The sequence below is a fragment of the Sphaerospermopsis reniformis genome, assembly GCF_005402885.1.
In the GTDB taxonomy this organism is placed as follows: Bacteria; Cyanobacteriota; Cyanobacteriia; order Cyanobacteriales; family Nostocaceae; genus Sphaerospermopsis; species Sphaerospermopsis kisseleviana.
This window is the reverse complement of the sequence record NZ_BJCE01000011.1, coordinates 1-48,946: the sequence shown is the minus strand read 5'-3', so window position 1 is coordinate 48,946 and position 48,946 is coordinate 1. Positions and strand designations below refer to the sequence as shown.

39 protein-coding genes and 1 tRNA gene are annotated in these 48,946 nt (G+C 38.2%); 19 read left to right on the top strand and 21 right to left on the bottom strand.

Going from position 1 to position 48,946, the window contains the following annotated elements:
* Positions 1 to 525 precede the first annotated feature (525 nt).
* Entirely contained in the window at positions 526 to 1,191 is a 666-nt protein-coding gene (locus tag FFR48_RS03075; RefSeq protein WP_137666333.1) for a nitroreductase family protein, read from the top strand.
* A gap of 93 nt (positions 1,192 to 1,284) precedes the next feature.
* Here the strand turns inward: FFR48_RS03075 and FFR48_RS03070 are convergent, their stop codons facing one another.
* The 3 genes from FFR48_RS03070 to FFR48_RS03060 form a co-directional block, all read right to left on the bottom strand.
* Positions 1,285 to 1,566 (bottom strand): hypothetical protein, encoded by a 282-nt coding sequence (locus FFR48_RS03070; protein WP_096567490.1) that lies wholly within the window; start codon positions 1,564 to 1,566, stop codon positions 1,285 to 1,287.
* Positions 1,567 to 1,617: 51 nt separating this feature from the next.
* Positions 1,618 to 2,664, bottom strand: coding sequence for an ABC transporter permease (locus FFR48_RS03065; protein WP_137666332.1), 1,047 nt, complete (start codon positions 2,662 to 2,664; stop codon positions 1,618 to 1,620).
* A 91-nt stretch (positions 2,665 to 2,755) separates the two neighbouring features.
* A complete protein-coding gene (locus FFR48_RS03060; protein WP_096567487.1) occupies positions 2,756 to 3,274 on the bottom strand; it encodes an adenine phosphoribosyltransferase in 519 nt (172 codons plus the stop codon).
* Positions 3,275 to 3,687: 413 nt separating this feature from the next.
* Between FFR48_RS03060 and FFR48_RS03055 the strand changes: the two genes are divergently transcribed.
* Together FFR48_RS03055 and FFR48_RS03050 are read left to right on the top strand one after the other, a co-directional pair.
* Entirely contained in the window at positions 3,688 to 4,314 is a 627-nt protein-coding gene (locus tag FFR48_RS03055; RefSeq protein ID WP_096567485.1) for a DUF3038 domain-containing protein, read from the top strand.
* Between the two features lie 6 nt (positions 4,315 to 4,320).
* Positions 4,321 to 5,745 (top strand): DUF4335 domain-containing protein, encoded by a 1,425-nt coding sequence (locus FFR48_RS03050; protein WP_137666331.1) that lies wholly within the window; start codon positions 4,321 to 4,323, stop codon positions 5,743 to 5,745.
* A gap of 141 nt (positions 5,746 to 5,886) precedes the next feature.
* Here FFR48_RS03050 and FFR48_RS03045 read toward each other — a convergent pair whose 3' ends face one another.
* Positions 5,887 to 8,157, bottom strand: coding sequence for a transglycosylase domain-containing protein (locus tag FFR48_RS03045; RefSeq protein ID WP_137666330.1), 2,271 nt, complete (start codon positions 8,155 to 8,157; stop codon positions 5,887 to 5,889).
* A 441-nt stretch (positions 8,158 to 8,598) separates the two neighbouring features.
* Between FFR48_RS03045 and FFR48_RS03040 the strand changes: the two genes are divergently transcribed.
* Entirely contained in the window at positions 8,599 to 9,081 is a 483-nt protein-coding gene (locus tag FFR48_RS03040; RefSeq protein WP_137666329.1) for a hypothetical protein, read from the top strand.
* 257 nt (positions 9,082 to 9,338) lie between these two features.
* Here FFR48_RS03040 and lspA read toward each other — a convergent pair whose 3' ends face one another.
* Positions 9,339 to 9,815, bottom strand: a complete 477-nt coding sequence (gene lspA, locus FFR48_RS03035; RefSeq protein ID WP_137666328.1) for a signal peptidase II — start codon at positions 9,813 to 9,815, stop codon at positions 9,339 to 9,341.
* An 89-nt stretch (positions 9,816 to 9,904) separates the two neighbouring features.
* Positions 9,905 to 10,492 carry a biotin transporter BioY gene (locus tag FFR48_RS03030; protein ID WP_137666327.1) on the bottom strand — a complete coding sequence of 196 codons (588 nt, stop codon included), beginning with the start codon at positions 10,490 to 10,492 and terminating at the stop codon, positions 9,905 to 9,907.
* Between the two features lie 628 nt (positions 10,493 to 11,120).
* Between FFR48_RS03030 and pstS the strand changes: the two genes are divergently transcribed.
* From pstS to pstB, 4 genes are all read left to right on the top strand, one after another.
* On the top strand, positions 11,121 to 12,302 hold the full coding sequence (pstS, locus tag FFR48_RS03025; protein ID WP_137666326.1) for a phosphate ABC transporter substrate-binding protein PstS: 1,182 nt from the start codon (positions 11,121 to 11,123) through the stop codon (positions 12,300 to 12,302).
* 218 nt (positions 12,303 to 12,520) lie between these two features.
* Complete coding sequence (gene pstC, locus FFR48_RS03020) at positions 12,521 to 13,471, top strand: phosphate ABC transporter permease subunit PstC (RefSeq protein WP_137666325.1); 951 nt, start codon at positions 12,521 to 12,523, stop codon at positions 13,469 to 13,471.
* Positions 13,472 to 13,634: 163 nt separating this feature from the next.
* Complete coding sequence (pstA, locus tag FFR48_RS03015; protein ID WP_137666324.1) at positions 13,635 to 14,516, top strand: phosphate ABC transporter permease PstA; 882 nt, start codon at positions 13,635 to 13,637, stop codon at positions 14,514 to 14,516.
* 51 nt (positions 14,517 to 14,567) lie between these two features.
* Complete coding sequence (gene pstB / locus FFR48_RS03010) at positions 14,568 to 15,374, top strand: phosphate ABC transporter ATP-binding protein PstB (protein WP_096572654.1); 807 nt, start codon at positions 14,568 to 14,570, stop codon at positions 15,372 to 15,374.
* Positions 15,375 to 15,569: 195 nt separating this feature from the next.
* Here the strand turns inward: pstB and FFR48_RS03005 are convergent.
* The 3 genes from FFR48_RS03005 to FFR48_RS02995 form a co-directional block, all read right to left on the bottom strand.
* Positions 15,570 to 15,640: transfer RNA gene (locus FFR48_RS03005), tRNA-Gly, on the bottom strand.
* A 50-nt stretch (positions 15,641 to 15,690) separates the two neighbouring features.
* Positions 15,691 to 16,779: a hypothetical protein gene (locus tag FFR48_RS03000; RefSeq protein ID WP_137666323.1), complete on the bottom strand. Its 1,089-nt coding sequence runs from the start codon at positions 16,777 to 16,779 to the stop codon at positions 15,691 to 15,693.
* Between the two features lie 26 nt (positions 16,780 to 16,805).
* Positions 16,806 to 20,378: a response regulator gene (locus tag FFR48_RS02995; protein ID WP_137666322.1), complete on the bottom strand. Its 3,573-nt coding sequence runs from the start codon at positions 20,376 to 20,378 to the stop codon at positions 16,806 to 16,808.
* Between the two features lie 721 nt (positions 20,379 to 21,099).
* Here FFR48_RS02995 and FFR48_RS02990 point away from each other — a divergent pair.
* On the top strand, positions 21,100 to 21,720 hold the full coding sequence (locus tag FFR48_RS02990) for a GNAT family N-acetyltransferase (RefSeq protein ID WP_096567463.1): 621 nt from the start codon (positions 21,100 to 21,102) through the stop codon (positions 21,718 to 21,720).
* Positions 21,721 to 22,540: 820 nt separating this feature from the next.
* A complete protein-coding gene (locus FFR48_RS02985; RefSeq protein WP_137666321.1) occupies positions 22,541 to 23,098 on the top strand; it encodes a hypothetical protein in 558 nt (185 codons plus the stop codon).
* Between the two features lie 12 nt (positions 23,099 to 23,110).
* Here the strand turns inward: FFR48_RS02985 and FFR48_RS02980 are convergent, their stop codons facing one another.
* The 3 genes from FFR48_RS02980 to FFR48_RS02970 form a co-directional block, all read right to left on the bottom strand.
* Complete coding sequence (locus FFR48_RS02980) at positions 23,111 to 24,259, bottom strand: histidinol-phosphate transaminase (RefSeq protein ID WP_137666336.1); 1,149 nt, start codon at positions 24,257 to 24,259, stop codon at positions 23,111 to 23,113.
* A 350-nt stretch (positions 24,260 to 24,609) separates the two neighbouring features.
* Positions 24,610 to 25,308 carry a YqiA/YcfP family alpha/beta fold hydrolase gene (locus FFR48_RS02975; RefSeq protein WP_096567459.1) on the bottom strand — a complete coding sequence of 233 codons (699 nt, stop codon included), beginning with the start codon at positions 25,306 to 25,308 and terminating at the stop codon, positions 24,610 to 24,612.
* 369 nt (positions 25,309 to 25,677) lie between these two features.
* A complete protein-coding gene (locus FFR48_RS02970) occupies positions 25,678 to 26,496 on the bottom strand; it encodes a sulfurtransferase (RefSeq protein WP_096567457.1) in 819 nt (272 codons plus the stop codon).
* Positions 26,497 to 26,599: 103 nt separating this feature from the next.
* Here FFR48_RS02970 and FFR48_RS02965 point away from each other — a divergent pair, with 103 nt between their 5' ends.
* A complete protein-coding gene (locus tag FFR48_RS02965; RefSeq protein WP_137666320.1) occupies positions 26,600 to 27,511 on the top strand; it encodes a tRNA (5-methylaminomethyl-2-thiouridine)(34)-methyltransferase MnmD in 912 nt (303 codons plus the stop codon).
* Between the two features lie 260 nt (positions 27,512 to 27,771).
* On the opposite strand, the gene FFR48_RS02960 is transcribed toward FFR48_RS02965, so the two are convergent.
* Positions 27,772 to 28,845, bottom strand: coding sequence for a serine/threonine protein kinase (locus FFR48_RS02960; RefSeq protein ID WP_201277569.1), 1,074 nt, complete (start codon positions 28,843 to 28,845; stop codon positions 27,772 to 27,774).
* A gap of 151 nt (positions 28,846 to 28,996) precedes the next feature.
* Positions 28,997 to 29,899 (bottom strand): alpha/beta fold hydrolase, encoded by a 903-nt coding sequence (locus FFR48_RS02955; RefSeq protein WP_137666319.1) that lies wholly within the window; start codon positions 29,897 to 29,899, stop codon positions 28,997 to 28,999.
* Positions 29,900 to 30,070: 171 nt separating this feature from the next.
* Between FFR48_RS02955 and FFR48_RS02950 the strand changes: the two genes are divergently transcribed.
* Positions 30,071 to 31,570, top strand: coding sequence for an S-layer homology domain-containing protein (locus FFR48_RS02950; RefSeq protein WP_137666318.1), 1,500 nt, complete (start codon positions 30,071 to 30,073; stop codon positions 31,568 to 31,570).
* 13 nt (positions 31,571 to 31,583) lie between these two features.
* Complete coding sequence (locus FFR48_RS02945; RefSeq protein ID WP_096572651.1) at positions 31,584 to 31,943, top strand: S-adenosylmethionine decarboxylase family protein; 360 nt, start codon at positions 31,584 to 31,586, stop codon at positions 31,941 to 31,943.
* Positions 31,944 to 31,969: 26 nt separating this feature from the next.
* Here FFR48_RS02945 and FFR48_RS02940 read toward each other — a convergent pair whose 3' ends face one another.
* The 6 genes from FFR48_RS02940 to FFR48_RS02915 all read right to left on the bottom strand — a co-directional run bounded on the left by FFR48_RS02940 (position 31,970) and on the right by FFR48_RS02915 (position 36,793).
* Complete coding sequence (locus FFR48_RS02940; RefSeq protein ID WP_201277568.1) at positions 31,970 to 32,134, bottom strand: DUF350 domain-containing protein; 165 nt, start codon at positions 32,132 to 32,134, stop codon at positions 31,970 to 31,972.
* 119 nt (positions 32,135 to 32,253) lie between these two features.
* Positions 32,254 to 32,391: a DUF350 domain-containing protein gene (locus FFR48_RS02935; protein WP_137666317.1), complete on the bottom strand. Its 138-nt coding sequence runs from the start codon at positions 32,389 to 32,391 to the stop codon at positions 32,254 to 32,256.
* A 1-nt stretch (position 32,392) separates the two neighbouring features.
* Positions 32,393 to 33,457 carry a lipid II:glycine glycyltransferase FemX gene (locus FFR48_RS02930; RefSeq protein WP_096572650.1) on the bottom strand — a complete coding sequence of 355 codons (1,065 nt, stop codon included), beginning with the start codon at positions 33,455 to 33,457 and terminating at the stop codon, positions 32,393 to 32,395.
* An 11-nt stretch (positions 33,458 to 33,468) separates the two neighbouring features.
* The gene (locus FFR48_RS02925) at positions 33,469 to 34,911 is read right to left on the bottom strand and encodes a spermine/spermidine synthase domain-containing protein (RefSeq protein WP_137666316.1); all 1,443 of its coding nucleotides are present in this window, start codon (positions 34,909 to 34,911) and stop codon (positions 33,469 to 33,471) included.
* Between the two features lie 7 nt (positions 34,912 to 34,918).
* Positions 34,919 to 35,569: a DUF4178 domain-containing protein gene (locus FFR48_RS02920; RefSeq protein ID WP_137666315.1), complete on the bottom strand. Its 651-nt coding sequence runs from the start codon at positions 35,567 to 35,569 to the stop codon at positions 34,919 to 34,921.
* Positions 35,570 to 35,785: 216 nt separating this feature from the next.
* A complete protein-coding gene (locus FFR48_RS02915; protein ID WP_137666314.1) occupies positions 35,786 to 36,793 on the bottom strand; it encodes a mechanosensitive ion channel family protein in 1,008 nt (335 codons plus the stop codon).
* A 404-nt stretch (positions 36,794 to 37,197) separates the two neighbouring features.
* On the opposite strand from FFR48_RS02915, the gene FFR48_RS02910 reads away from it, so the two are divergent.
* From FFR48_RS02910 to FFR48_RS02885, 6 genes are all read left to right on the top strand, one after another.
* Complete coding sequence (locus FFR48_RS02910; RefSeq protein ID WP_096567444.1) at positions 37,198 to 38,115, top strand: histone deacetylase family protein; 918 nt, start codon at positions 37,198 to 37,200, stop codon at positions 38,113 to 38,115.
* 55 nt (positions 38,116 to 38,170) lie between these two features.
* Positions 38,171 to 42,499 carry an AAA domain-containing protein gene (locus FFR48_RS02905; protein ID WP_137666313.1) on the top strand — a complete coding sequence of 1,443 codons (4,329 nt, stop codon included), beginning with the start codon at positions 38,171 to 38,173 and terminating at the stop codon, positions 42,497 to 42,499.
* Positions 42,480 to 43,328: a hypothetical protein gene (locus FFR48_RS02900; RefSeq protein WP_199291066.1), complete on the top strand. Its 849-nt coding sequence runs from the start codon at positions 42,480 to 42,482 to the stop codon at positions 43,326 to 43,328. Before FFR48_RS02905 ends, FFR48_RS02900 begins: the two co-directional genes overlap by 20 nt.
* 153 nt (positions 43,329 to 43,481) lie before the next feature.
* Positions 43,482 to 44,624, top strand: coding sequence for a glutamate--cysteine ligase (gene gshA, locus FFR48_RS02895; RefSeq protein ID WP_137666312.1), 1,143 nt, complete (start codon positions 43,482 to 43,484; stop codon positions 44,622 to 44,624).
* 275 nt (positions 44,625 to 44,899) lie between these two features.
* Positions 44,900 to 45,361 (top strand): tRNA (cytidine(34)-2'-O)-methyltransferase, encoded by a 462-nt coding sequence (locus tag FFR48_RS02890; RefSeq protein ID WP_096567441.1) that lies wholly within the window; start codon positions 44,900 to 44,902, stop codon positions 45,359 to 45,361.
* A gap of 809 nt (positions 45,362 to 46,170) precedes the next feature.
* Complete coding sequence (locus FFR48_RS02885; RefSeq protein WP_307722501.1) at positions 46,171 to 48,480, top strand: peptidoglycan DD-metalloendopeptidase family protein; 2,310 nt, start codon at positions 46,171 to 46,173, stop codon at positions 48,478 to 48,480.
* Positions 48,481 to 48,686: 206 nt separating this feature from the next.
* Here the strand turns inward: FFR48_RS02885 and FFR48_RS02880 are convergent.
* Positions 48,687 to 48,946: transposase (locus FFR48_RS02880; protein ID WP_162501834.1), on the bottom strand; the 260-nt coding region annotated here is incomplete at its 5' end.

The following is a 48,946-nucleotide window of genomic DNA, read 5'->3' as shown; positions in this document are numbered from 1 at the left end:
TGGCTAATTCCCAATAGCAGGCATCTTCAGCACTGATTATAGCGTATAATCTGAGTATCTTTGCACTTAACCTTCATTTCCTCAAAAGCAGTTGTGGTGAAGGTTAGATAGTTTTCGGAGATGTCTAATATCCTGTAAATCCTTAAATCCTGTAAATCCTGATTCTGACAATTTAATATTTTACCTCTTTCCCATATCCCCAAAAATCAACATCTAAAAATCCTCATCCCCGCAAAATTTTTTCACCCAAAACACTTGACAAAATCCTCAGACTTGACACATACTAATATGATGGAAATCTGTGTCGCACATATATAACGTCTTTTTAACAACTCAATCCTAAAAATCTTTAAATCCTGGTTATCCTGATTCTGACAAATAAGATTTTATCTCACGCAAAGTCTTTCTTCTTACTGTCACCTGTACCCTGTAACCTACTATTGGAACTCCGTACAAAAAAACGTTACCCTAAACACAGGAAATAATTCCAAAATCTAAAATCCAAAATCTAAAATCTAAAATCAAATGACTTCTACCACTCAAATCCAAGCATTAGATGTACCTACAGCTATATTACAACGTCGTTCTATCAAAACCTTTAAACCAGATCCCATTTCCCCAGAAATGCTTAAACAACTGGTAGAATTAACCGTAGCAGCACCCAGTAGTTTTAACACCCAATCTTGGAGAATAGTTTTAGTTCAAGATGAAAATCAAAAAGTTGCATTATGTGAAGCATCTTGGAATCAAAAACAAATTATTCAAGCACCTGTAACCTTTGTATTTGCTGCTGATGCAACTGCTGGAGAACAAGATTTAACACCCATTTTAGAACAAGGATTAAACACCGGCGCTTGGAATGAGGGAACAGTTAATTATTTTAGAAATGCTATTCCCCAATTTCAAGAAGCTTTAGGAGATAAGCGTCGGGAATATGCTATTAAAGATGCCATGATAGCTGCTACAAATTTAGTATTAGCAGCAGAAAGTTTGGGTTTATCTACCTGTTTTATGAATGGTTGGATTGAAGATAAAGTAAAAGCAGTGATTGGTGCAGAAAATAACCCAGATATTTGTATTGCAGTGGTTGTACCTGTAGGATATGCAGCCGAACCCCGTTTAAATCCTGGTCGTTTACCGTTATCTGCTAATGTATTTGTGGATAAAATAGACAACCCATATCAAGATTAATGAACAATATCTAAGTAACAATATCCCCGACTTCTTGATTTCATTTTGTAAATCAATTCAATTATTTTTTCAACAGAAGTCGGGGATCTGAATTTATCCATGTTGTAAAAAATCAATCTTAGGCAATAAAGGATCATTAACTATTCCCAAACCTGCAAATCCCCAACGTTTTAATAAACTTCCCACCTGTGTACCTGGAATAGATTCTACAGCTAAACGACTCGCTAAATCAGCAGCATGAGCATTTAAATAACTGAGTGCTTCAAAATCTTCTTTAAACAATAATAAATATCCTGATTTATCCTCATCAATTTTTGCAGTGAGATATTTACCATCTGTCTTTGACCGAATAATATAATAAACTTCAGAAAGCATAATTTTTAATTCGTAATTCGTAATTATTCCCTATTCCCCATTCCCTATTTTCTAATTCAAATCTTCTAATTTAATTCTTGGATCAGCAGCTTTTAACATTAAATCAGCAATTAAATTTCCTAGAATTAATAAAACCGCACTCATCACTAAACTAGCCATGACTAAATATTCATCTTTTGCCAAAACAGCTTGTAAAGTTAATTTACCCAAACCAGGCCAGTTAAAGAAGTTTTCTGTAATAAATGCACCACTTAATAAACTTGCTAATTCAAATCCTAACAAAGTAATTAAAGGGTTAATAGCATTCCGCAAAGCATGAACATAAATAACACGGTTTTCTGGTAATCCTTTAGCACGAGCAGTTTGAATATAATCTTGCCGCAAAACATCCAATAATTGACCACGCATGATTCTTTGTAAACCAGCAAAACTGGTAATACTTAACGCAATCAAAGGTAAAATCATGTGCCAACCGATATCTAAGATTTTTCCGAACCATGTCAGTTCACCATGATCAATGCTAGTCATGTTACCCACAGGAAATAAGGGGGTAGTGACTTGGGCTAAGAATAAGAGAAATAAGGCAGTGATAAAACTAGGAAAACCTTGTCCAGCGTAACTTAAAACCTGTAAAATCTTGTCCGTCGGGCGATTTTGTTTAACCGCAGCGAGAATACCCAGAGGAATAGCGATCGCCCAAGTTGTAAATAAAGAAGCGATCGCTAACAACAAAGTCGCTGGTACTCTTTCCCACAACAAAGACGACACAGAACGCTGATAAACAAAACTTGTCCCAAAATCACCCCTAGTCATAATTTGCTTCAACCACAACCAAAATTGCTCAGGCCAAGACTTATCCAAACCAAACTGTTGTGTAATTTCTTTAATCCGTTCTGGTGAAATCTTAGAATTGTGTATCAATGTAAGTAAAAAAGTACCTGGTGACAATTTCATCACAAAAAACGACAACGCAGAAGCTAGAAAAATAGTTAACAAAGCCTGTAGCAGCCGTTTTATCACATAAATAAAAGTTTCATCTGTGACTAGCTTAATCAGCCAATCTCGACCAGTCTCTAAAGCAATTTTTGTATTAGTCATTAGTTGTTAGTTGTTAGTCATTAGTCATTAGTCATTAGTCATTAGTCATAAGTCATAAGTTAATTCTACCCAATCACCAGTCACCAATCACCTAATATTCAACCAAAGAAATAATTGGTACATCTGGTAAATACTTGCGTCCTTGCAAATCCCGTAGCTCGATGATAAACCCAAAACCCACAAGTTCACAGCCAATCTTCTGTACCAAAGTAGCTGTTGCACTTGCAGTTCCACCCGTAGCAATTAAATCATCTACAATCAAAACCCTGCTACCTGGATGTAAAGCATCCTGATGTACCTCCAAGCAATCTGTACCATACTCTAGTTGATAATCAATTCTGTGAACTGCTGCGGGTAACTTGCCTTTTTTGCGAACCGGAATAAAACCAGATCCCAATTTATAAGCCAGAGGCGCGCCAAAAATGAAACCCCGTGATTCCATACCCACAATGCAATCAACTGAGATTTCCAGTTCAATACATTTTTGTGCTAAAAAGTCAATAGTGTATCGCAAACCCTCTGGATTACGCAGTAGAGTTGTAATATCTCGAAATACAATTCCAGGCTTAGGAAAATCTGGTATGTCACGAATCAGAGATTTTAAATCCATCGTATTCAGTAGTAACAGGGAATAGAAAATAGGGAATAGGGAAGCAGGGGGAAATTATTTGTATTTTCCCAGTCACCAGTCACCAATCCCCTGAAAAATCGTACACTATAATTTCATCTTTTGGAGATTATTGCTGTAAGTTTCGTCAATCATTGACAATAACTAAGAATTTAACCCAAGCTAGAGATGTATTTGTACCGTTAAACTAGATAGGTTAGTAAACTGATGCTTTAAAAGTTTCATTAGAATATACGGGAATCTTGGTATAACAAAAGTAAGTATTGTATATATTGAGATGCTTATCCATAACCACAAAACCTGATTTCTGGTTTAGCTATCTATCTTAAATAGTGTTTAATGTTGTTTTATTCATCTCACTCAGTCTGTTGGCATAACACAAGGTATTTTAGAGCATGAATGTCTCCGCAAGCGTAAAGTCATTGAATGATCCAACTCCTGAGTCCATGCCGATGATACTGGACACATTACCAGATCCAGCCATAGGACCCAAGGGCTGTCCCCGCAGAACCACATTACAAATAGACTTGATGTTACTGGCAATTGAAGCTTTAGAATTGGGTGGTTCTGAAGCCATCCTCGCTTTTGCCCAAGAACTAGACCTAACAGGAATTGTCAAAAACCGAGTAAATCTATGGAGAATGCGTGCTTCTAACCCTTTAAGAAGAGCGCATAACCGCCGTCCCCTCACCATCATGGAAGCAAAAGCTTTAGTAGTAATTGCTTGCTACATAGCGCGGCGGTTAACAGTAGTTATCCGACAGATGCTAATGATATATCAGCAATTATCAGAAAAGCAGATTCCACTAGAGCAAAATTTACGACTAGCTAATTACCTAGAACGGTTTAGAGCGCATTTTAAAAGTCGGATGAATGCCAGACGTTCTGTTTTACTAACATTAAACTCAGACGAGAAATTAGATGAACTGGCTATAGACTTATTAGAAAAATTACTATTCTGCACAGGTACAGCTGGAATGCAGCGTTTCTGGATTTCTCTTTTTGACGGTGAAGTAGAGTAAAGTAGAATGAATATTCAACGTAAGTACAGTTTACCTAATTGCACGCTACTCTTAGAAGGGTTAAGTGATGTCGCCCCTACCACCCAATTTCAAGAACTGCGTCCAGAATTATCTATATTGGTGAATGCAGAATGCTATTTATCTAGTTATAGTCAGCCTATAACCGGAGGGCGAGAATTTTTTGAAAGCTTAGTCAGAGCGGTAAGCGCCTATGCTCAAGAATTTTTAAGTAATGTCCCCAACCCTCAAGCACACAACGGTGACTCAGAGTTAGTCGAGTTACAAAAAATTGATAGCAACAGACACAAGTTAATTGTACATTCAGAAATTACAGGTGATGGTTTGCAATCTCAATCAAACGCAGTTCAACAATCACCTATTCAAATTGATTTGAATACTGTACAGTTGTTTGATTTAGTCGAAGCTGTAGATCAGTTTTTTGCTGATACTCAAACCTTACCAGAGTTAACTTTGGAACTACAACCAGTCACCAGACGTTATAATGGTGCTAGTCAAACTATAATCAAACAAGCAGTACCAGCTACTGTAGGAGTATCCAGTTTAGCAGTAGCAGCGGTAGCCTTTAGCTTAATTCCTCCTCCCCAGGTACGTCCACCAGAACCGAAGCAAGAAGAACAAACCAGCACAGCAATACCCACAGCATCACCTACGCCTACCAGTGAAGCATCACCTACACCTACCAGTGAAGCATCACCTACAGCCTCAGCCACACCTATTATCAAAGATTTAGAAGCACTTCTAAATACAGTTCCAGAAATTACTGACCCCTCCCAGCTACGGGCATTGAATCGCCAAGTGTATAACCAAATTCATCCTGTCTGGGAGAATCGTTCGGAAATTACAGAAGATTTAGTCTATCGCTTGGGTGTAGCTGGTGATGGAAGTATTGTTGGTTATAAAGCTGTTAACAAAAATGCCAATGATGCAATAGAAAAAACTCCACTGCCAAAATTACTCTACAATCCTGCTAACCGCACTGTCACCAACGAACCCATTGCTCAATTTCGAGTAGTTTTTACCAGACAAGGTGTGTTAGAAATTAGTCCTTGGTTGGGATATACCAGAACACCAGATGTCATCGGTGAAAAAATCACTGATTCTAGTACACTCAAAGACTTAAATCAAAAGCTTTATAATACAATTCGCCAAAACTGGAGTGTTACACCTACCTTTAACAGAGAACTTAGATATCGGGTAGCCGTTAACAAAATTGGTGTCATCGCTGACTATGAACCACTTAATCAAGTCGCCTTTGACTATTTTCGAGAAACACCCTTACCACAAATGTTTCAATCTGTCTACGGTTCAAATCAAGCTGCTCCCAACAATAAAGAACCTCTTGCCCATTTCCAGGTAGTCTTCAAATCTAACGGCACTCTTGAAGTCACTCCCTGGCAGGGATACAGGTAACTGGGGACTGGGGACTGGGGACTGGGGAAGAAAGCAGGAGGAGAATATTAACTTTTGTCTATTGCCTATTGCCTTCTTTCTGTTCCCTGTTCCCTGTTCCCTTTTTTACCAATTACCAATTACCAATTACCAATTACCCATTTATTTGGCGATTTTCCGCATATAATTCCCCCATAACTGGGCAGCTTGACCACTGCTACCAGATGTAGGGGAATTGTTGTCATTTCCTAGCCAAATGCCAGTTACAAGTTGCCGACTGGGAATAAAACCAATAAACCATAAGTCAACGTTTTTATCTGTTGTTCCGGTTTTACCCGCTTCTTCTCCCAGTCCAATAGATGCACCACGACCAGTACCACTGGAAACTACCCTCTGCATCATATCGGTCATTGTATTGGCGATACTTGTTTTTAGCACTCGCTTATTACTCTCTCGATCCTGGTCGTAGGAATAGATAACACGGCAGGTCTTTAAATCATTGCGATCTTCACAATCGCTGCTGTCTAAAATTCTGCTAATAGCATGGGGGCGATTCCATACACCACGATTGCTAATAGCACCAAAAGCGCCGGTCATCTCCAAAACGTTAACTACACTTTGACCCAAGACTAAACCAGGAACAGCTTCCAGTGAGGATTTGACCCCCAAACGCTGCGCCATTTCTACAACTTTATTTAATCCTACTTCTCTGGCAATTCTTAAAGCAATGGGATTTTCTGAGAGTGCCAAACTTGTGGCTACATCTAAACTACCACCACCAGAGCGGCAGGGTCTGTAAGTAAAGCCTTGCCAGGGCAAAGCAGCGCAAGAATAAGTTCTAGATGTTGGTATTCCCTGCTCTAAAGCAGCAGCGTAAGCAAAAATTTTGAAGGTAGAACCAGGTTGTCTTTGAGCTTGTACCGCCCGATTAAATTGGCTTTTTTTGTAATCAGTCCCCCCTACCATTGCTAAGATGCTGCCAGTTTTCGCATCTAGGGTAACAAGCGACCCCTGGGAAAATCGCAAGTTGGACCCGGCGTTACTCACTGAATTTCGTAAAGCTGATTCTGCTTGGGCTTGCATTGCTGGATCTAACTGGGTTTCGATGATATAGTTACCTTCTCTTGCTGCTCCTTCTCCTAATATTGATTCCAGTTCTTGAAAGACGTAATTATAAAAGTAAGGGGCTATTGTCTGAGCTTGTCTTTCGCAAACTTTAGGACTAACTTGCACTGTAGAACGTCTGGCACGGTTGGCATCTTCGACGCTAATTTTGCCCATGTCCAGCATCCGCCTAATTACACGATTGCGGTAATCTGCTGCGTCCAGTTTTCTTGGACCATCTCCACAAAAATTGAAGGCGTTGGGTGCAGGTAAAATTGCTACTAGGGTCGCTGCTTCTGCTAATGTTAATTCTTTAGCTGATTTTTCAAAGTAATATTTAGCCGCATCTTCAAAGCCCGAAGTATCAGCACCTAAAAATACTCTGTTTAGGTAAGTCAGTAAAATTTCATCTTTGCTGTAAAAGGTTTCTAACTTCAGGGAGACAATAGCTTCACGCACTTTCCGCCCCAAGGAATCTTGTCTACCTACATAATCGCGGAATAAACTGCGGGCAAGTTGTTGAGTAACTGTACTGGCTCCTTGTTGTACGTCACCGCTACGACTATTGATTAATACGGCTCGCAAAATCCCTAAAGGATCAACTCCAAAGTGCCAGTAATAACGACTATCTTCAGAAGCGACTACCGCAGCAGGTAAATAAGGACCAAATTCTGATAACTGTTTTAAGTCTACGTGAGCTATGTTCCGTGGTTCTCGTAGTGGTGTGGATCCATCACGGGCATAAATTACTACCGGGGCGCTGGTGGCTGTAGGTAGGGGTCTAATGGAAAATTTTGTCCATTCTAAGCCAATAGCTAGGGCAAATAAGGCGCTGACACTCCCAAAACCATAAAATGCCCATGTTCCTGCTTTGATATACCAGGGGGGCGGATCGAAGTATTGCAAACGCACTGAAGCTGCAAGTTCTGGTGGTCCCAAGGTGAAAACGTCACCATGACGCAGTTCTAGGGATGTGACTCTGCGCTTGCCAATATAAATGCCATTGGTGGAGTTTTCATCTTTGATGGTGAAAACCGATGTTCTTTGGCTGGAATCACGCGATAGGGACAGGTGAATCTGGCTGACTACTGGGTTACGGACGACGATATCGCAGGATTTGGAACTGCGACCAAGTATATAGCGATCGCCCAATAGGGGATATATTTCCGCTTTGTCCGCTCCCGCATCCTGCACCCAGATTTCCGGTACTTTGGCATTCGGCTTGAGCGCCAGTTTGGAAAAATCTACCCTGGCTTGAATTGTATTTACTGCTTGCGTCAGTTGACCAAGTAAGGTTTGTGGCTTTTGCGGCGGTTGCGGGGAACTCATCGGCTATATCACATCACGGCTGTTGGTGAAGACAGAATCGTACGGATCGCAATTTTAATGCTAGTCTTACACCATTTTACTCACAAGCCAAAAATAAATTGGCTGTACTGAATTTAAAGGTATTCAAGTAAACCTTTTGATGGATTGGCAAGTAAAATTAACTTGTAATTTTTGTCACTGCTTTCTACATCACAAATTAGTTGCTTGGACATAAAATGCTGATTTTATCCAATAAAGCCAGCGTTACAAGTTCAAATACAATCTTTCTCTGTGTATTCCTTAAAACTTCTATTCAATTGACAAAATATTTAAATTTTACTTTTGTCAAAGACCTATAGCATTATTCAAAGAATTTTACATCTTCCTTGAGGCTGATTTTGTCCCATCAAGAGTTTGATTTAATTAGCGCAGTGTTCCGTTGACCTTGAGGTTAATTTCAGAATGAAGGGAAAATCTCTGACCCTGATTGGTACTGCCATGACTTTGGCGCTTACTGGTAACGCTGCTATGGCTCAATCAAGTGAATCTTTGTTGGTAGAATCAAGTGACTCCTCTATGGGTACAGCGGCGGAAATTAAGATGTCACCAGAAGGAATGAAAATTCTCTGTCAACGTTTCCCGCTTAATTCACGTTGTCCAGGTGGGATACCACTTGATAGGAATTTTCTGAGTCCTGTTTCATCACCAGAAACTAATCTACAAACTAATCCACAAACTAATCCACAAACTAATCCACAAACTAATTTTATTGAGAGCAATACTGACGTAGATAATACCACAGTACCAGTTACACCAATTAACCCAAGTCCTGATAATTCCAACCAATTGACTCCTGTTCCAGAAAGCTCTCCTGTAACAGAGTTTTCTAGCCCAGAGCAAGTTCCTGTGAATATTTTACCACAAACTGCCCCTTCTGGTACTTAAATCTGAATCTTTTAACTCAAATTTCTACTCCTTAAAGAACAACTCTCGCTACATTTATTTGTTCGATCAGGGGATTTTTTACAAGTTTGCATCAACAAAAAATAGTCTCTATCACTAAACAGCGGATTTTTCAATGTTAAGAAACCGCTGGTATTGGCGATAGAGATATTTCAATAATTGACAATGGACAATTGACAATTACCTCTGGTTTGTTCGTGAGAGGATGGGGAAAATTGACAATGGACAATTATCAATTGTTATCGTATTCTGTGATGAGAATTTGGTGTTTTTTGGAAAGATGCAATTAAAAGGCAAACAATACCAATACTAATACAAGAATCAGCTAGATTAAAGACTGCAAAGTTGATGAGGCGAAAATCGAGAAAATCAACGACATAGCCTAAAGCAAATCTATCAATACCATTACCCATAGCTCCGCCTAAAATTAAACCATAACCTAACTGTTCCCAAAAACTTAATACTGGTCCCCAGGATGCGATCGCCATCAACACTAAACTCACTCCCAAGGATAACCAGCGCAACCATTCTACTTTACCACTTAAAATACTAAAAGCAGCCCCTGTGTTGGTGAGATATGTAAAGTGAAATATTCCTGGTAGCAGTGGTAATGTTTCTCCTAACTCAAAGGTTTTTACTACCCATAATTTTGTTAATTGGTCTACCACAAAAGCAACGAAAGCAGCAATCCAAAAAAGTCTATTTTTTAAACGCATGGTAAATTTGTCAATTAGTCATGAGTCATTAGTCATTAGTTATTAGTTATTAGTCATTTCACCGTTATTCCCAATGCCCAATGCCCTAATTAATAAAACATGATATGTCGTAATACATAAGCTATGATGGTGACAGCGCAGACTACAGCTAGTTGACCGGGAAGCGAAAACCAGGAATATTTGAGGATTGCTTGCATTAAAGGTAGATGTTCTGCACCTCTCCAGGGAAAAAGATAACTGATCATTAAATAAGCAATACCGCATAAGTGGACTGTTGACAAACCACAAAGGCAACTAAAAGCCAGGGTTTCTAAACGAGGTCTGGCTTTAAAGGCAAAATATCCGCAAATCCAAGCTCCTGGAATAAAACCGAGCAAATAGCCAAACTGAGATAGTTTAACATATCCTATACCACCTCCTTCGGCAAATACAGGCAATAATGTTAATCCCATGACTAGATAAGCAATCTGGGAAAGCGCACCAGCATTTTTACCTCCTAAACAACCTACCAACAGCACTGCACCAACTTGATAGCTGACACCTAAAGAAAAGGTTTTAATTCCTTGCTGACTCCAACTCCAAGGTAAGGTAGTGCCATAGGCTTCTAGGAACGTGCCACCCATTGTCAGGAGTAAGCCAATCATGGACCATAATAATTGATTGGAAGCAGCAAACATTGATCAGGCAATAGGGAATAGCCCAAAGGTAACACTAACAGCAACCACCAGTATATGTAAAAATCGCAAATGTAACCAATCAATTCAGGAGTCAGGAGTCAGGAATCAGAATATTTGTTTGTAGCAGGAATTTACAGGAGTAAGTTTTTCATCAACAACCAATGACTCGAAAACTCTCATCAATTCTTAATCCTGTATTCTGTGTCCTGAATCCTTACCCAATCAAAGCAAATTGATATACTATTAAGTAGGTAGGCGTTAAAAATTGTCGTTATAACAAGGCAGGAGGCATCTATGCTGGAGGGAAAAGGTTGTTAGCAATTTTACATTTTTGTACTTGCTTTGGTTTTTTCCTGTCGACTTACTTGTAATTAATTTGCGAACAGAGTAGGCTATTTTGATCAGAGCTAAATCAATATTTGACCGTATTGTTTCCTAAATAATCTATAATTAGAGTGTAATTTGTATTACTAAATATAACAACTAATTCATCAGATGAATTTTGGGCATTGATTAGGAAAACAGAAAATTTTTGGTTTGTTAACCTTTTGTTTACCTGAGATTAAATATTTAGAGGTATGTTAGAGGCGTTTCTCTTATTATGGCAATTTACAAAATTTAGACAGCAATGCTATTACGCAAAATTTCTGTTAAAAATAATCGCGTCAAAACCGCTATTTCCGTAGTAGCACTGACATTAGGTTTAGCAGCTTGTGGGGGAGATTCCAGCCCAAACAACACTGCTAATACTGATAATTCAGGCAATACTGAAAATACTGCTGCCACTACCCCTGCTAAAAATTTGGATTTAGGTGGAGATGTTACATTGACAGGTGCTGGTGCATCTTTTCCTGCTCCACTTTACCAAACTTGGTTTACTGAATTGAACAAAAAATATCCGAGTTTAAAAGTTAACTATCAGTCAGTGGGTAGTGGTGCTGGAGTTGAACAGTTTACCAAAGGTACTGTAGACTTTGGTGCTAGTGATGTGGCCATGAAGGATGAGGAAATCGCCAAAATACCAGCAGATAAAGGGGTAATGATGCTGCCTGTAACTGCTGGTAGCATTGTCCTGGCTTATAACCTGCCAGATGTTCCTGAACTGAAACTACCACGAACCGTATATACTGATATTCTACTAGGTAAAATCAAAACCTGGAATGATCCAGCGATCGCCAAAGCTAACCCTGATGCTAAGTTACCAAACCAACCCATAACTGTCATCCATCGTGCTGATGGTAGTGGAACTACAGGTGTATTTACAAAACATCTCAGTGCTATCAGTCCAGAATGGAAAGCAAAAGTTGGTGAAGGAAAAAGTGTAAAATGGCCAGTGGGCGTTGGTGGTAAGGGTAATGAAGGTGTAACTGCCCAAATCCAACAAACTCAAGGTGCTATTGGTTACATAGAATATGGTTACGCTAAACAAAGCAATTTAAAATTTGCTGCTTTGGAAAACAAAAGTGGTAAATTTGTGACTGCAAATGCGGAATCAACATCTAAAACCTTAGAAGCTGTAACTTTACCAGAAAATCTCCGCGCCTTTATTTCTGATCCAGAAGGTGCAGATTCTTACCCCATTGTCAGTTATACTTGGATTCTGGCTTATAAAAAGTATCCTGATGCAGCCAAAGCGAAGGCAATGGAAGCAGCGATAGAGTATGCTTTGACTGACGGACAAAAGCTGTCTGATGAACTAGGTTATATTCCCTTACCAGCAAATGTGGTTACTAAAGTAGCTGCTGCTGCTGATCAAATCAGTCCTAGTTATAAAATTGCTGTTGGTGACTCCACCAATGCGAGTAAGTAATTTCACTCTTCCGTCTATGCTCAAGATAATCAATCATTGAATTACTAAATCAGTTGGGAACCCTGATTATTTAGTATCAAATGCCAAAAGGTAACGAAATGATAATTTCATTTATAGCCATCCCCAAGGTTATCACCGCAAGCATTTGACTTGTGACTTTTGACTTTTATTTGGTTCCCCTCACATTTTTTTCGATTTTCTTTCTAGAGTCAGTATTCATGAATACAAATTTTCAGAATCTGTCATTAGCTGTTAAACAACGCTCGGAACTTGATAAATCTCTAGATAGGGGCTTTATTTGGTTGACAAGGATTTTTGCTCTGGTGATCGCTGGTATTCTCCTATGGATAGCGTTGCAAGTCGCTTCTAGTGCTTGGCCTGCTATCCAAGAATTTGGGTTGGGCTTTTTAGTTCAAAGCAGTTGGAACCCAGTTAATGATAACTATGGAGTTTTACCAGCAATTTATGGAACTCTGATGAGTTCTTTTATTGGCTTGTTGTTAGCTGTACCCATTGGCGTGGGTACGGCGGTTTTATTAAGTGAGAATTTTCTCCCATCTCAGGTGCGGTTGGTTTTAGTATTTTTAGTAGAATTACTAGCTGCCATTCCTAGTGTTGTCTATGGAGTATGGGGAATTTTTGTTTTAATCCCGATTTTAAATGACGTGGGTAAATGGTTACACAGTTCTTTAGGTTGGATACCATTTTTTAGTTCTACACCTACAGGACCTGGGATGTTACCAGCAGGAGTAATTTTAGCAATTATGACTTTACCAATTATTACTGCTATCTCCCGTGATGCTTTAATTTCCCTTCCCCCTAGTTTACGTCAAGCAGCTTTAGGACTGGGTGCAACTCGTTGGGAAACTATTTTTCAAGTCCTCATTCCTGCGGCATTTTCCGGTATTGTCAGTGCTGTCATGTTAGCACTCGGCCGAGCAATGGGCGAAACAATGGCTGTCACCATGTTAATTGGTAATTCTAACAATATTAATATTTCTCTGTTAGCTCCTTCTAATACCATTTCTTCACTACTAGCAAATCAATTTTCTGAAGCCAGCGGTCTGCAAGTTTCGGCTTTGATGTACGCTGCTTTAGTGTTGTTTTTACTGACGTTGTTAGTTAATATTCTGGCGGAGTTTATTGTTATTAGGGTGAAGCGACTTTAATTACAGCAGCAATCAGAATGATTATGAAAAAATGCAGATGAAAATTTAAAATTATGCACGTTTTTTCATACTAATTCGGTTTCTGATTGCTAGTTATACATACCAGCAAAAATGACTTTTTGTAGAGTCAATCCAAAATCTAAAATCCAAAATCTAAAATAGAATGACTTCTCTATTTCCCCAAAATAGCCTGACTCGCTCCCCTACTTCTCCCCGCACTTTATTTAACACGGTGATGACAGTAGTAGCGTTTATATGTGGAGCATTGGCGCTATTTCCTTTGTTGGCTGTACTTTCTTATGTATTGTTTAAAGGCTTCAGCAGTCTCAGTCTTGATGTGTTTACCCAACTACCACCAGCACCTTTCAGAAAAGGCGGTGGTTTCGGTAATGCTATTTTGGGAACTTTGCTGATGGTGGGTATTGGTGCTATCATCAGTATTCCTACAGGAGTATTGGCAGCTATTTATTTAACAGAATTTAGTAATGGTAAAATTGCTCGGTGGGTACGCTTTGCTACTAATGTTTTGAGTGGTGTTCCCTCAATTATTGCAGGTGTTTTTGCATACTCGATTGTGGTTTTAACATTGACAAATCTCAATCTAGGCTCTTACTCAGCTTTGGGTGGTGGGTTTGCTTTAGCAATTTTAATGTTGCCAATTATTGTCCGTACAACCGATGAAGCCTTACAGCTTGTCCCCCAGGACTTACGACAAGCATCTTTGGGTTTAGGCGCAACTAACTTTCAAACAGTTATACAAGTTGTTGTACCAGCAGCTTTACCAGCTATTGTAACTGGTTCGACTTTGGCGATCGCCAGAGCATCGGGAGAAACTGCACCATTATTGTTTACTGCACTCTTTTCTTCTTTTTGGCCTGATGGTTTACTCAAACCTACCGCGTCCCTAGCTGTTTTAGTTTACAACTTCGCTATTTCACCCTTCCAAAATTGGCAGTCTCTAGCTTGGGCAGCTTCTTTAATTTTGGTGTTGATGGTTCTGATTACAAGTATTATCGCTCGCTGGGCAACTAGGCAAAAAGCTTAACAAAAGCTCATAAACATTATGCCTACTTTACAACCTAACTCTAAAATATCTATGACTATGAACACCAGTACAATCAACGATGCTAACGTTGTGTTACGTACAGAAAACCTGAATATTTATTACGGTAACTTCTTAGCTGTACAAAATATTTGGTTGGATATTCCCAAAAATAAAGTTACTGCTTTTATCGGTCCTTCTGGTTGTGGTAAAAGTACATTACTACGTTGCTATAATCGCCTGAATGATTTAATTGACTCATTCCGTGCAGAAGGTAAGGTTTATTTTGATGATAAGAATTTGTATGCATCTGACATTGATCCAGTAGAAGTGCGTCGTCGCATCGGGATGGTGTTTCAACGACCAAACCCCTTTCCTAAATCAATTAAAGAAAATATTGCTTTTGGTGCGAGAATTAACGGCTACAGAGGTAATATTGATGAATTGGTAGAACGGAGTTTGCGTCAAGCTGCTTTGTGGGATGAAGTGAAAGATAAACTCAACCAAAGTGGTTTGTCTCTTTCTGGTGGACAACAACAAAGGTTATGTATTGCTAGAGCGATCGCAGTACAACCAGAAGTAATACTCATGGATGAACCTTGTTCCGCACTTGATCCTATTTCCACTTTGCGGGTTGAAGAACTCATTCACGAACTTAAAGAACAATACACGATTGTGATTGTTACCCACAATATGCAACAAGCTGCGCGGGTTTCTGATAGAACAGCTTTCTTTAATGTTAAAACTTCGGAAAAGGGTGGACGTACAGGCTATTTAGTAGAATACGCCCCAACAGAATTAATCTTCAACAATCCGCAACAAGAAGATACAAAAGCTTACATTAGTGGTAGATTTGGTTAAATATCGTAGTTGTGTCACAGTTTGTTTATACCTGAACCTTGTCGGGGTTTAGCAATGCTGAACCCTTACTATCTCCTGTTATATTTGTTAATTCTTATGGTTTAGCTCCTCATCTTTGAAAATAGACAACAAAGTAAGTTAAGAAAGTTTGTGCTTTCAACTTACTTAACCTTGAACAACAAGCATAGTAAGATAAGCGGGCGGCGGGAATCGAACCCGCATTAATAGCTTGGAAGGCTATAGTTTTACCACTAAACTACGCCCGCGAATTTCCAACTATTTGAATATAACAGAACCTTCCTGAAATTGCAAGCCCTTATTGAAAATTTATCGGTTCAATTCTAATCCGCACATATAAATTGCTTAACTCTGGTTTTGAGCCATCCTGATTATACGCACCTATAAAGCTTTCTTGTTGAAACATCTCATTTAATGCTTGTTCATAAATACTTTCTTCACTGCGAAGTACCGCAGGTTCGAGATTGATAATTACCGCTTGTTGAAAGTTACCGTTTTTATCAATAATTAAACTGGCTAGTATATTTGCTGGTTTTAATCCAGAGTCACTTGCAAGAAAATTAAGCTTTAAGTCCTTGTTTGGAGAACCTTTATATTCTGCCAGTACATCAGGTAAACCATCTACTCTTAATTTTCCATCTTGTCTTAATTGTTCTATTTCATCTCTCAGTATAGGATCAATATTAGCTAGGAAACCTCCTATGTTTGCAGTTGTGGTTTCTTGTGATGTGGGAGTTGGTGTAGTTTCTGGTTCTGGGGTGGGATTTGGTGTAGTTTCTGGTTCTGGGGTGGGATTTGGTGATTCTGAAGGAATATCATTTGGTAATAAAATTCCCTTTCCCAGCTTAATTTCTTGACGACGATTCCAGGGAAGATCATTGAATGGAATAGTCTGTGTGGGAGTAGGTTTAGGAGTAAATTGTACTTGAGGTGTAAATGTAGGTGTGGGTGTAGGTGTAGGTGTGGGTGTGGGTTCTAATTGTTGATGATTAACCTCAGTATTTTTGCTTTCTCCCTGTTGTGAAAGATTGAGATCAGAATTTATCACCTGATCATCTGGGTTTTCAGGAGTGGTGAGAGTAGTTTTTGGTAAAGATGCTGTAACAGACTTTTGACTGGAAGAAGAAACTTTTGGTTTAACGGTTGTGGGTTGTGATTCTTGTGATTCTACAGCAGATGGAATATCGATCAAATCAATAGCAATATAATCTTGATTCGACCGAGGAATCCACAGTAGAAATGGTTCATAGGAGCGCAGTAACCAAAACACGAACAGATGTAGGAAAATCGAACCTGTAAATACAGCAGTCCAAAACCAAGGTGGATCAGTATGTCTGTATTTGATGGTTTCATCATGCAGTTTAAAACTGGATTTGACATTGTTCATGTTTGAATATCCAGTAGAACTTGACTTTACTCATTAGCTATAGAAGCATCTAAATCTGTTCTCACGACAAAAGTGAGGACTGTTTCATCTATTCCTTTCAGTTCCAGGGGACTACCTTTAGTAATTTCTTCTTCCTGCAAATAATCAGCAACAGCAGCAGAAACTAAGATAGTACCAGGTATAGCCGCGGCTTGCAATCTAGCAGCAATATTCACAGAAGGACCAATAGCCGTATAATCAGCACGTTCTTCACTACCAAACATCCCCACCACTGCTGTACCTTGGTGAATGCCACAGCGAAACTGTACACCTTTACGGCCATCTGTTTCAAATATACCCTGTTCTAGCCAACGCTTATTTAAATTTACCAGGGCTTGTTGCATTCCTCTGGCAGTATTGATAGCACGACGCACCTGTTCATTGGGTGTGAGGTCTTCTGGCGCTCCGTACAAAGCTAAGATAGCATCTCCCATAAATTTATCGACAGTACCACCATTCTGAAACACAACTTTAGTCATAGTTTCCAAATATTCATTTAGCACCTCTGCGACTTTTCGGGATCTGAGAGTATTGGATAGCTGGGTAAAACCCACAATGTCACTAAACAAAACTGTCACTAAACGCGGTTCTGGGCGCAAATCTAGAGACAAAGTTCCCGCAGCGGCTTTCTGGACTAACGCAGTGGGTAAAAAGCGTTTGAGTACAGATTCTGTCAAGTAAGTGTTTAGCTCCAAAACTCGTTTTTCATTTTCCTTCAAGGCTAAAAGATTGCGTGCCTCTGCCAGCAGTTCCCGATCATTAAATGGTTTAGCTAAATAAGCATCTGCACCATATTCTGTTCCTTGAATACGAGTTTCGTCATCAGCTTTTGCAGTCAGGAGAATGACAGGTGTACCTCGCATCAAATCATCAGTGCGAATCATCTGAATCATTTCTAATCCAGTCACTAAGGGCATCATTAAGTCAGTGATAATCAGGCTGGGGAGAATTTCTCGTGCCAAATTATATCCTTCGTAGCCATTACGAGCGGTAGTTACTTGATAGCACGGACGTAAAATATTGGCTACATAGTCTCGCATATCTGGGTTATCTTCTACCACTAAGATTAATTGCTCAGGATATGGGTCAGTAGTATCAATTTGTCCGTTAGAATCGACAATTTGTAGATTCGGTGATGGATCTCTGGTGATAATTTCTCTGTGATCAGATGCTGATCCTACCTGTTCTAAATTCGCTAGTTCTACATTGGCGCGGCTGATATTTAATTCGCAGGGTGTATCTAGTACCTGTTCTGGAGGTAAATGCTCTGAACCTGTCAACAGGCGAATACTAAATTGAGTACCTTGTCTATAAACTGATTGGACGCTGATTTCGCCACCGTGGATTTCTACTAATTCTTTAACCAGGGATAAACCCAATCCACTCCCTTCATAGGAGCGGTTTTCTGAACCTTCAGCTTGACGGAATCGCTCAAATAGGTGGGGAATTTGTTCGGGAAGAATACCAATTCCTGTATCTTGAACTTGTAAGACGCAAGCATTACCGTCATTGAATAATCTCACAGTGATTTTACCCCCATCGGGAGTAAATTTCATGGCATTGGACAACAGGTTGTAAAGTACCTTGTCAAATTTTTCCATGTCCAAGTAGACTGTTGGACATTCAAACAAATCCGTAATTACTCTCAGTCCCTTTCGCTCACAATAAGGACGAAATGAATCGACTATTTGGTTCACAAATTCAACTAGACTGCAAGGACGGAAACTCGGTTGCATTTTACCAGCATCCAAGCGTTGTAAATCGAGTAGTTGATTTACCAATCGTAACAGACGGCGAGAATTGCGGAGGGCGATCGCACATTGCTCTGGGGTTAAGCCTTCTCCGCTTTCGACTGCCGACTCTAAAGGTCCTTGAATTAAAGTGATAGGGGTGCGAAATTCATGGGAGATATTTTGGAAAAATTCGGTTTTTTGTTGATCTAATTGGATTAAACGTTCCGCCTGTTCACGAGTTGTTTGGTATAAACGAGATTGTTGGACAGCGATCGCAGCTTGAGCGGCCACGGCCTTAGCCAGTTCAATTTCCGATGGTAGCCACTTACGGATTTTCTCACCTTCTCTCAGAGAAATACTACCAATACATTGACCATCAATTAATAAGGGAACGACCATGAGCGATCGCGGTCGCATTTTCAAAGGTAGGTCAAATGCCTGGACATCTGAGGGAGAGTGATTTATATCCGTAATTACAACAGGTTCTTTTGTTCGCAATATTTCTAAAAAAATCGGATTTTTCCTGATCGGAGCTTGGGAACTAGACAACTGCTGAGTTAAAGCTCGCCGATTTCTAGTGAGGTTATTTTCGGGAAAATTCTCCAGATGTTTAGAACTGTCATACAAACCTACACAATGGACAAATTCATCTTCCTGAGTCCATAAAGACAGAACACAGCCATCAACCTGCATAGCTTGTCCCAATCTTTGGGTGATAGCAGCAAAGATATCTTGTGGGTCTAGACTAGAGCGAATCTCCCTAGTAATTGTATTAATTAAACCTTCTCGCTTCGCCAAAGCTTCTACTTGTTCATAAGCATAGGCTTGAGATAAAGCTAAGGCTGCCTGATCAGCGACAATTGATAGCAGTTCTACCTCTTCCTCTTCCCAAATACGGATTTGATCGCACTGGTGCAAAGCTAATACTGCTCTTAGTTCTTGTTGACAAATCAGCGGCACTACTAAACTAGAACATATATTAGCTTCTTTAAAAGCAGCAGCCCGTTTTTCACGACTTTGAATGCGGTCATCACCAGTCACATTATGAATTACTTGCACTGCATCAATTTCCCACACTGTCTGAGCTAAAAGAGGTAATGGGGTGATAGAGACCTGATTTGCGGTAGCTAACTTGTTATTGTCTTTAGATAGAGGTGGAGAAAAAGCATCATTGTTCTCAGTAGCGGATCTCTGTTGGTCTAGCAATGATGCTTGAGTAGATTTTTGGTAGATAAATCCTTCATCTGCCAATTTTTCATCTTGAAAGGGACGTAACAGGCAAACATCCACCTCCAACATATGCCCCACTGTATCAACAATGGTTTGTAAAATTTGCCGATAGTCTAGGGCGCTACGAATAGTATTAGTGACAGTATTCAATAGGGATTCTCTCCGCAGAGTCCGAGTCAGTTCGCGGGTTCTGGCTTTCAAGACATTATGGGTATCCAACGCTTGACGGACTACGGCTTTCAGTTCTTCAGCTTCCCAAGGTTTCGTAACATATTTAAATACCTTGCCAGAGTTAATCGCCTCCACCAAGTCTTCAACATCAGTGTAGCCAGTTAAAATAATCCGAATAATATCTGGGTATTGAGTTGCTGTCAGACTTAAAAATTCCGTACCGCTCATCATTGGCATCCGCTGATCAGAGATAATCACAGCGATATCCCCTTCTTGTGCCAGCAATTCCAGAGCTGCATGTCCAGAGTTAGCTCTCAAAACCTGATACTCACGATAGAAACTGCGGTAAAGCAAGTCTAGGTTGTCTGGCTCATCATCGACAACCAAAATTTTTGGCTTACTGTTTCTGTTTGCTTGTGATGTCATGCACAGCTTTCCTGCTGCAACGGCAGTCGGATAAAGAATAATCTGCTCAGATCAAGGTATTTCTGAATCAGGTAAGGTTCAAGCATTTCGACCAATAAATTGCTGGGACACATGACAGCTAGATGCCAAAGTGTGTAATTAAAGTTATTGAAATTATTGTTTTTCAGGATTTGTCATCAGCAGTTTGCCCCTCTTCCGCAGGACAGTTTATTGGATTGTCATTTTTGATTTACCGTGTAAATTTCAACTGACTAATTCTTTTCTCACCTCCTTTTATAACCTGCTGGTGCTACATCAGACCCTGTCCTCCAGAGAAAAGAGTATAAACTATATATTGATTTTTCCCATTCCATCCGTGATACTAACACTTAAAGCTGATTTTTTGTGATCTAGGTTATGTTAGAGTGATGAATATGACATATAATAACTATATTTCAAAATAAAGTATAGTATTAAACAAGTACCTCTTGGTAATTAGACATCTGATGACAATTATTGTAGGGACAATTCATGAATTGTCCCTACAGGGATTCGGGGATTATGCACATTTAATTACCACGAGATGTCTATTGAGCAATCACAACGTGATCGGTGACAGGCTTCGCCGTGAGTTGCCACAGTCTCAACTACAGCATAACCTCATGACTAATGACAAGTGACGAATTACAAAAACTATACTCAAGCCAACTTTCCTTAAATTAACCTCAATCCTCAACTAGCTTTGAAATCCTGGTTTTTTCACCCACATCACCAACAGTTAGTTACAGATACACGTATCCTCAATTCTTGGCAGTTCCAAATCCGTGCAGCTACATCTGCTGATTTACCAGGGATTGCCCAAATCATTGCTGAAAGTTTTCACTCCCAAAAAGGTTTATGGGGATGGGCTTTTCCTTTATTCCGTTTGGGTATTTATGAAGACTTAAAGTATCGTCTAGCGTCAATGACACCTCATCACGTCTGTTTGGTGGCTGTTGACATCAGTACCACAGGCACTCATCAAATACTGGGAACTGTGGAACTGGGTGTGCGTTTCAGTGATAGTTGGACAAATATTCAAAAGAGTTATCCCTATTTGTCTAATTTAGCTGTTCACCCACAATACCGTCGGTATGGTTTGGCTTCCAGTTTACTGATTAGTTGTGAACAAGTGTGCCAAGACTGGGGATTTGAAGATTTATATCTTCATGTCTTGGAAAATAATTATCAAGCCAGGCAGCTGTATTTCAAGTTGGGATATCGCGTGCATGGAGTTGAATCTAATTGGAACAGCTTTTTCTTTTATCCCTCACGGCAGATTTTCTTGCATAAACACCTGACTCCTGACTCCTTGATATCCTGACTTCTGACTGCTGCTATAGTTAGGGTTTGCTGAAAAAGTCCTTTCGTTAGGGCTAGGAGTCAGGAGGAGAATTAAAGACATTTTTTCATTTCTGTCCGCCCAGAAAAGTGCAAGGTTTTTCAGACTCAAGACGCTATAACGAAAGCACCTACTGTCTTTTTTATGAGCCTCAAACCTTTGATTTATGAGGCTTTTTGGTTTATTCAGCAAACCCTAGTTAAGTTTCTTTAATATTCGACACTTGTGCTTATAAAAACTTTAAGAAAAAATTGCTGGAGTTAAAGACAAATCTGCCTCAATCCCATAAAATAGACATCTCCAGAAAAGAAGTTATGGGATATCTAGATGTCTGATTTTTCCGTTAAATTATCGCCCATAAGCTTCGCCCCTACAACTTATGACAAATTAATACATTCTATTTTGGAGATGTGTAATATAATTATTAATTTTTGAACACTACTGAATTTTGTTGTCGTCTATTTATTTAGGGTTGGTAAACAATTTTTAATGATACAAACATAATCTTTGATTTAATTAAACAGTTACTCAATTGACGTTTTTAAGTCCATATTCCCAGGGCATGGCAAATGTTTAGAATGTCTTTAAATGATAATTTTAGATAGTAGCTGTTACAACTGGGGGAATATCCGCAAAGCACTGCCTTGGCTACACAAACTAAGTCCTCCTGCACTGGCTAATTTCAACCGACATAGGTGGGGTTTACTTTTTTGATAATATACTATATTATAATATTTCTGTGCCTGTGCAAAATAGGAATGCTTCTTCTATTACCATCAATTTCATTAAAAATTTGAAAAACATGGATAGCGAACAACGCCAACGCTATCAAGCTGCTATAGTATCAACTTATTGCTCTGAAACTAGTTTCCTGGACAAACCTACCATGCGAGATGGTAGTGAGCGATCGCATAGCACTGATATTCTTGCGTCATTACATAGCGGAAAAGTTTTGATAGTTAATAGTCGTAAGCGCAACGGGTTAATAGTTGGGAAACGCTATCATGCAGAGTTTGCGGGTCCTGGAGCAGTTGTAGGTGGGGATTATGACAGGGATTGTCAGTTTGTCATACCTATAGGTAATCTCTCCTTATTAGCTCCTGAATCTCATGAAGAGCTTCAGAAGGCTTACTTGATTAGAAGACAATGGATTCGCTTAATCAAACAAATTACAGAAAATCCAGTTCCTGTACAGAGAGTACAGAAAATTCTGGAACAATTTGCACAGTATTTTCCAGCAGAAATGGTTGCTGATTTGCCAGATGCTGCCTTTGCTATGTTAGTGGGTGTGTTGCCGCAAACAGTGACAATAGTGCGTCGTCTTGGCAATGATTTAGACGACGAATGTTTTGATTATTAATAGTGAATATAGTTAATATTCAAGCTTGGCTAAAGCTGTTTTTAATCGCGTCAAGGTACGAGAGTTTTCTTCTGGTGTTCCTAGAGTAATTCGTAATCCCCCAGGCAGTGATCTGATCAAAGTGCCTTCATTTGTGAGTGTTTGATTGATCATTTTTAAAGCTTCATTGACTGGTTGAGAAGTCTTCGGTTTCAGACGCAGGTAAATAAAGTTAGTGTCACTATCTGCAATTTCTAATGCTGGGTGTGGGGATAAAGCCATGATCAGTTTACTGCGTTCACTCAGAGTTTGGGGAATGGAACTTAGCAAAAGTTGACGATTTTGTACAGCTACTAAAGCGGAAGCAAGGGAAAAACTGGGTAGATTGTAAGGAAGACGGACTTTTTCTAAAATAGCGATCGCATCGGGATGACCTACACAATAGCCTACTCGCATAGCTGCTAACCGGAAAGCTTTGGAAAAAGTCCGCAACACTACCCAGTTTGGATGCTGTGCTAATTCCCCAACTAAGCTAGTTTGGCTAAATTCAAAGTAAGCTTCATCAATCACTACCAAAATTTCCTCTGGTAAACTTTTTAACCATGTTACTTCTGCCGCAGTCAAACTATTAGCTGTGGGAGAATTGGGATGAACAACGAAAACCACTCGAATTGGAGGATTTTGAGTTTCTTCCAGTGCTGATTGTGCCGCTTTCAAATCTATTTCAAAATTGCTTTCATTTCTACCCACACTCACCACAGTAATACCTAGAGTTTGCGCCAAAATAGCATACATGGAAAAAGTGGGGTTAGCAACTAAAACAGAACCTTCTCCCCCCAAACAAGTGGCGATTAATAAAGAACGTATGAGTTCATCGGAACCATTACCTACAGAAATATGAGCAGCGGTGAAAGTGGAGGATGAAAGGTTAGCTGACTCATTGACATATTCGGCGATCGCTTCTTTGAGCGCCTCATGTCCACCATCAGGATAACGATTGCTTTCAATGACTTGTTGAAAAGTCCAAGCTAATTTTTCTTTGATCTCTGATGGCAAATCATAGGGACTTTCATTAGTATCCAGCCGATCAAATTGCGTTGCAGCCGGTTCGCTTGTATTGCTGCTGGGGTGGGGTTTGTAAGCAGAAAATTGGTTTAAATCAGAACGAATAAATGGAAGCATCATTTGTTAGTTGTTAGGGAACTATTAACAGGGAACAGAAGGCAGGAAGTTCAGGAGTTCAGGAGGCAGGAGGCAGGAGTCAGAAGTTCAGGAGGCAAGAAGTAATGTAAGGTTTGCTGAAAAAGTCTTCTCGTGAGGGCAAGGAGTCAGGAGGGAGAATTAGAAGTAGCCAAGAATGACTGATTTGGAAATAAAAGTGATCAGTTTTTGATGGTTTTAGTGTCTATTCCTTGCAGCTTTTTCACCTTTTTTACACCTGAATCCCTTGATTTATCGTGGTTTTATATTTATTCAGCAAACCCTAATATATTATTCTCCCCAGTCACCAGTCACCAGTCACCAGTTACCAGTTACCAGTCACCATTCCCCAGTTTGCAGAATGAGCGAATGGCTTGCCAAATCTTATCAGTTACATTTGCCAAGGTGTGATCGCTATCCAATTCTATTAATTCTACCCAAGGACGCGATCGCGCAAAATCTCGACTAGCTTGAATAGGAATAACTTCATCTTGTTTGCCATGTAAAATCAGGGTAGGAATGGGACGTTGTAACAAGTTTTCCTGGTATTTGGCAGCATCTGTGACGAAATTATAACTTAAAGGTAATTCTCTTCCTTCCCCATAGTGATAAACAAAGCAATATTGTTCTTGATGCCAACGTTTGATTTTTTCTGCTCCTAAAGAGGGCAACCAATGGTATAAAAATCCAAAAGCTGGTGCTAGTAACACTAAGCGTTGCACTTGTGGGTTTTGTTCTGCCAAATGAGCAGATGTTAAACCACCTAAACTAGAACCAATCAGCGTTACAGGTATGGATGGATCAGGAAATTCAGCGGTTCGGCTTACTTCGGCTCCGCTCAGTACAGGTCGCTCACCATAAAATTTAACCTGATGTAATTGACGGGTAATGGTGAGATGGGAAAAATCACCAGCATTTAAATCGGGAATTTTTAACTTGATCTGAATTTGGGTAAAGTGATCGCTCAAATCCTGTGCTTTGGTTGATTTAGGACTGGAAGCAAAGCCATGAAGATAGATGAATGAAGTCAAATTAAAACTCCTGATCCATTATTCACTCAAAACTTAATTGTTACCGGGGTTATTGCCAGGGTTATTGCCAGGATTGTTACTTGTACTGAGCGGAGTCGAAGTATTCTGTCTATTTTCGCGGATGACTTCTCCTGTTTTGACAAAATAATCTATTGATCCCAAAGGATTATTCCTGATTGATTCTCTTCCTAAATTATCTCTGGTAAGACGGTTGATAAATCTTTGTTCGCGCCCAGATTCTCTATTGTTAGAGCGATTGTTGGAGTTATTATTGGCGTTGTTAGTAGAGCGATTGATTTTTCTAGCTAGTTCTTTAGTGTCCAGTCCCCAATCACCTATTCCCTATTCCCTATTCCCTATTCTCTATTTCTAATAACTAATCCAATCACTCCAACTACCTGCATAAAGTTTAGCTGTGGAAATTCCAGCTAGTTCTAAAGAAAGTAAATTGACACAGGCGGTTACACCAGAACCACAATAAACTAAAATTTCTTTAGTAGGTTCTATTTTTTCCCATCGTTGACGTTGTTCTGATTGGGGAAGTAAGAAACCGGAAGCGTCGGTGACTGCTTGCCAAGGATAGTTTACAGCACCGGGAATATGACCAGCTATTTTATCGGTTGGTTCTCGTTCTCCACGATAGCGATCGCCATCTCTTGAATCTACTAAAACTACATCTGGACTATCTTTGAAATTTTTAACATAAGTATAGTCTACAACTTTTTCTTCATTTAACTGAGGGGTAAAAGTTCCCATTTTAGGTGCTGGAATTACATCTGTAATAGGATAACCAGCTTTTTGCCAACCAGCAAAACCACCATCTAAAACAGCTACTTGTTCATGTCCTAAATAACGCAATAACCACCACAAACGAGATGCAAAAGCCAAACGTGAATCATCGTAAGCGACTACTAAAGTTTTTTGGTATATTACCCCAATTTTTGCTAATTTATCTGCTAAATCATTGGGGTTAGGTAAAGGATGTCTTCCCCCATGTTCAGCGACAGGGCTAGATAAATCCTGATTTAAATCTAAATAGTAAGCTCCTGGAATATGACTTGTTTGATATTGGTTTTGTCCTAATTGTGGATCAGCCAAAGAAAAGCGACAATCAATAATGACTACTTGGGAATCATTAAGATGGGTAAATAGCCATTCGGGAGAAACAACAAATTGATGATTAATCATAGGTGACAGGTGACAGGTGACAGGTGACAGAAGGAAGGTTATTTTCGCTCACCCAGTATCCTAACTGCTGAATGATGAATATTGAAATGAGGTAACGAGAAAAATGTCAGATACAAATAATTTTACACTTCAATCGACAAAAGATGGTTCTTTTACTTTTTTTTCTCCAGAATTTAATGAAGCTTTTCACAGTAATTATGGAGCAAAACAAGAGAGCTATCTAAAATTTGCAGTTCCCACTCAAGTACAGAAAGTAGCCAGGAAAGGAATAGTAAAAATTTTAGATGTTTGTTATGGACTAGGATACAATACAGCGGCTGCTTTGGAAGTAATTTGGCAAGAAAATCCTACTTGTATAGTGGAAGTTATTGGTTTAGAAATAAATCCTGAAGTTCCCAAAGCAGCGATGAGCCAGGATATATTTAATGATTGGGATGATGAGTATAGAACTATTTTAAACGAACTGGCATTTAAGCACTATTGTCAAACAAATCGCTTACAAGCTAAATTACTGATAGGTGATGCTAGAAAATTAATTCAAGAAGTAGGTAAATCAGGTTTTTTAGCAGATGCTATTTTTCTTGATCCCTTTTCACCACCCCATTGTCCCCAATTATGGACTGTGGAATTTATACAAAAATTAACGCAGTGTTTACACAGAGATGGGTTATTAGCGACTTATTCCTGTGCTGCTGCTGTACGCACTGCACTTTTAGCGGCTAAGTTGGTAATAGGTTCTACCGCACCTGTAGGAAGACGCACTCCTGGTACTATTGGAGCATATCCCGATGGGGTAAATGACACTTTGATAAGCTCAGTGCATCGCATTACAGGGATTTATCCCCTTTCAGTAGCCGAAAAAGAACATTTACAAACTCGTGCTGCTATTCCTTATCGAGATCCTTCTTTAAGTGATACTGGTGAGTTAATATTAAGCAGAAGGCGACAAGAACAAGAAACGAGTCCCTTAGAAACAACTTCAAAATGGCGCAAACGATGGCTAGGAAAGGGTTAATATTTGACACTTCGACAAGCTCAGTGCATCGCAATTGCCCGTCAACAGACTAGAAACCTGTTTTACTTCTTGATCATGGGTATATTATTTTAGAACTTGAATTTCAACGCAAGGCAAGTAATATTTTAAGAGTAATATTTTAAGGAACCTAAAACAATTACAAAAGATTCATTCATAAGCTATTAATTGCTTGGTTGAGAATCAGTTAATAACTTTTACCCATGTTTTTTTGTAATAAATAAACGATTATAGATTTTAAATTACTTGACTGAATAATTATTATTTTTACTACTATTCACTTCTATTAAATTCGGCTTTAACTCGACATTAGAATTTACAGCATTACCTAGTTGAGAAATCATCAAATTTGAGCCTAGACCTAATAAAATTCCCGTCACACTTAAACCCAGCATAGCTATAATTTTTTGTTGATTTATTGCAATCCAAAAAATATCTAATATCTGATCTGATATTGTACCAGAACCTATCACCGGAATAGGCATTAGTGCTGCTAAAGCATCCGCAGCATTAGCATAACGATATTTACGATTTGGTGCAACCATTTTCTTTAACCATGAACAAAAACTTGGACTGATATCAGGAAGTAATTCCTGAAAATTAAAGCGATATTTATCATCCATTAATTTACCAATATCCGCAGATCGACTATTTGTCAACAAGCAAATTAATGTTACACCTAAACTATATAAATCAGATGCTGCTGTTAAAGGATATCCAAATTCTGCTTCTGGGGGAATAAACCCCGGAGTACCAGCAACCAATGTACTCAAAACTGCTTTTTTATCCTGTGTCTTTGCTAAACCAAAATCTACTAAATAAGCTTGTAATTGCTGGTCTAATAAAATATTATCTGGCTTGATATCTCGATGAATAATTTTAGGTTTTTGTTCTTGTAGATAAACTAAAATATCTAAAATTGATAAAGCAATTTCCTTTATTTCTTGGGGATGAAAGCAGCGGCTCAAACCTAATGATGGAGCATTTTTATATTCTTGGACTAAATAGAAACATCCTGGTGTTTCAAAAGAATTTATATAACGAGGAATGCGGGGATGATTTAATCTTTGTAAAAACTGCATTTCCCTTTCATAAGCTTTCACTCCATACCAGTCAGCAGTTGTATTTGCAAAACAAAATTCCTTAATTACTACTTGTTTTTGAGAGTTGATATGATTAGCTAAATAAGTAATGCGTCCTCCTTCTGAGTTTCTGCCTAATTCTCGAATTACTTGATAGCCAAATGCCGAAAAATCTGGATAATTTTTGCAGAATTTTATCTTTTTGTATCCATGATTTACATTAAACTCTATCATAAAATACACACAAGTTTTGTTTTGACAAAACAAAATCATAAAATACATTTTCAAAAATTTTCCTCAGTTGACATAGGAATGAGTAAAAGGTAATCTACGTGCTTCACAAATTACCCATTACCCATTACCAATTCCAGATGGTTTTGATGTTTTACCCTACGGACTTCCAGTTTTTCTGTGCTAACCAGTCAATAATTGCAGTGTTGACAATATCTGGTACTTCATCATGGGGACAATGACCGGCGTTAGGAATAGGCACAATTTGAATATCTTTACCATTGTTACCCGCCTCTTCGTAAATTTTAGCGCCGGTAATTGGAGTCCAAGGATCATTAGCACCCCAAATTACTAATAAAGGCCATTTTAACTGCGGTAATAGTTCTTCGGGAGCAGGTCCTGGAGGTGCGGTGAGAATGGAAGCAAAAACTTGTTGCGCTCCTGGATCGCAAGATGGTGTATAAAGTAAATCAACAAGTTCATCTGTTACAGCATTGCGATCGCAATATACTTGATACAATGTGCGGCGAATTTGTGATTTTTGGCGAATGCGGTTAAAAACGAATTTTCCTGTGACTGGGTTAGCTACCAACTTGTTAAACGTAGCCATGAAAACCCTTAAAACCGGGTTTAATTCATGGGGACGATGACTCAAACCACCAGCAGAATTTATTAATACTCCCCCAGCAGCAATTTCAGGATGTTCTGTGAGAATTATTAAACTCAACAGTGCGCCAATGGAATTTCCTATAAATATAGCCGGTGTTTGAATGTGTGCATCACAAAAATCTTTTAACAGTTCTACCCACACTTCCATGCTATAACTCACGGTCGCTTTGTCCGAACCACCAAAACCTAGTAAGTCTAAAGCAAACACCCGATAACCAGCATTGGCTAAAACAGCTATATTTTTGCGCCAGTGTCCTATAGAAGCACCAAAACCGTGAATGAGTACCAAGGGTTGACCTGTACCCATCACAGTATATTGAATTTTATAATCTTGCCAAGTCCAAACTTGTTTTTCTATGGTTTGTAAATTCTGGGTTGTAATCGTCATTCGTTAAGATTCCTAAAGTATTGTTTCTTTATGCTAATCCTCCTGGCATTCTAGACAAAACATGAGCGAAAAAACTACATAAGATGTACACTAGCACCTGTAACTTTCACGTAGCATCAAAATCACTAGCAAATCTTACTTACGCCTTGATCTAATGTCAGATAAAATACTATGATTTTAAGTATATTAACTAATTCTAGGAAAGTCCTGATAGCGTCAGTTTCTCTCATAGCCTTGTCGCCAATACATTCTACCTTGGCTGCATCTCAACTATCTGCTGTATCTGTTACAATCCCATCAACAATCAATGATCAGCAGCTTTTAGCACAAGAAACTACTCAAGCAGAAGAAACATCAACTCCTGCTGCTTCTGCCAGGAGAGAAAAATCAGGATTTACTTTATATATCTGGCAACCAGGTGGTAAAATATCAGAAGTAATTGCCCGGATATCTATTAAAGGGAAATATGGTGATAAATATCTCAAAGAAAGATTTTTAGGCGATTACAAATATAAAATTAAGCAGAAAGCCAAATTTGTGAACGGTTTTAAATTGGGCGATCGCATTGTTGTCCGATTGTATGATACTAAAGACCGTTTTATTGGCTACACAGAATTTGCTTGTTTACCTGATCATACAGCAGTAAACCTGATTTTACCAGCCAAACCAAGCGAAAATCCCGTAGTTCGCGTTTTTTATGGTGTTGATAATAACGAAGATGGCATCGTTGACAGAGATGCAGCTATCAAATATGACTATTTCACAGAACTCAAAAACCAAAAAGTTACCTTCCTCACCAGTTCCGAAAATATCGACATTACTCCATACCAAGCAGCGGGTTTTGCTAACGTTGCTCAAACAAGCGTTTATCCTGCAACCTTTAGTGAAGGCGAGTTTGCCTTAGCAGGTAAAACCATTAGCGTCTATGATCCTAAATTAGCACCAGCCCTATTATCTATTCCTGGCAGTTTGGTAAAGTTAACCCAACTCGGTAACAACTCCACATTTCAACTTCACGAGTTATTGGGTAAATATCGCTCAGTGGGTGTAGCTCAAGGTATTCGAGTCAACTTTTCTGATATTCCCAAAGATTACTGGGCTAAGGATTATATCGCCGAATTGGCAGCAATGGAAATCATTGATGGCTATCCTGATGGTACATTTCGCCCTAACGCCCCAGTTACTCGCGCCCAACTAGCAGCCCTCTTGCAAAAGACATTTATTAAAAGTAAAGTACGAAAAGCTATAAATTTTCGAGATGTTCCTCCAGATTATTGGGCTTATAATGCTATTCGTGAAAGTTACGAAATGGGTTTTTTCACAGTTGTTAACAGCAGAAGCTTTAACCCCACACAAAAACTGAAACGTCTCGATGTTTTAATTACCTTAGCAAAAGGATTGAATTATAAATTTAGCGGTTCTACAAAAGATATTTTGTCTATTTATAATGATGCTTCCACTATCAGAAGCGAACACCGCGAATTTATTGCCGCAATGACAGAAAATGGCGTAATTGTCAACTATCCCAATGTAAAATTATTAAACGGTGACAAGCAAGCTACCAGAGCCGAAGTTAGTGCCTTGTTATATAGGTCTATGGTAAGTGCAGGTGAAACTGCTGATTTTGCTTCCAAATATACAGTTAAACCTGTTAGAAAAGGTGACAGGTGACAGAGAGGTAAAAGTGATTAAGTCACACCATTTTTCTGCCATCTTACCAGTAAATAAAACAGTATTTAATTGGCAGAAAACAGATTTTATAGAAGTGTTAAAAAATGCTGCTGATACTGCTGAATTAACTGTCATCGGTGAAGTGAGTTTTGCATTTCAACCCCAAGGAGTATCAGCAGTGATTTTATTAGCCGAATCTCATATAGCGTTACACTTTTGGCCAGAAGAAAGTAAAGTTACTATTGATATTCATATCTGTGATTATCAAAAGGATAATTTACAAAAAGCGCAATTTTTAACACAGATAATCACACAAGAATTTAGTAATTGTGAATATCTCAAGAATTGGCATTATTTATCTGTTAGTGGATAGCATTCCCTATTCCCTATTCCCTATTTTTAAAAACACCAACCACTTAAAAAAGATGCAGCAATATAAGCAAAAGCTTCTATTAAACCTGCACCCACATTAGGAATTTCTTGGTTAACAATTTCATCGGAAATTTTCACACCGGGAACTAAAATTAAATCTGCTAACCAGCGAATACCAACTAAAGAAAGCAAGCAAAATACTAAGATTAAACCATATTGGGTAAAACTAAGCTGTTGTGCATTTAATTTGTATAAGTGGAACAGGCATCTTGCCTGTTAAACAAGAGTTCAGAACATTAGGATTATACAATTTAGCTGTGTAACAGCTTAACTAACCAATTTGTAAACTCTGGATAAAAAGCCACCCTAACTATATTACCAGTAGCAATTAATAAACCTGCTAACGCTACTCCTGCTGCGGGGTTATTTTTGATAATTATTTCATTCATTTTAACCCAATGACAACTTTTGCAATAAACTAATTAATGTATCTGCTAATTGGTCATAAAAAAAGTAATCATGAGCGCCAATTGTTTTAATATGTTTACCTCCAAATTGACTTTTAAATTGGGAAAATTTGGCATAACCATGATTAGGATCACGGGTAAAACCATAAAAATCATAAACTTGACAACCGCAAATTTTTGCCCTTTGGATAGCTTGCCAATGTAAGCCATAATTTGCCATTACTTGTTTATATAATAAGTTTCTGCCACCATATAAATAAGTTGCTGTATAACCACAATATACTACTAAAATTGCTGCTATTATTTCTCCATTCCAACTAGCTAAACCAATTTCTGCCATATTTTCTTTAAATAACGTTTGACAGAGATTGATAAAAAACCTGTAGGGTTCACCAAAAAATTCTTGACGTTCGACAGTTTCCCAAAATAAATTATAAAATAAAGGAATAGTTTGGGAATCATTACTAAATTCAATTTTTACCCCATAACGTTGACTAATACGAATATTGTAACGCCCTTTAGGTTTCATAGATGCTAGAATTTCATCTGTACTTGGGCGTAAATCAATTAATAAAGTTTCACAGGGTAATAAGTCAGCAGGTGCGCGAACAAAATCTTGAAGATAATCAGGTTTTTCCTGCCATAATGGTTCAATACGAAGAGCAACTGCACCCTGTTTTCTGGCTAAAGTTTCTCCTTTTTCTAACAATAACTGCATCCCTATTTCTGAAGTATTTTCTGGAGTATTTTCTGGTAATATTGGTCCACCAGAAGTAAATAATAAATTGGCTTTATTAGTGTGGGGGTATAAATAATAAATACACCCACCCACTAAATCATTATTTTCTGAAAATAATCCATAACGAAAAGTTTTATAACCTTCTATTTCTTTAAAATCAGCCCAACTTGTAGTTTGCATAAAGCAACCCTTGGGAGTAGATTTAACTAACAAATTCCAAGCTGTTTTTTCTGAAGCTTGTAATTCTCTGACTGTTAAAGATAAGTTATTTTTCTCTGCTATGGTTGGGTGATAATTATTAACATTCATAATATTCATCTTTAATTATTTCGCATTCTCTTAATAATGCTATATATCCAGTAACTACTAAAGCAAGTGAATATAAAACCTACCCATTTACTATCACCAGTACCATCGTTATAACTACTGCTACTGCTACGACTACCATAATATGAGCCTTTAGCAAATACTGAATCTGGTGCTACTAGATTAGTCATTAACAACGTTATAGACAACAAAGTAATCAATTCAACCATTTTAGGGTTTAACGTGCCTAAAGGCTGATTATATTTAATTTTATCAGCAAAAGTCCTCAATTCACTAGCAATTTGTGGTGGTAATTCCTGCACTCTAGTTAGTAAACTATTGAGTAATTTGTTAACGTCTATTTCTGATAATAATCCTTGGAGATTATCTAACCAATATGTTGTCATCTTTGGTTCGTGATAGGGATGACGTACTGGTACAAATTGATTAATATTTGGTAAGTCTTTGTCTGCATTAGGAGCAGCATAAATATTTTGTAGCCAAAACTTAGCTACAGATTCCAAATCTAAGGAATTAATATTTTCTATTTCGGCGTTGAACTGTTCATTAATATCTAAAAAATCCACATATTCACCAGAATTTAATAGGATATCTTCTGGGTTTGATGGATGATTCAAAAGATAATAAAATAACCGTTCGTTTTCCAGTGTGTGAATAGTTACTTTATGCCGATATGCTGCTATTTTTTGTTCAAATTTAAAGACAGGGAGTAAATTTTCACGGGTTAAATAATTTAAATTATTTGGGAAATAAATGTTTTCAATTTCTGTCCTCAAAATTCTTTGTGTTGAACCTAAAAAGAAACCCCAATCACCATAATCATGGTTACAAAATGAGGGAATTTGAATTTGTAAGGGTTTAGTTGCAAAATTCACTGATAGCAAAGTTTGATACAAACACCAAAAAGCGTGAGTATCATAATTTGGTGAAACTCCGTTAACAGCTACTATTCCAGAAGGAATTAAAATGCGATTAACTTCTTGAAACCATTCCTGACTATAGATTTTTGCATCTTCAGCCGATTTAGGACAAGTGAAATCACAAATTACAACATGATAATAATCATCAACTAATTGTCTGACAAATCCAAAGGCTTCTTGAGTGTATACTGTAACTTTTTCATGTTCTAAACTGCCTAAATTATAAGGTTTAAATACTGTGTTTGCTAATTCGATAACATCTGGATTATAGTCTACTAAATCAATGTTTTTTACCTGAGCAAAACGCAGTAAATCTCTAGCAGCTAATCCATCACCACCACCACAAATCAAAACCCGTAAATCTGTATCAGTAAATCTTTGGATGGCTAAAGATACAGCAGGAATTACTAAATTTTCATGATAAATTGCCTCATCAGCACTATCAAACTGTAAATCTCCATTGATATAAAAGGCAATACGATGATCATAGTTTTCAATAAATAAGGAAATAGACATAGAAACTTTACCCAAATATCATTAAAAATATACCGATGGACAAAAATATGAGCGCAATTATTAATTCAATTATTAACTCAGGTTTCCACCTCAATACCTGGCGTTCCGAACTTACACCTTTTTGAATATTATGAAATTCTTCAGGCTTGACTATTTTGGTTGAGTAAATCTCTAATTGTAGATTGGGAAAAGATTCTATTGCTAAATTTACACAATGGTCTTTATCCCAATAATCCCAAGTAATGCGAGATTTTGTTTTCCCTTCAGAATCATAACTTCCTTCAGTTTGTGAATCGAAATAATAGGATTTATAGAAAAGTTTTAGTTCTGGATAAGGGGTATTTAATACTTGCATTTCTTTCCATAATGTAGTTAGTTGTAGTGGGTTTTTGGGAAAATCTGGAGTATATAAAGACACATTCTGTAATTGATTGGAAATATACCAAGTTACAGAGTTAATTTCTTTGCTGGGGTCATATTCTCGCAATAAGTAATATTCCGAACCACCGGAGGAGACTAACAACCATTCCTCTGTTTGATAACCTTGAGGATCTTGGTAGGTGCTGTAATCTTTTATATCCCAGTCTACACCAGAATATCTCACGCGATCGCCCGGACGCAAGGCATGAACTTGAGTTTCAATACTAACTGTATACATACAGGTTTAACTATGATTAACTGTAACTTTCACAACCGAGTTGAGAGTTACATTACTATATGATCTATTTCTCGTTTTTTGCTAGAAAATTTTAAATCACTTTACAAAATAGAGTTTTACCCTGTTTCCTCTAACTGTATAAACTAAATCTGATGAAAATGGCATCTTTTTCGGGTTTAGCATTGCTAAAACCATACCAAATTATATGTAATTATATCAAGTGCTATGCATATAAACGTATTGAATTGGAAAAGGAATTTCAATTCCTTCTTGTTGATAGCGTTTGTGTAACTTCTTCACCAACAAATGTTTACCAATGCGCTGGTCAAAATATTCACTGACTCGCAGATAAAGAGTATGATCTATGCTAAAATCATTGAAAGTGTGAAACCTCAGATAAGGTTCGATTTGAATTAATTCTGGTGCAATTTCTTGCATAACTTCTTTAGCGACTTCTATAGTCACTTTTTCCACCAATTCCAAATCACTATCATAACTAACACCCACATTCATAGTTAAAGTAATTTCTTTTGCAGGTAGATGATAATTAGTAAAAATTGCCGAAGCCAACTTAGAATTAGGAACAATAATCACATTATTAGAAATTTCCTTGATTGTGGTATTTCGCCAAGTAATATCTGTGACATAACCTTGATGACCATCATCTAATTTAACATAATCCCCTGCTCTTACCTGCTTAGAAATAACTAAATAAAAACCAGAAAATAAATTAGCTAAGGTGTCTTGTAGAGCTAAACCAACAGCTAAACCTCCAATTCCCAAGGTGGTAACTATGGGAGTAATTTCAATACCCACAGTTTGCAAAAGAATTAATGTTCCCAAAACTAAAACAATTGTTTTAGCTAAATTAGAAAGCAGGGATGTAGAAACTCCCTCGGTACGTTGGACAAATAAATTGACAAAACCGGCAGTCAGTCTAGCTAAAACTAAAGTTACAGAATATAATAAAATTATGGTGATGATTTTTTGCAGAACATTAGCAATACCTGGTTTAACAGGAGAACTAAGAATAGCCCAAAAAAAACCTGCCAAAACAAACCAAATAAAGGTCATTCTGTGCAGTGATTGAAATATAATCTCACTCCCAGGAATTTGCCGCTTAATAACAAAGCTTTTAATTCTATTAAAAATAACTTTTTCACCAATTATGCCAGTCAGAAAGCCAACTAGAATAAATATAAGAGGTATAATCCATTGCATCATAGTTATATTTGATAGTGAATTGACAACTGGAAATTACAAGAGTCAAGATTGAGAATGATCGTTAAATCAGGAATATAGCTAGAAGCGAAAAGCTGAATGCTGACCTGAAAATTAGGATATCAACAATTAGCAAATTAAACTCGCTAAGTTTTTCCAGAGAAATTGATGTATAATGATCATCCGAGCAAAAATATGTGATACATTATAGCAATGATAAGTAATTGATGATATGTTTACTAAAATCCGATTTCTACCTAAAAAAAGGTGACTTTTATTACTTTGAAAAACACAAATAAATTAATTGTTTTCTGATGACAATCTAGCTGGAGACTGATTTTTGAGACTTAATCCTCAGTATCAGTAGTAGTTAACCTCAAAATTTATTGGTGTACTTCACCTAAGTAATGGATCTACCAATTATTTACCATCAAGATTATATTGCACCTCTGCCGCTTGGACATCGCTTCCCCATGTCGAAATTTAGACAACTGTATGAATTGCTGTTAGCTGACAGGGTAGCATATCCAGAACAGTTTCACACTCCTGAATGTCCACCGCAAGAATTAATAGAATTAGTCCACACCAAAAGTTATGTACAAGCTTACTGCGAAGGAACATTAGAAGCAAAAGCACAAAGACGCATTGGTTTACCTTGGAGTCCAGCTTTAGTAAATCGTACCTGTGTAGCAGTAGGTGGAACAATATTAACGGCTAAATTAGCATTAAACCAAGGTTTAGCTTGTAATACTGCTGGTGGAACACATCACGCTTTTCCTAATTATGGATCTGGTTTTTGTATTTTTAATGATTTAGCAATTGCTACTCGCGTTTTACAAAAATTAGGACTTGCTAAAAAGATGTTAATTGTTGACTTAGACGTACATCAAGGAGATGGAACAGCGTTTATATTTGAAAATGATCACAGCGTTTTTACATTTTCCATGCACTGCGAAATTAACTTCCCTAGCACCAAACAAACAAGTGATTTAGATGTACCATTACCACTAGGAATGGAAGACGATGCTTATTTACAAACCCTAGCTAATTACCTACCAGACTTGCTAACAGAAATTAAGCCAGATATAGTATTGTATGACGCTGGAGTCGACACCCATATAGATGATAAACTAGGAAAATTATCTCTCACAGACACTGGAATTTTTCGACGAGAAATGCAGGTTTTAACCACCTGCGTTAGTGCTGGTTATCCAGTAGCTTGTGTTATTGGCGGTGGTTATGCAGATGATATTAAATCTCTTGTTTGGAGACATTCTTTATTACATCGAGCCGCCAGTCAGGTTTATCACCAGTTTCATCTTTAAAACTATATCTAACCTTATTCCTCTTGGTGTGAAATCAAAAACAATCAGGACATCCATGCAACAGAAATTAGTGAAAATAAACAATTCAGAAACCTTTGGCTATAGCTTATTAAATTCCACAATTGATAACTTAATTCGTAGCTTTGAAGGACAACAAGCAGTTACATCATATTCCAACTTTCGAGAAAAAAAAGAACGCGCTCATGAATTGATTTTTGAATGTATAGGTAAAAAAACTTGCCTATTTTATCTTCGCCGTCAAGGTAAGGGAAAAGATACAGGAGAAGAAATTTGGGATTTAACCATTGCTACAGATGACAGTGAGTTTCAACTACCCAAAAGATTGAAAGAACTAAATAAAACTTTAGGATTGAGAGCCGCAGTGAAAAAAAATGGTACTGGTGGTTTAAAAATTCTCTCAGTTTATTTATTACCACTATCAAGAGGAAGAATTGACGCTTATGCTTTACCATTACCATTGCAGTTAGTTCCTAATTATTATGAGCCTATAAATATTTCTCCCAAGAGATTGGCACAAATAAATAAAATGCCAATATGCGGTAATCATATACCCACCGAAGACCAACTACAAGCATGGAAAGCTTTTTTGAAAATTGAAGAACGTATTGCTAAAGCCAGACAATTTTGTGTCAAATTTTTCCACTCCGAATATGACTGCCAACAAAAAGAAATCGCCTTAAAAATTGATATTAACTCAGCCACCCTTGATGGTGATGAAGAGAATTATTTAGATGTAGAAAACTTTTGGGAACGGGTAAAACAGGCAAAAAATCAAGATATCAAATTTTCTGATTCTGTACCTACTGAAATAACTCGTCGCACTAGTCGTCAATTAGGAAATATTGAAAAAATTGACCACAGAAATAATCTTATTTACATCAGGCTTGAGCGGGAATTAGTAGAATATATAGCATCGGAAAATTATCAAATACCAACAAAAGGATACTTATTTTTTGATGCTGCTGGTGATATTAAACAAATTAAGCGTAAAGAAAAAGCATTAGAACAATTAAAACAAGGACGGACACAAAACCCATATTTAGGAGATTTCTTATTTGACGCTTCCCAAGCCAGACCTATTCAAAAAACTGTTAAACTAAAACCACAAGATTTGTTATTATCTGCTGCAAATTCAGGTCAAAAAGCATCTGTAGAAAAGGTAATAGCCGCAGAAGATTTAGTTTTGATTCAAGGTCCACCAGGAACAGGTAAAACGACTGTAATTGCCGAAATTTGCTATCAAATAGCTTTGCGTGGTGGTCGCACATTAATTACTTCCCAAGCTAATTTAGCAGTTGATAATGCTTTAAGTCGCTTAGTTCACAACCCAGTTATCCGCGCTGTCAGAAAAGGAAAAGCTGAAAAAGTTGGAGAAGAAGGACAAGGATTTTTAGAAGACCAAGTAATTAACAGATGGTTAGAAAATACTGCTAATGACTGTGAAAATAATCTCAATCAACACAGAGAAAATATACAAATTCTTCAGCAGCTATTAACAACATCGAAAAGATTTACAGATTACTTAAAATTAGTGGAAAAAGTCAATCATAAACAAAAGAAATTAAAAGATGAAAAGATAAAATTAGAGAATGTTTACAGAACTCAAGAAACTGTCTATCATGAATTGCTTGAGCATAAAAATGAAATTGAATCTTTAATTAATGGGGTGAAAGATATTATCAATAAACCACAAAATATCAATTGGGATGATCCAGAAATTAAAGATTTTTTACCCCGTTTGCAACCTTATATATTAGAAAATAATCTAGTAGGAGATTTTCGGGAAAAAGTCAATCAAGCTATTAAGTATACCGATGAACTGGGGGTTATTTGTCCTGTGCGTGGTGCATTCGGTTTAGCTGTCTGGTTGCGGGAAACTATAGCCAAGGAAATTGCCGGATTTCAATCAACATTCACCTATGCTTATGATGCAACTATCGCTATGTCAGACTTAGCAAAATTAGTACAGGGTTTCCAAAAAAAATCAGCCTATTTACATCAGTTACAAACAGAGTATCAAAAGTCTATTAATCAGGATCACAAGCTACAACCAACCATTCAAAATTGGGAAAACCGTAAACGAGAAATTAATTATATTATCGCAGCAGTTAAAGAGTGGAAAACTACAGCGTATTCCCATCTTTACCAAGTTTTGAAAAATTGCCAGCAATCTGATTTATTATTGACTGAAGAAATGCTGCATTTACCACTGGGTTTATTGATGTTTGCTAAAAACTTAAACTTGCCAATCTTACCAAAGAATTACCAAATTAAATTACCAGAATGGGAATTACTAATCAAAGCATTGTCTTATGAAATTGATGGTAATTTTAGTGACAGAAGGGGTAAAAAGCACAATTTTAGCTATTTTATGCAGCAAAATTTTAGTCAAATTCCCTTATTCTTGGAAAAGAGCGATCGCCAAAAATGGCAAGCAACATATCAACAGTTTCAAAAGTATCAATTACTCACTACAAAACAACGTCAATTATTAGTTGAAAATGCCCAGAGTTTTTTAATTCAACTGCAACAAACCTACAGTGCATCTTATGAATTAAATAACCTGGATTCTACTTTAGCTAGAATTACCCAAGAATTATTAGATACAATTCTTGCTAATGCTCGTCAATGTGTTCTCAAATTAAAAACAGAAGCAGAGCAACAACTTAATAATTTGCACAAACAACAACAGTTAAATCAACCTCCAAATAATCAAATTACCCAAGAACAAATATTAGCAACTCAAACTCAGGTAGAAAAAGCCAGTCAAGATGCTAATTTACTGCTGGAAAGAGTTGTAAAAATTTTGGAACAGCTGAATAAACAACCACAGCTACCTGTAAAATTACGAAATCTCACACAACAATATTTAGCAAAACAAGCAAATATTTGGGAACAGCATCAGGAATTTGAGAAACAAGTGCAGCTTTGGGAAACTTGCATAACTCATCTGGATGATTTAAATTCCTCCTTAGATGCTTTCTCAGTATTCGAGAATATTCAAGAATCTTTAAAAGAGGAACTAGTAAAAATAAATAAAACCAGCAAAAACTATTTACAAAAACTTGAAAAAGCAAAAATTAAATTAAATGAAATAGAAGAAAAATTAAAATCCCATATCTCCAATGATTTAATCATAGAAAAAAATTGCTGCGAGATGACTTGGCAACAAATACCCGATCAATTTAAACCTCAGCCCAAAACCACAGAAACAGATTTCTTGAATTTGGAATTTTTGCAGCAGATAAAACAACAATTTGATCTTTGGCAACAACAACTACAAAATGAAGAAGATTATTTGCGTAAATATCAAAACTTTGTCCAAGATTGGATTACCAAACTACGTCAACCTTCAGAAAGAGATAGTAACGATTTAAGACAAATTTATTTAGATAACGCTAACGTCGTTGGTATCACCTGCGTGCAAGCTGCAAATTACAACTTCTCGGAAGAATTTAAATATTTTGATGTTGTCATTATTGATGAAGTAAGTAAATGTACACCTCCAGAATTAGTTATCCCCGCCTTGAAAGCCAAAAAATTAGTCATGGTAGGAGATCACCGACAACTACCACCAATGCTAGAAATTGACACAATAGAAGAAGTCGCAGAAACAATGGGACATTCTAGAGAAGAAATGGGATTTCTCGAAGAATCCTTATTTAAATTTCAGTTTGAAAATGCCGATAATAGCATTAAACAAATGCTCAATACCCAATATCGAATGCACCCCAATATTATGGGAGCAATCAATCAGTTTTATGATGGTAAATTAGAATGTGGCATTTTAGAATCAGATAGCAAACGCGCCCATAATTTAGCAGGTGAAGTCATTAAACCAGAACATCATTTAGTGTGGGTGACAACGCCTAGAGAAGATGAATTTGCAGAAGAAAAATTAGGAACATCATTTTTTAATCCCCAAGAAGTAGATGTCATTGAAAAAATCTGTCAAGATTTTGAAAATGCTTGGCGTTCTAGAGTTGCTAATGGTGAACCTAAAAAAGAAATAGCAGTTATTACATTTTATGGCGCTCAACTGCGAAAAATAGATGAACGTTTACAACCAGAACTTTTTCCATCATTGCACATTAGAACAGGTACAGTTGATAGATTTCAAGGTATGGAAAGACCAGTTGTAATTGTGAGTATGGTGCGGAATAATCCTTTAGGAGATGTGGGATTTGCTAAAAAACCAGAAAGGGTAAACGTCGCTTTTTCTCGCGCTCAAGAATTATTAGTAATTGTTGGTTGTCACGATTTATTTACCAGCAACTCTGGTAAAGTTGGTCGAATGTATTCAGAAGTAGCAAATCTCGCCACTCGTCATGGAGGTTTTATTAATGTTTCCTGGTTCTGTTGATAGAAATATTGATCCGCATCTCAAAAATATAGTCACCGAAATTGAAACAGAAAATCCCCAATTATCAGTTTTTGCAGCCCGTCAATTTCGCTATAGTTTGCGTAAAAATACCTTAGAATTAACAGTTAAAGAACCACGTCCATTTAATGTCATGGAAGAGTTTATCATCCGTGCTGGACTGGAATTTGAACCCCCACCAACAGGAGATGAATTAGCATCTATCCTGGGACTTGATCCTGTATTTGTTCACAGTACAATTTCCACACTTCAATCATTACAAACTTTGGCATTGAAATCACCTATTACCGTTACCCCAGAAGGACAATTATTTTATGAAAAAGGTACAGTACCACTGCCGGCTTATACAGTGGAAATTTATGCAGTTACCGATTTTTTAGAAGGTAAACTTACCTGTAAAAACGAAGATTTAAATAATGATGTCTCTATGAAATTACCTGATTTAGCCAACTTGGTGAAAATAGAACATATAAATATTGATATCTCTATTTTACCTTTGGAAAGAATACAGCAGATTATTCAAAACTCAGGATTAACATTTCATGTACCAGAAGCAGGAAAAATAGTCACTGCTTTTAAGGTGATTCAACCTACACAAATTATTTGGAAAAATATATCTCTTTTGGTGATTTTCGATGGTATAGCTGACAAATTTAAAATTCAAATTCGTAGCGGTAAGCGCATATCAGAAGCAGCATCAACTAGGGTAACTTCCTTATTAAATGAAGGCAGAATTTCCTTAGCAGCATTATGTGATTTATCTGATGCAACAATCAATTCTGCAAGAGCAAAAATAATGAGTAATTCATAATTGGGTAATAGGTAATAAGTAATTCGTAATTATAAATTACTACCCAATCACCAATCACCAATCCCCAATCCCCAATCCCCAATCACCAGATGCAAAAAATCGTTAAATTTGATACAATTTATCAAAATTAGGAGAGCCAAGGAGCAAAATAAAGTGGTCTTAACGAAAGGCTTTGAAATTGAGATGTATACTGGCACACCTCAAGGTGAAATAGTTGGTCTCTCCGACCAAATTGTTGCGGATTTACAGGGATTTATGCGAGAGCCAGATAGCCGCAACGTAGAATACATCACTAAAGCTTCCACCAGTTACGAAAATCAATTGTGTGGTTTATTGCGCCCACGTCAGCAGTTACGGAAATATTTGCAGCGGTTAAACAATTACACATTGATACCAGGGAGTACCCTGTCCTTGGGAAGAAGCGATCGCTTTTACCGTTCTGACCTCACTAACCCTTATCATGACTACATTGAGCAAACCTACGGGACAAAAGTTGTCACCGCCAGCGTACATATTAATATTGGCATTCCCGATCCAGAAATATTAATGCGTGCCTGTCGGATTATCCGTATAGAAGCGCCACTTTTCCTTGCCCTAAGCGCCTCATCACCATTTTTAGATGGTAAAGCCACAGGTTATCATTCTACCCGTTGGGGACTCTTCCCCCAAACTCCCAGTCATGTACCTCTATTTGCCAGTCATGACCATCATATTCAATGGGTGGAAGCACAGTTAAAAGCTAGAACAATGCAAAATGTCCGACATTTGTGGACATCAGTTAGACCAAATGGCGATCGCCGTCCTTATGATTTAAATCGCTTAGAATTGCGAATTTGTGATTTAGTCACAGATCCTATTTTCTTATTAGCAATTACAGCCTTATTAGAAGCGCGGTTATTGCAAATCATTGACAACCCCAATATTGACCCCTTAACCCAAAGCAGTTTCTCACCTGAAGAACTAATTAATATAACCGCTAAAAATGAAATGGCAGCAGCCACATCCAGTCTTGATGCCCAATTGCAACATTGGCAAGATGGTAGTACCATACTCGCCAGAGATTGGATTAACCAGCTATATCAAGAAGTTTGGGGCATAGCCAAACAACAAGGCTTCGGTTGTTTCCTGTCTCCCTTACAGAAAATTCTCCGTGAAGGCAACGAAGCCCAACAATGGTTACAGTTACACAAACTTGGTGTCGATGCCCAGCAAGTCATTAAACAAGCCATCATTGCCACCCAAGAACGGGAACAAGAACTAGAAAGCAAATTATTTTGTTCCTCCGTCATGGCTTAGTGGGGATTGGTGACTAGTGACTGGGTTAACCTCCCTTTCTTCCCCTGCTGCCCCTGCCTCCTGCCTCCTGCCTCCTGCCTCCTGTCTCCTGCCTCCTTGACCTTATTTGTTTTAAAAATCTAATGTGTCCCTAGTGGTTAATGCCTATTAACAAAACCTATATATCGTCTATATGTGTTTTTAGGTATATTTTCTCTGATATACTCATAAACCCCAGTGCCTTCCTTGGTTTCTACTGGATTTTGACTTTTAACTTTTAACTTTTGACTTGTCTTATGCCCCAGGTAGTTTTAGTTAACCCGCAAATTCCTCCAAATACAGGCAATATTGCCCGTACTTGTGCCGCTACAGGGACAGAATTGCATTTGGTGGGTCCATTAGGGTTTGAAATTAGCGATCGCTACCTCAAAAGAGCAGGTTTAGATTACTGGCCTTACGTCAAACTGCACTATCACGAATCCCCAGAAGCATTCCAAATCATCCATCAACAGCGTGGAGGCAGATTGTTAGGGTTTAGCGTTCGTGGCAGTTTTAACTATATTAACTACCAGTATCAAACCGATGATTGGTTATTGTTTGGCAGTGAAACCACAGGTTTACCGCCAGATGTTCTCAATGTCTGTCACTCTACCCTCTACATACCCATGCACGAACCCGGCGTTCGCAGCTTGAATCTATCCGTAAGTGTGGCTATTGGCTTGTTTGAATGCCGACGACAGTTAGGGTATCTACAATAGTTAGCTAGGTTTTACTTATAAAGACTGAATCAGTTAGGAAAGAAGCAAATTCTCCACTTAACTGTTTAAGTATTATTACTAAAACAAGATTTAGATGTAGCAACATTTATATACTAAATCAACCTAGATAAAAAAATTGCTGAGTCCAAAGATAGTCATATAAGAAATTTGTATAGAAACTTTGATTCCAAACCAAGAGACAATGATAGATTTTAGTGAATTGAAATTTTATCTCTGTCAGAGGTAAAATCATCAAAGCATTTACTGTCAAGCATCTTAGCTATTTGTATTATGAAATACAATCGACCATATCAGAAACTGCGGCGGATTTGTACGGTTGTTTTTTAGGAAATAAAAGCCGTAAAGTCTCCTGTTGATAAGACTGATTAGATAAAAAAACTTAGAAAATATCTACAGCAGGAACATCGTTTTTTTCAAAGTTGCAGCAGAGCAAATGCTAACAGCGATAGTGAACGGGATCAAAGCTATCAGATTTGTCCAGTCCCCGCTTTGAAAGCATGAGCATCAGGCATAACTGTCAAGAGCGAAAAATCCTGGGTTTTGTGAGGAGTGAAAACAGACAATTCAACGCAAAAATCTTAAGGTTGACTAACAAGTGTGAACTTGTCTAAATCAGAGAAGCAGGTTAATCTTGCCTAAGTATCTCTGGTAAATGTGATCTTGATCTATCGTTTGATGTGATCTCAAATTATGGATTAATATACAACAGAAAAATCAAGATCGGTTAAGCGAAGCGTGATCATAGGAGGTCGTCTTTGAAACGAGCATTGAAAAAGAGAGTAAAGGCTGTGTTAAACAATACTCCCAACAGCGATGGTGTCCTGATCGAGCCGTCAAATGAGACAATTCACAAAACAAACCGCCGGGCGGGAACCCAAGCCGCGATGATTGGCTTGGCAATCTCAATGGGCGCAACCAGCCTTTTGGTGACTCGACAAAGCGATCAAGCCCAAGCAGCCGCGCCTGTTGGCAGTCAAAAAGCAGCCTCAACAATTCCTGCTGCTTCTGACACTGAGATAAAATTTGCGGCCACAAAGCTGGAGTCCCAAGCCGTCCCTTCAGCGAGCGTGCCTGAAAATCCTGTCATTGTCGGGGAACCAACAGCAGTTTCGCAAATGCCTGGGCTTGAAGCTAAATGGCCAGTTGCAGCCAAGGAAATGGCTGTACAAATTCAAACATCAGAAGCTAACAAAAATGCTGTCTACTTGCAACCCCAAGTAGAGCAGGGATTGAATAACAACTCAGTTCAATCTCGGTTACAAACAGAAAAACCACTGTCCCAGACAGAATCGCAATTTTCTCAAAATCAGGGTGTTGCTGATTCTCTATCCCCAGTCGTAATAGTAGAATCAGCAAACCCAGTTAGCAATGATGTTAATGCACAACTAAAAGCGCAGCAAGAGTTCGCACTCAATCGCTTACAGGAAAAATCCAACCGTTTAAGAAATAGTCTTGCCCAGTTGCGGCCTGATGAGACAAATAAGTTCTCAGAAGCTGGTATTGAGGTAGCACAACCAACAACTGTAGCTGATAACAGCTTGCCAGTACAGTCGTCAGAGGTGATAGATGCTAACCAAGCCGACCTAATATCCAGGTTAAAACAGGATAAACAAACAAGTGCGCCAGTGCAGAAAGCATTGACACCTGCACCCGCACCCGCAGTTGTCGCGCAATTAGCAACGACAACCTACGAAGTTAAACCCGGAGACACATTAGCCGAGATTGCTGATAATTACGGGACTTCTGTTTCCGATATCATCAAAGCTAATAATCTCGATGATCCCAACCAGCTGCAAATCAGTCAAAAACTGATTATTCCCACAGCTAAAGCAGAGCGTACCAGTTACACTCAGCCAACTGTAGCAATCAGTCCTACTTTCATCCGGCCTAGCAGCAATCCCAAACTTGCTGTTTCTCCGCTGAGTAAACCTGATCCAGAAGCTAATCTACCTCTGATTCCACAGTCACCAGTGGAAAGCAACAATAACAGTGTTGCCATTCCCGTACCTGTAGTCAAACAGTCACCAGTCGCTAGGAACAACAGCAGTGTTGCTATTCCCATACCTTTAGCTGGGAATCAACTGCCGCCAACCCCAGAAACTGAATTCACTGCTCCTAATTCCTTGGCAGTGGGAGGTGATAATTCACAACTGGATATTGCGACAGAAACACAAACAGAGCAACAACTACCTCAAAAAACAGCAAAGCTCAAAGGTCTTGAGCGTATCCGCAGCTTGCAAGCCGAAATTGAAAGACTAAGGGAAAAATACCGCGCTCAAAAGTCTGGTGTAACTGTGGCTAACGTGGATGAAACTGAAAATACACCAGTCCCCGTTGTGGTGGAGAAAGCCAATAATCAAACAAATTTTCCAGTTAATGCTCAACTGAATGCGGTATCAATTTCTGTACCCAAGCCGATACAACCAGGCTATAGTCAACAACCGGTTAAGCCCTTGGTAAGTGCGGCTCGACCCAATAATGAGCCAATTAACCCCCAATTCCTATCAAGGCAAACAGCTTTACCTGGTAACTCCTCTGGTAGTTCTTCTAGCATTAGGTTAAACGTACCTACCGCTGGTGTCAACTCTAGTGACTCCTTGGGTAACTTGCGCGGAACCAGAGTATCCCCAGCTTTACCACCTTTGGCAGCAGTAGATTTATATCTGCCCAAATCTGTTGAAGAAACTACAGAGCCTTCCTCTTCCACGTCGCATATTTGGCCTGCTAAGGGTGTGCTTACCTCTGGCTATGGCTGGCGCTGGGGTAGAATGCACAGAGGTATTGATATTGCTAACGGCGTGGGTACACCAATTTACGCCTCGTCTGCCGGTAGGGTAGAAAGAGCAGGTTGGAACAACGGTGGTTATGGACTCTTGGTTGATATCCGCCATGCTGATGGCAGCTTGACCCGCTATGCTCACAACAGCCGGATTTTAGTGCAAGTAGGTCAAGAAGTGGAACAAGGACAAATCATTGCAGCGATGGGTAGCACTGGTTTTAGCACAGGATCCCACATCCATTTTGAAGTTCACCCCGCAGGTAAGGGCGCAGTTAACCCCATTGCTTTCTTGCCATCACGGACACAGGCACGCCTGTAAATACTTGGCTGCTGGTTAATTTAGTAATTGTCTTGTTTGTGGAGGGAGTTTGACTCCCTCTTTTATTTTGGAAATATAGCAGGAGGCAGGAGGCAGGAGGCAGGAGTAAAACCGTTTTGTAGTAAGAGGTTCATTATTATATTGATGTCCTAACTAGGGTTTGCTGAAAAAGTCGAAAAAAACCTTGAGGAGAATTGAGTGGGTAGTCAAGCAGAAATAAAGATAAGTTTTTGTTGTCTAAACTTCACTAAAACATCAATTTCACTAATGAGCCAAGGGAAAAAAGACGTAAGTTTGAAAAATTGACAAAAAAATCGCCAAAAAAGCCATGATAACAGGGTAGAAAGATTCATAACCAAGAAGGAAATAGCAATAGAAGTTAAAGAAGTATGAGGCAATTTAGCCATGACTCTACCCAGGCTAAATCTTCGTTTACCTTGTCCGAATTTACCCTCAATAGAATTAC

Bases quoted from the DNA above. Each gene is read 5' to 3' on its own strand.
- FFR48_RS03050 (WP_137666331.1), top strand. From the start codon at position 4,321: ATGAATATTCAACGTAAGTACAGTTTACCTAATTGCACGCTACTCTTA.
- pstA (WP_137666324.1), top strand. From the start codon at position 13,635: ATGACTTCTCTATTTCCCCAAAATAGCCTGACTCGCTCCCCTACTTCT.
- FFR48_RS03045 (WP_137666330.1), bottom strand. From the start codon at position 8,157: ATGAGTTCCCCGCAACCGCCGCAAAAGCCACAAACCTTACTTGGTCAA.
- FFR48_RS03060 (WP_096567487.1), bottom strand. From the start codon at position 3,274: ATGGATTTAAAATCTCTGATTCGTGACATACCAGATTTTCCTAAGCCT.
- FFR48_RS02950 (WP_137666318.1), top strand. From the start codon at position 30,071: ATGATTTTAAGTATATTAACTAATTCTAGGAAAGTCCTGATAGCGTCA.
- FFR48_RS02905 (WP_137666313.1), top strand. From the start codon at position 38,171: ATGCAACAGAAATTAGTGAAAATAAACAATTCAGAAACCTTTGGCTAT.
- FFR48_RS03065 (WP_137666332.1), bottom strand. From the start codon at position 2,664: ATGACTAATACAAAAATTGCTTTAGAGACTGGTCGAGATTGGCTGATT.
- FFR48_RS03070 (WP_096567490.1), bottom strand. From the start codon at position 1,566: ATGCTTTCTGAAGTTTATTATATTATTCGGTCAAAGACAGATGGTAAA.
- FFR48_RS02890 (WP_096567441.1), top strand. From the start codon at position 44,900: ATGCCCCAGGTAGTTTTAGTTAACCCGCAAATTCCTCCAAATACAGGC.
- FFR48_RS02960 (WP_201277569.1), bottom strand. From the start codon at position 28,845: ATGATAGAGTTTAATGTAAATCATGGATACAAAAAGATAAAATTCTGC.
- FFR48_RS02965 (WP_137666320.1), top strand. From the start codon at position 26,600: ATGTCAGATACAAATAATTTTACACTTCAATCGACAAAAGATGGTTCT.
- lspA (WP_137666328.1), bottom strand. From the start codon at position 9,815: ATGCGTTTAAAAAATAGACTTTTTTGGATTGCTGCTTTCGTTGCTTTT.
- FFR48_RS03000 (WP_137666323.1), bottom strand. From the start codon at position 16,779: ATGAACAATGTCAAATCCAGTTTTAAACTGCATGATGAAACCATCAAA.
- FFR48_RS03030 (WP_137666327.1), bottom strand. From the start codon at position 10,492: ATGTTTGCTGCTTCCAATCAATTATTATGGTCCATGATTGGCTTACTC.
- FFR48_RS02955 (WP_137666319.1), bottom strand. From the start codon at position 29,899: ATGACGATTACAACCCAGAATTTACAAACCATAGAAAAACAAGTTTGG.
- FFR48_RS02995 (WP_137666322.1), bottom strand. From the start codon at position 20,378: ATGACATCACAAGCAAACAGAAACAGTAAGCCAAAAATTTTGGTTGTC.
- pstS (WP_137666326.1), top strand. From the start codon at position 11,121: ATGCTATTACGCAAAATTTCTGTTAAAAATAATCGCGTCAAAACCGCT.
- FFR48_RS02970 (WP_096567457.1), bottom strand. From the start codon at position 26,496: ATGATTAATCATCAATTTGTTGTTTCTCCCGAATGGCTATTTACCCAT.
- FFR48_RS02915 (WP_137666314.1), bottom strand. From the start codon at position 36,793: ATGATGCAATGGATTATACCTCTTATATTTATTCTAGTTGGCTTTCTG.
- FFR48_RS02930 (WP_096572650.1), bottom strand. From the start codon at position 33,457: ATGAATGTTAATAATTATCACCCAACCATAGCAGAGAAAAATAACTTA.
- FFR48_RS02920 (WP_137666315.1), bottom strand. From the start codon at position 35,569: ATGTATACAGTTAGTATTGAAACTCAAGTTCATGCCTTGCGTCCGGGC.
- FFR48_RS02910 (WP_096567444.1), top strand. From the start codon at position 37,198: ATGGATCTACCAATTATTTACCATCAAGATTATATTGCACCTCTGCCG.
- FFR48_RS02925 (WP_137666316.1), bottom strand. From the start codon at position 34,911: ATGTCTATTTCCTTATTTATTGAAAACTATGATCATCGTATTGCCTTT.
- FFR48_RS02985 (WP_137666321.1), top strand. From the start codon at position 22,541: ATGGATAGCGAACAACGCCAACGCTATCAAGCTGCTATAGTATCAACT.
- FFR48_RS02980 (WP_137666336.1), bottom strand. From the start codon at position 24,259: ATGCTTCCATTTATTCGTTCTGATTTAAACCAATTTTCTGCTTACAAA.
- FFR48_RS03055 (WP_096567485.1), top strand. From the start codon at position 3,688: ATGAATGTCTCCGCAAGCGTAAAGTCATTGAATGATCCAACTCCTGAG.
- FFR48_RS02900 (WP_199291066.1), top strand. From the start codon at position 42,480: ATGTTTCCTGGTTCTGTTGATAGAAATATTGATCCGCATCTCAAAAAT.
- pstB (WP_096572654.1), top strand. From the start codon at position 14,568: ATGACTATGAACACCAGTACAATCAACGATGCTAACGTTGTGTTACGT.
- FFR48_RS03075 (WP_137666333.1), top strand. From the start codon at position 526: ATGACTTCTACCACTCAAATCCAAGCATTAGATGTACCTACAGCTATA.
- FFR48_RS02935 (WP_137666317.1), bottom strand. From the start codon at position 32,391: ATGAATGAAATAATTATCAAAAATAACCCCGCAGCAGGAGTAGCGTTA.
- pstC (WP_137666325.1), top strand. From the start codon at position 12,521: ATGAATACAAATTTTCAGAATCTGTCATTAGCTGTTAAACAACGCTCG.
- FFR48_RS03040 (WP_137666329.1), top strand. From the start codon at position 8,599: ATGAAGGGAAAATCTCTGACCCTGATTGGTACTGCCATGACTTTGGCG.